Origin of the sequence: uncultured Stenotrophomonas sp., assembly GCF_945952405.1 — a bacterium.
Classification (GTDB): Bacteria; Pseudomonadota; Gammaproteobacteria; order Xanthomonadales; family Xanthomonadaceae; genus Stenotrophomonas.
Window position 1 is genome coordinate 56,830 of record NZ_CAMFIA010000003.1, and the last position, 55,577, is coordinate 112,406.

Here is a 55,577-nt window from a genome sequence, read left to right on the forward strand (position 1 = left end):
GCATGTCATTCCGCGCATCCGCGATCGCTTCCCGGATCTGGAACTGCTGCTGATCGAGGAAAAGAGCGACGTGCTGCTGGAACGCCTGCGCGAAGGCAAGCTCGATGCCGCGCTGCTGGCCCTGCCGGTGATCGACGACCAGCTGCATGCCGAGTTCCTGTTCGAGGAGCCGTTCCTGCTCGCCGTTTCCGGGCGCCACCCGCTGGCCCGTCGCGAGCACCTGGACGTGCAGGAGCTGGCCACGCAGAAGCTGCTGCTGCTGGAAGACGGCCACTGCCTGCGCGACCAGGCGCTGGAGGTCTGCCGCCTGTTCGGCGCCAACGAGAAGTCCGAGTTCCGCGCCACCAGCCTGGAGACGCTGCGGCAGATGGTCGCCGCCGACGTCGGCATCACCTTGCTGCCGAGCCTGTCGGTACAGCCACCGGTACCGCGTTCGAGCAACATCCGCCTGCTCGATTTCACCGGCGAAGGCCGTCCCAGCCGTCGCATCGCCATGATCTGGCGGCGCAGCTCGGCCATGAACGACTTCCTGATGGAGCTGGCCGACCAGTTCAAGCGCCTGCCACAGGCGCTGTTCACCCTCGATGCGCTCAATGCCGGCGGCGATGCCGGCTCCCTGCCCGGCCCCGTGCTGAACGGCTGAGCCCCCGCGGCACCGGCCCGGAATCGGCGGGAGTCGATTCCGGTCGCATTTGTCCCCACAATACAGACAGGCGGCGCCAGCTGGCGCCGCCTTTTGCATGGCTTTCAACCAAGGAGCTTCACCATGAACACCGCCAGCGGCCTGCCGCCGTCGATCACCGTTTCTTCCTTCGACATGGACCGCCTGGATGCCATGCTCGAGTCCCCTGCGCTGAGCCAGACGCCTGCCGCGCTCGCGCTTGCTGAAGAACTCAACCGGGCCACCGTACTGGCACCGGACCAGATTCCCGAAGGCATCGTCATGATGCATTCGCGCGTGGAGTGCGAAGATGAAGTGTCGGGCGAAAAGCATGTCCTGACCCTGGTCTTCCCCCGCGAAGCCAATGTCGATGAAGGCAAGGTTTCCGTGCTGGCCCCGGTCGGCAGTGCCCTGCTCGGCCTGGCGATCGGCCAGAGCATCGACTGGAACGCGCCCGGCGGCCGCAAGCTGCGCCTGCGCGTGACCGCGGTCCACAACGACCGCCCCTGATTACCGCTGCGCACCGCGCGCGATTCGATCCCCCTGCACCAGGAGCCGTAATGAGTACCCCGTCCAAACTGTCCCAGCTGCGCGAACTGTCCGTGGTCGTTGCCGACACCGGCGACTACGAGGCGATCAAGCGCCTGCAGCCGGTGGACTGCACCACCAACCCGACCCTGGTGAAGAAGGCGCTGGACCTGCCGGTCTACGCCGAACTGATCGAACGCGAACTGGCCTGGGGCCGCCAGCAGGGCGGCGACCGCGAAACCGTGGTGCACGCCGTGGCGGACCGCCTGACCATCGGCGTTGGCGCGCTGCTGAGCACGCTGGTCCCCGGCCGCGTGTCCACCGAAGTGGATGCCGACCAGGCTCACGACACCGCTGCCACCGTGGCCAAGGCCCGCCAGTTCATCCAGATGTACGCCGATGCCGGCGTACCGCGCGAGAAGATCCTGATCAAGATCGCTGCGACCTGGGAAGGCGTGGAAGCCGCGCGCATCCTGCAGGCCGAAGGCATCGACTGCAACCTGACCCTGATCTTCAACCCGACCCAGGCGCTGGCCTGCAGCGAAGCCGGCGCGTTCCTGATCTCGCCGTTCGTCGGCCGCATCCTGGACTGGTACGTGGCCAACGGCCAAACCCCGGCCAACATCGACGAAGACCCGGGCGTGAAGTTCGTGCGCGGCGTGTATGCCGAATTCAAGCGCCGTGGCTCGCCGACGGTGGTGATGGGGGCGTCGTTCCGCTCCACCGCGCAGATCGAAGCGCTGGCCGGTTGCGACCGCCTGACGATCTCGCCGGACCTGCTGGAGAAGCTGGACGCCGACCACGGCGAGCTGCCGCGCAAGCTGGTGGCCGGTGCAGCCGACGGCGCCGCGGTGACGCCGATCGATGCGGCGAAGTTCGCAGCCGACCTGGCCGCGGATCCGATGGCAACCGAGAAGCTGGCGACCGGTATCGATGCGTTTGCCAAGGATCTGCAGGCGCTGCGCGAGCGCATTCGCTCGGAACTGTGATTCCGGCCAACGGCTGAGCCCCTCGTGACGGGGGGCTGGGTCGCGAAATGCATGAAGCAACAGCCGCGCTGGGTCGGGCGGGTTGGGTTCGCGGGAGACGCCGTGAATCCGTCCCTGGAGGCTTGGCCGCCGCATCCATGCGGCGGACACTCCCGCGAACCCAACCCGCCCCGCCCTCTGACAGTTTCCTGTGGCCGCCCGCCACGGAAGGAAGAAGGAAGTGCAGAGCGGGTCGCGCGCTTCGCTTGCTCGGAGCGGAGCATGGCTCCGCTCTACAGAAAGCACTGCAGGATCAAACAAAAAGGACGCGGCGAAAGCCGCGTCCTTTTTCCTTTCCATCAGTTCGTCAGTAACCCAATGCTCTTTCCCACCGTCACCGGGAAACTGTCAGGGGTGGGGCGGTGTGGGCTGGCAGGACCGTTGGCGCCATGGGCCAGTCGCATGCGACTGGCGGGTTGGGCAGGACGCCCAACCCCGGTCTTGCCGTGTGCGCAGGACAGCGCACGCGAGCAAGGCGCCATCGAGCCCCCATGGGCGAGGGCGCTTTGCTTGCGAAGCACTGCTTCGCAAGCGCCCGAACGCACAGCCGCCAGCGGCTGGGCCGGACCCCGGAGGGGGGTTTACGGCGTGTCCTGCCAACCCACACCGCCCCACCCAACCCGCAGAAACCCAGAGCCGCTTTGGCTGTTGACGTTGATTTTGACGTTGCCCGCCGCAGGCGGACCACCGCGCGTCAGCGCGGCGCCTCCACATCCAGGCCGATCGGGCAGCTCACGCCGGTGCCGCCGATGCCGCAGTAGCCGTTCGGGTTCTTCGCCAGGTACTGCTGGTGGTAATCCTCGGCGTAGTAGTACTCCGGTGCCGGGTACACGATCTCGGTGGTGATCGGGCCGTAACCGGCCGCATCCAGCTGCGCCTGGTAGGCCTCGCGGCTGGTCAGCGCAGCTTCGTACTGGGTCGGGTCGGTGGCATGGATCGCCGAACGGTACTGGGTGCCGGTGTCGTTGCCCTGGCGCATGCCCTGGGTCGGGTCGTGGCTTTCCCAGAACAGCTGCAGCAACCGTTCCAGGCTCACCAGCGCCGGGTCGAACACCACCTGCACCACTTCGGTGTGCCCGGTCAGGCCCGAGCAGACCTCTTCATAGGTCGGGTTCGGGGTGAGGCCACCGGCATAGCCGACCGAGGTGCTGTACACCCCCGGCTCGGTCCAGAACTTGCGCTCGGCGCCCCAGAAGCAGCCCAGCGCAAAGCGGATCTGCTGCAGGCCGGCGAAGCGGTCCTTCAGTGGATGGCTGTTCACGAAGTGCTGGTTGCTGTGCAGCGGCAACGGCTGCTCGCGTCCCGGCAGCGCCTCTTCCGGGCGCGGCAGGCGCTGCTTGAAGGCCCCGATGCCGAGGATGCCCTGGCCAATTCCCAACATGATGCGCTCCTACGCCGGCTGTCCGGCCCAATCGTCTGCATCGGAAATGGGGTCGCCCGGCGCCGCGCCCAAGTCCAGCGCGGCAACGATGTCCTCGGCCTGCGGGCGTGCCGCATCCGGGATGCCGACCCGCAACACGCCGAACAGGGGCAGCTCGCCCATGCCGCCCAGCAGCTGCTCGCCGAACACGAAGGCCGGGATGCCGGCGTCTTCCAGCGCGTGCTTGACCAGGTGGGCGTCGAACAGGTTGTCGGCCTTGTAGACGATATGCATGGCGCATCTCCTCGGGGCAGGCTTCCAGCATACGCCCGGGCGCTGAATGCCGCCGGTGACGGCCCATGACCGTTGCGCCGGCCAGCGGCCGGTGCTACCGGGAGAGGGGCACCGCCGGGCAGCCCTGCCCGGTACGCGCTAGACTGTTGATCTTTCTGCCTCTCTTTCGCCGCCTCATGTCCGAGCACACCCCCGCCAGCCCCGAGACCCCCGCCGACAGCCACGAGAAGCGCGATTTCATCCGCCAGATCGTGCGCGAGGACCTGGCCAGCGGAAAGCACCAGGCGATCAAGACCCGTTTCCCGCCGGAACCGAACGGCTACCTGCACATCGGCCACGCCAAGTCGATCTGCCTGAACTTCGGCATCGCCGGCGAGTTCAGCGGCGTCTGCAACCTGCGCTTCGACGACACCAACCCGGCCAAGGAAGATCCGGAATACGTGGCCGCGATCCAGGATGACGTGCGCTGGCTGGGCTTCAGCTGGAACGAACTGCGGCATGCCTCGGACTACTTCCAGACCTATTACCTGGCGGCCGAGAAGCTGATCGAGCAGGGCAAGGCCTATGTCTGCGACCTGTCGGCCGAGGAAGTGCGCGCCTACCGCGGCACCCTGACCGAGCCGGGCCGCCCGTCGCCGTGGCGCGACCGCAGCGTCGAGGAAAACCTCGACCTGTTCCGCCGCATGCGCGCCGGCGAATTCCCGGATGGCGCACGCACCCTGCGCGCGCGCATCGACATGGCCAGCGGCAACATCAACCTGCGCGATCCGGCGCTGTACCGCATCAAGCACGTCGAGCACCAGAACACCGGCAACGCGTGGCCGATCTACCCGATGTACGACTTTGCCCACGCACTGGGCGATTCGATCGAGGGCATCACCCACTCGCTGTGCACGCTGGAATTCGAAGACCACCGCCCGCTGTATGACTGGTGCGTGGACAACGTCGATTTCGCCCATGACGACGCGCTGACCCAGCCGCTGGTCGATGCCGGCCTGCCGCGCGAAGCCGCCAAGCCGCGCCAGATCGAATTCTCGCGCCTGAACATCAACTACACGGTGATGAGCAAGCGCAAGCTGATGGCGCTGGTCACCGAGCAGCTGGTGGACGGCTGGGAAGACCCGCGCATGCCGACCCTGCAGGGCCTGCGCCGCCGCGGTTACACCCCGGCAGCGATGCGCCTATTCGCCGAGCGCGTGGGCATCAGCAAGCAGAATTCGCTGATCGACTTCAGCGTGCTGGAAGGCGCCCTGCGCGAAGACCTGAACAGCGCCGCCGCGCGCCGCATGGCCGTGGTCGACCCGCTCAAGCTGGTACTGAGCAACCTGCCGGAAGGCCATGAAGAGCAGCTGACCTTCAGCAACCACCCAAAGGACGAGAGCTTCGGCAGCCGCCAGGTCCCGTTCGCACGTGAAGTGTGGATCGACCGCGAGGACTTCGCCGAAGTGCCGCCGAAGGGCTGGAAGCGGCTGGTACCGGGCGGCGAAGTGCGCCTGCGCGGCGCCGGCATCATCCGCTGCGATGAAGTGATCAAGGATGCCGACGGCACCATCACCGAACTGCGCGGCTGGCTGGATCCGGAATCGCGTCCGGGCATGGAAGGCGCCAACCGCAAGGTCAAGGGCACCATCCACTGGGTCAGCGCCGTGCATGGCGTGCCGGCCGAGATCCGCCTGTACGACCGCCTGTTCTCGGTGCCCAACCCGGATGACGAGTCGGAAGGCAAGACCTACCGCGACTATCTCAACCCGGAATCGCGCCGCACCGTCACCGGCTATGTCGAACCGGCCGCGGCCAGCGCCGCGCCGGAGCAGTCGTTCCAGTTCGAACGTACCGGCTACTTCGTCGCCGACCGCCGCGACCACACCGAGGCCAAGCCGGTGTTCAACCGCAGCGTGACCCTGCGCGACACCTGGTCGGCCTGAGGACCTGCGCGGGCGCCGGGACGGCGCCCGCACGCCCGCCACGATGACCACCGCCCTGTCCGCCCTGCTCTGGTTCCTGTCACAGCATCCGCTGCTGACGTTCTTTTCGGCGATGGTGCTGGCCGGGCTGGTCTCGTGGTGGCGACGCTTCCCGGGCTACGCGATCGTGGTGTTCCCGCTGGCGATGCTCAACATCTTCCTCGGTCACTTCCTCAACGCCGCCTTCCTCAACGTAGTGGGAGAGCGCGGCGAAGCGGTGATCGTGAAGTCGGAGCAGACCAGCTCGACGATGAACGAGCAGTACATCTGGCGCTATGAAGCGGTGCTGCGCACGGCCGAGGGCCGCGATGTGGAGGTGGTGTTCCATACCAACACCGCCTCGCTGTGGCCGCTGGAGAACGCGATCCGCATTCCGGCGCAGGACCAGCCGTTCGTGGTGAAGTACACGCCGGGCTTCCCGCGAAACTTCGTCATCCTCACCAACGAATCACCGCACGGTATCGCCGAGGCCCGTGCCAACGCGCGCGAGCGCGTGGAGGTCGCGGCGCGCAAGCTGCATTTCAGCCCCGGCAACGCCGCTTTCCGCGCGGACTATCGCCGCGAGCTGGAAACCTGGCTGCGCGACCAGGGCGACGACCCTCAGCAGCAGTCCGACGCGCAGCGCTATCGCGCTGAACTCGACGCCCTCGATCACTAGGTCCAGGCCCTGCCTGGAGGTTCCACCCCATCCCCCACAGGCCTGACATGACCACCCCCTCCACTGCCCTCCTCCCACTGCTGCAGCAGGCGCTGCAGGACGGCGGCATCGCCTGCCGGACCGACGACGGCGCGCTGCTGCTGGACAGCGGGCTGCGCCTGACCCCGCACGCGATGGCCGCGCAGGCGCGCGACAACGGCGGCTGGCAGACCTCGACCGTCATCGAGACCCAGCACCCCGTGCTGTTCGCCGATGGCCTGTTCGAGTACCAGCACGCCAACGGTGCCGACGAGCGGGCCTCGCTGCTGTCCGGCTTCCAGGCATGGGTGCGGGTGGACCTGGCGACCCTGCAGACCGCGATCGGCGCCGAGGACGCACAGGGCCTGCCGATGATGGGCCTGGCCTATCCAGCCGGCGACGACGGCGAGGAACACCAGCGCACCGTCGTGCTGGGGCCGCTGGCCCACTACCGCGCACGCGAGGTGGATGCCTCCACCTGCAGCGAAGACGACCACGGTTCCTGCCCGTGCTGCCTGTTCACGCGCAGCATGGATGCCTTCGACGAGCTGCTGAAGGCGCGCCAGTTCCTGGCCATCCGCCTGTTCGCCTCGCGCGATGCCGATGGCCTGTGCGAGGCCGATTGCCGGGTCAACGGCCATGACTTTGCCGCCGCCCTGCCCCTGCTGCGCGCCTATGCCGCCAGCTGGCCACAGGCCGGGCTGGAATTCCGCAAGCAGTACGTGGTGATCCGCACCGGTTCGCCGGCCTGACCCGCGCCCACACCCGATACAGGCCGGTGCGGCTACACTGCGCGCCGGTTTCCCAAGCAACCGCACCTTCTTCCATTCCCTACGAGGCACCCCCGCGATGCTGTACGCGCAAGTCCACCTGACCCTTCCCGCCTGGATCCACGACCAGATCGACCTGGATCGTCGATATCCGGGCGATGAGGCCAAGGTCGCGCTGGCGATCGAACTGTCGCGGCTGAACGTCGAGCACGCCAGCGGCGGCCCGTTCGGCGCGGTGGTGTTCGGCCCGGATGACAAGGTCATCGCCGCGGGCGTGAACCGGGTGATGCCGCACGCGACCTCGCTGGCGCACGCCGAGAACATGGCCTACATGCTGGCCCAGCAGCGCCTGCAGACCCCGCGCCTGAACGCGGTGCTGTCGCCGGTTACCCTGGCCACCAGCTCGCAGCCCTGCTGCCAGTGCTACGGCGCCACCGTGTGGGCCGGCATCGACCGCCTGCTGATCGGCGCCAATTCGGCCGACGTCGAGGAACTGACCCCGTTCGATGAAGGCCCGCTGCCGGCCGACTGGGTTGGCGAACTCAACAAGCGCGGCATCGAAGTGGTGCAGGGCCTGAACCGCGACGCCGCACGCAGCGTGCTGCGTGCCTATGGGGAAGGCGATGGCGCCCGTTACTGAGGCCGGCATCGGCCTGCTGTGCCTGTGCCGGCAGGGCTTCGAGCCCGAGCTGGCCGGTGAGCTGCAGTTCCGCGCCGGTGAAGCCGGGTTCGCCGGCTATGCGCGCACCCAGCGCAATGACGGCTACGTGCTGTTCATGTGCGACGAGGCGGCCGCATTGGCACCTCGCCTGCGCTGGCGCGAGTTGATCTTCGCGCGCCAGAAGCTGGTGGTGCTGGCCGAACTGCCGCAGCTCGACCCGAGCGATCGCATCACCCCGATGCTGGAGGTGCTGGCCGATGCGCCGCGCTTCGGCGACCTGTGGGTAGAACACCCTGATTCCGACGCCGGCAAGCCGCTGTCCGGGCTGGCCCGGGCTTTCGGCAATGCGCTGCGCCCGGCGCTGCGCAAGGCCGGCAAGCTCAGCGACAAGCCGAACAACCGCCTGCCGCGCCTGCATGTGGTGTTCGTCGACGGTACCCATGCCTTCGTCTGCGTGGCAGATCCGGCCGACAGCGCACCATGGGCGCTGGGCATTCCGCGCCTGAAACTGCTGCCGGAAGCGCCCTCGCGCTCGGCGCTGAAGCTGGACGAAGCCCTGCTGACCCTGCTGACCCCGGAAGAACGCGAGGCGCTGGCCAAGCCCGGCATGCGCGCGGCCGACCTCGGCGCCGCACCGGGTGGCTGGACCTGGGTGCTGACCCGCCAGCACATGCACGTACTGAGCATCGACAACGGCCCGCTGCGCCAGCACGTGCTGGACACCGGCCTGGTCGAGCACCTGCGCGCGGACGGATTCCACTGGCACCCGGAACAGCCGCTGGACTGGATGGTCTGCGACATGGTCGAGCAGCCGCGCCGCGTGGCCGAGCGCATGGCCACCTGGTTCCGCGAAGGCTGGTGCAGGCATGCCATCTTCAATCTGAAACTGCCGATGAAGAAGCGCTGGGACGAAACGCGCCTGTGCCTGGACCTGTTCCAGGACCAGGCCGGCAAGCCACTGGTGGTCCGCGCCAAGCAGCTCTATCACGATCGTGAAGAGATCACCGTACTGGCCTCGCCGCTGCGCTGATCCGTCATCGGCGGCACAGGTTGCCGGGAGTACGCTGCCGGTATCCCCTGGCAAGGAGCCTGTGATGAGCATTGCGCGTTGCACTGTCCTGTTGGCCGCACTGCTGGCCACGGCCCCCGTCGTGGCCCAGCATGCACCGTCCACGCCGGCGCAGAGCCGGCCGCTGGGCCCGACCGGCGGCGCGATCCGCCAGCAGCCGCTGGGCGCTGGCCAGGTCACCGGCAGTGTCGAGATTGCACAGCCGGCCGGCGAGGCGCAGGTGACGGTGCGTTCGCTGGAACCGAGCAGCGTGATCGGCCAGTACCGCTTCCGCTTCAGCGACCTTGACGTCAACGGCGACGGTTTCATCAGCCGCCAGGAAGCGCAGGCCAACCCCGCGCTGGCGGATGAATTCAACTCACTGGACCGCAGGCACCGCGGCAAGCTCGACCGCGCCGACCTGGCCGGCTGGCTGACCGACTGAAAAAGGGGACGGAGGGGATTAAGTCGTTTGTGCCACAAACGACTTAATCCCCTCCGTCCCCTTTTTGTTCTAGACGCCGGCGGCGCGTTTCCAGAACGCCTGCACCAGCGGCGGCCATTTGCCGACGCAGCCCAGCGCGCGGCCGCGGGCCAGGGTCAGGTGCATTTCGTCGTTGGAGAACAGGCGGTTGATCGCATCAAAGCTGTAGGCAGCGATGTGGTTGTCGCTGCGTCGCTCACGCGCCCAGCGCTGCAGGCGCTGCGGTGACAGCCGCGGCTGGCCGCGGCGCTCCGCGGACGGTGCCAGCCACTGCTGCAGGGCCGCGACATCACGCAGCCCCAGGTTCACGCCCTGCCCGGCCAGCGGGTGCACCACGTGCGCGGCATCGCCCAGCGCCAGCACGCGGCCGGCCACGTAGTGACGGGCCAACTGCCGGCGCAGCGGGAACGCGGCTCGCGGCGATGCCAGCCGCAACTCACCCAGGCGCGCAGCAAAGGCACGGGTCAGTTCCCGGTTGAAGGTGTCTTCATCGAGTGCCAGTACGCGCGCGGCTTCATCTTCGGGCAAGGTCCAGACGATCGAGCTGCGACGCTCGGCAACCGGCAGCAGTGCCAGCGGCCCGGTCGGCAGGAAGCGCTGCCAGGCGGTGGCCTGGTTCGGCAGTTCACTGTCCACGTAGGCCACCACGCCGCGCTGGTGGTAGTCATGCCGTTCGACCTCGATCCCGGCCAGCTGGCGCAGGGTCGATTCGGCACCATCGGCCGCCACTGCCAACGCCGCTTCCAGGCGACGGCCGTCGTCCAGGCGCAGGCGCACGCCTTCTTCGTCCTGCTCCAGCGCCTCCACCCGTGCCGGGCAGTGCAGCTGCACCCCAGCCGCCGGCAGCGCGGCCCACAGGCGATCCTGCAACAGGCCGTTCTCGACGATGTAACCCAGTTCGCGGCGGCCGAACCGATCGGCGTCGAACAGCAGATCCTCACCCCCGGCCGCATCCCATACCTGCATGCGCCGGTAGGGCCAGGCGCGGGCCTGCGCGATCGCCGACCACACACCGAGGCGGTGCAACAGCTGGACGTTGTCAGCGGCGAATGCGAACACGCGCAGGTCCGGCTGCGTGGCCTGCCACGGCGACGGTTCGCGGCCTTCCACCAGCGCAACCGAGAGCCCGGCCTCGGCCAGTGCCAGCGCTGCGGCCGCCCCCACCACGCCACCGCCGACGATGGCCACATCCAGGCGCGCGCGCCGGCTCATGCGGCTTCTCCGCGGCACAGGCGTGGCACTTCGCCACGGAATCCCATGGCCCCGCCGACCAGCATCGACTGCACCGACGCACGCTGCGCGGCGACCAGGCCGAGGCTGCGCAACGGCCGCAGCAGCGGTGCCGGGTTGCTGGTCAGGCGGGCCAGGCCACCGGAGAACGCCACCGTCTGCCGGCGGTCTTCCTCGCGGCGGGCCACATAGGCCTGCAGCAGCGCATCGCTGCCGGCATCATCGTGCGCATCCTCCAGCAGTTCGGCCAGGGTCAGCGCATCGCGCAGGCCCAGGTTGAACCCCTGCGCGCCCAGCGGGTGGATGGTCTGCGCGGCATTGCCAAGCAGCACCGTGCGTTCAGCGGCCAGCGCGCGGGCCAGCACCTGGATCAGCGGGTAGGCACTGCGCGGGCCGGATTCAAGCAGGCGGCCGGCACGCCAGCCGATCGCCGCCTGCAGGCGCTGCAGCCACGCGGCATCGTCCAGCGCCATCACCGCATCGGCCTGATCGCGTGCCACGCCATGCACGCAGCCGAAGTGGCGGTCGCCGCGCGGCAGCAGCGCGGTCGGGCCGGTATCGGTGAAGCGTTCCCAGGCCGTGCCGTCGGGCGCGCGCTGGCTGCGCACGCGGGCCACGAACAGGGTCTGCTGGAAATCATGGCGATCGACCTCGATGCCCAGCGCGTCGCGCACGCCGCTGCCGGTGCCATCGGCACCGACCACCAGCCGGGCCAGCAGCACGCGTTCGCCGGCCTCGTCGGCCACCCGCACCTGGCGGTAGCCATCGACCACCGGGCCCAGCCCGAGGAATCGCATCGGCCGGTATCGGCGCAGCCGCGGCAGCTCCTGCAGGCGTGCTTCCAGCGCCTGGCCGAAATCACGCGCGACCACCACCTGGCCGAACCACGGCCGATCGTAATCGGCTGCGTGCAGCTGCACGCGGCCGAAATCGCCAGCGCGGCTGACATGGATGTGACGGATCGGACCGGGTGCCATCGCCAGCTTCTGCATCACCCCCAGCGCGGTGAGCGCGTTGACGGTGGCCGCAGCAAAACTGAGGTTGCGCTGGTCGAACACCGCCGGCAGCTCGCCGGCCGGGCTGGCCTCGAGCAGGCCCACGTCGCGACCCAGGCGGTCCAGGGCAATGGCCAGGCTGGCGCCGACCAGGCCGCCACCGACGATCAGCACGTCATGTCGTTCACTCATGCGTTCATGATACGCGCTCGCCCCGACTGTACGCCGAACGGGACAGCGCCTGCGCCAACCTGCGCGGCGGGCTAGAATGAAACCTGAATCCGCCCCGGGCCCGCCACCATGTCCGACACCGCCAACCGCGCCTTCGTCCTGTCCGTACTCGTACTGCTGCTGGCGGCGACCCGGGTCAACCACTTCGCGGCGATCCCCGATGCCTCCTGGGCCGTGTTCTTCATCGGCGGTTTCTACCTGGCGCGCTGGACACGCTGGGCGTTCCCGCTGCTGATGGTGTTCGCGGTGCTGGTCGACTGGATCGTGATCCGCAGCAGCGGCCTGGACTTCTGGCAGCACTACTGCGTGTCGCCGGGCTACTGGCTGCTGCTGCCAGCGTATTTCTCGCTGTGGGCCGGCGGCATGCTGCTGGGCCGCAACTACCAGAGCGCGCGCTGGCCGGTGCTGGCCAAGGGCGCCTTGCTGCTGGTGGCCTCGGTGGCGGTCTGCCACCTGCTGGCGCAGGGTGGCTTCTACTGGAGCAGCCGCAACGTGGCCGAACCGACCGTGGCCGGCTGGGCACAGAACTACGCGCAGTGGTTCGGGCCGTACCTGCGCACCACCGCGATCTACGTGGCGCTGGCCGCTGCCCTGCAACTGGCCGTGGAGCAGGTACTGAAGCTCCAGCAGGCCCGCCGCGACATCCGTCACTGAGCCGCACCATGGGTCATCGCCTCTCGCGCATCTACACCCGCACCGGCGACGACGGCAGTACCGGCCTCGGCGATGGCCAGCGCGTAGCCAAGGATGACGCCCGCGTGGCCTCCTACGGCACCGTTGACGAGGCCAATGCCGCACTCGGCCTGCTGCTGGCGACCGCTCTGCCCGAAGACGTGCGCGCACTGGTCGTGCACCTGCAGCACCAGCTGTTCGACCTGGGCGCCGAGTTGTGCATTCCCGGCCACGCGGCCATCCATGCCGCCGATGTTTCGGCGCTGGAGCAGCAGCTGGACCACTACAACGCCGGCCTGCCGATGCTGAAGGAGTTCATCCTGCCGGCGGGGGGAGAGGCCGCCGCGCGCTGCCATCTGGCACGCACCATCGTCCGCCGTGCCGAGCGCGAAACGGTCACCCTGGCCCGCCGCGAACCGGTACGCAGCGAGGCGCTGCAGTACCTCAACCGGCTGTCGGACCTGCTGTTCGTGCTGGCCCGGGTGCTGGCCCGTGCCGATGGCCAGGGCGAGGCGCTGTGGCAACCACAGCAGCGCCAGCGCTGAGTCGGCACGATGCTGGTCTATACCCACCCGTCCTGCCTGCTGCATGACCCCGGCCCCGGGCATCCCGAATGCCCGCAGCGCCTGCAGCGCGTGCTTGATGCCCTGCACGCGGCCTTTCCCGGCCAGCTTGAATGGCGCGAAGCCCCGCCCGCCAAGTTCGGCGAGCTGACCCGAGTGCATGACAGCGCCCTGCTCGACTTCGTGCTGCAGCCGCAGACAGCCCCCTTGCGCCAGCTGGACATGGACACCTGGACCTCGCCGGGCTCGGCCAGCGCCGCCGTGCATGCCGCCGGCGCCGGCGTGGCCGCGGTCGATGCGGTGATGCTGGGCGACGACCCGCTGGCCTTCTGCGCGGTGCGGCCACCGGGCCACCACGCCACCAGCAGCACCGCGATGGGCTTCTGCCTGCTCAACAACATCGCCATCGCCGCCGCCTACGCCCGTGACCGCCACGGCCTGGAGCGGATCGCCGTGGTCGACTTCGACGTGCACCACGGCAACGGCACCCAGGACATCTTCCAGCACGATGCCCGGGTCTCGTACTACAGCACCCACCAGGCCGGGTTGTTCCCCAACTCCGGCCTGCGCCGCGACCGCGGTGCCGGCAACCTGATGAACATCCTGCTGCCCCCGGGCAGCGGCGGCTTCCGCTTCCGCAATGTCTGGGCCGACGAGATGCTGCCGGCGATCGACGACTTCCGCCCGCAGCTGCTGCTGATCTCGGCCGGCTTCGACGCCCACCTGCGCGATCCGCAAGCCGACCTGATGCTGGAGACCGACGATTTCGCCTGGATCACCCGTGAACTGCATGCGCTGGCGCGTCGCCATGCGGCCGGCCGGGTGGTGTCGATGCTGGAGGGCGGCTACGACCTGCAGGCCCTCGCAGAGTGCAGCGTGGCGCACGTCCAGGCCCTGATGTCAGCGGCCTCCGGTGCCACCGCCGGATGAACCCGAACCGGCAGTCTCCGGCGCCCTTCATTGCCCCTATGCAAGGGATGGGGCAAGCTACCGTCCGTTTTCGCCCGAATCCGAACCGCGTGCGCCGAGCCCTCCGCCTGCTTCCCCTGCCTCTGAGCATCGCCATCAGCCTGCCGGCGATGGCCGATGAAAAGCCGCTCAACTGGGGCCTGTGCCCGGCCACCGACGTCATTCCCGCGTTCACCGACGCGCCGACCCCGATCCCCGGCCAGGACAAGGCCAGCGCCGCCGCCGCGCGCGAGAAACAGCCGACCGACATCGAGGGTGACCAGCTGCTGGGCACCACCACCGTGCCGCAGTACGAGGGCAACGTGGCGCTGCGCCGGGGCGACCAGTTCGTCGGTACCGACAAGCTCAGCTTCGATACCGAGACCGGCAACTACATCGCCGACGGCAATGTCCGCTACCAGGACGGGTCGATCCGGATGATCGCCAAGCGCGCCGAGGGCAACCAGGAAAGCGACACCCACAAGATCTCCGACATCAAGTACCAGCTGGTGTCGCGCCGCGGCAACGGCGATGCCGAGTCGGTCGACCTGCAGGGCGCGGTCGGCCAGATGCATCGCTCCACCTACACCACCTGCGACCCGTCGCAGCCGGTGTGGAAGCTGTCGGCGCCGCAGATTGAAGTGGACAACGACGAAGGCTTCGGCACCGCCCGCAACGCCGTGCTGCGCATCGGCAAGGTGCCGGTGCTGTGGGCGCCGTACTTCAAGTTCCCGATCGATGACCGCCGCAAGACCGGCCTGCTGTTCCCGCAGCTGGGCATGTCCGGCCGCAACGGCGTCGACTACGCGCAGCCGATCTACTTCAACCTGGCGCCGAACTACGACGACACGCTGACCCCGCGCTACATGAGCCGGCGCGGCCTGCTGCTCGACAACGAGTTCCGCTACCTCTACAACGGCGGCCGCGGCGAGGTATTGACCTCGTTCATGCCCAACGACCGCCTGCGCGACCGCGACCGCGGCCGGGTGATGTTCACCGGCTACCACAACGTGGACAGCCACTGGCAGGCGCGCGCCAACCTGGCCTGGGTCAGCGACGAGCGCTATGTCGAGGACTTCGCCAACCGCCTGGTCGGGGTGACCGCCTCCAACCTGCAGAGCACGGTTGGCCTGTACGGCACCGGCAAGAACTGGACGGCCGGCATCATGGCCGACCGCTTCCAGCTGACCGATTACACCCTCAACGAGAGCGCGCTGCCCTACAACCGCCAGCCGCGCCTGTACTTCAACTGGGACAAGCCGGTCCTGCCGTGGCTGGAAACCGGCGTCTACGCCGAAGCCGTGCGCTTCACCCACGACGACATCAACTTCAAGTACGACGCCAGCGCCGGCCCGGACCTGCAGTACACCCGCACCGGCCAGGTCCAGCGCATGTATGGCGGTTCGCGGCTGGACCTGAAGCCGTACGTGTCATTCCCGCTCAGCGGCGCGGCCTGGTACATCACCCCGACCCTGGCCTACCGCTACACCGGCTACCAGCTGGACCGCGGGCTGGCCGACCAGGTGCGCGCCAGCGTGCTGAGTTCGCAGGGTATCAACCCGGCCACCGCGACCCCGGAACAGCTGCGCGGCAACACCTCGCCCAGCCGCAGCCTGCCGATCGGCAGCATCGACGCCGGCCTGTTCTTCGACCGCGAGACCAGCATCCGCGGCAAGTCGTTCCTGCAGACGCTGGAACCGCGCCTGTTCTACCTGCGTACGCCGTACCGCAACCAGGACGACCTGCCGATCTTCGATACCCGTGACTTCACCTTCAGCTGGGGCCAGCTGTTCCGCGATTCGCGCTATACCGGCGCCGACCGCCAGAACGATGCCAACCAGCTGACCCTGGCACTGGGTACCCGCTTCATCGACCAGACCACCGGCAAGGAACGGTTCTCGGCCGCGATCGGCCAGATCCAGTACTTCGACGAGTCGCGGGTGACCGTGGCCCCGGGCGGTGCGCCGGTGGAGAAGGGCAAGTCGGCCTGGATCGCCGACGGCAACTACATGATCAACGACCGCTGGACCCTGGGCGCCACCTACCAGTGGGACCCGAAGTACAAGCGCGAGGATCTGGCCAGCGTCCGTGCCCGCTACCTGATGCCCAACGATGGCGTGGTCAACCTGAGCTACCGCTACCGCATCAATGCCGGTGCCGCGGCGGGCGCCAACAAGCATGACCGGACCCTGCTGGAGCAGGCCGACCTGTCGTTCCTGTACCCGCTGAATGCGCGCTGGAGCCTGGTGGGCCGGTATTACTACTCGCTGCAGGACAAGGAACCGCTGGAAATCATCGCCGGCGTGCAGTGGGACAGCTGCTGCCTGGCCGTGCGTGCGGTCGCCCGCCGCTACGTCCGCAACCGCGAAGGCGAGATGAACAATGCCATCCAGGTGGAGTTCGTTCTCAAGGGCCTGAGCTCCATCGGCCAGGACACGGACCGCACCCTGCGCCGTGCTATCCTCGGCTACAACCGCGACGACCTCTATCTCGTGCCGCCCAGCAACACCGGGGCGACCCGGGATGACTACGATCCGAATCTGATCCCATGACCAAGCGCTTCCCCGTTCTACTCGCCTCGCTGCTGGCGGTGTCCAGCGTGTCCGCCCCCCTGCAGGTGCTTGCCCAGGAGGCGCGACCGCTCGACCGCATCGCCGCCGTCGTCGATGAGGACGTGATCCTGCAGAGCGAGCTCCAGCGTGCGATCGCCAACATCAAGGCGCAGTACGCCGGCCGCGAAAACCAGTTGCCGCCGGAAGACGTGCTCAGCCGCCAGGTGCTCGAGCGCCTGGTGCTGGTCAAGCTGCAGGTGGCGCGTGCCCAGGGCAGCGGCATCCGTGTCGGCGACCAGGAGCTGAACCAGGCGATGAACACCATCGCCCAGCAGAATGGTTCGACCCTGGATGCGCTGCGCCAGCGCCTGGCCCATGACGGCATCGATTTCAACGATTTCCGCGCCTCGGTGCGGGACGAGATCACCGTGCAGCGCCTGCGCCAGAGCTTCGCGCAGAGCCGCATCAGCGTCAGCGAGGGCGAAGTCGACGCCGCGCTGAAGCAGCAGGCCACGGCCGGCAACCAGTACCACCTGGCGCACATCCTGATCGCCCTGCCCGACGGCGCCAACGCCGACCAGATCGCCACCGGCCAGAAGAAGGCCGACGGCGTGAAGGCCCTGCTGGACAAGGGCGAGCTGGACTTCAATGCGGCCGCGGTCCGCTATTCGGACAGCCCCAACGCGCTGGAAGGCGGCGACCTGGGCTGGCGCAGCCTGGATGAAATCCCGCAGGCCTTCGCGCAGATGATGGAAAAGATGAAGGCCGGTGAAGTGGTCGGCCCGATCCGCGGCCCCAGCGGCTTCCAGCTGCTGAAGCTGGTGGAAGTGCGCGATGCCAGCGCCGCCACCGGTGGCAGCACCGTCACCGAGTACCATGGCCGCCACATCCTGGTGCGCGTGGATGACCACCAGACCGACGCGGCCGCCAAGGCCAAGATCGATACCCTGCGTGCCCGCATTGCCGGTGGCGCGGACTTCGAGACCGTGGCCAAGGAGTCCTCCGAGGACAACAACAGCAAGGGCCAGGGCGGCGATCTGGGCTGGTTCCCGGCCGACGCGTTCGGTCCGGCGTTCGGCCAACAGGTGTCCGGCATCCAGGATGGCGGCGTCAGCCAGCCGTTCCGTACCGATGCCGGCTGGCACATCGTGCAGCGCGTGGCCACCCGCCAGACCGACGTGACCAACGACAACCAGCGTGCGCAGATCCGCGAGACCATCGGTCGCCGCAAGCTGGAAGACGAGTACAACCGCTTCCTGCAGGAGCTGCGTGGCGAAGCCTACGTCAGCTTCCGCAGCGGTGACCGCGCGGAAAACACCGCCACCCCGCCGCAGTCCTGACCGATGCGCCCCGAGCTCGCTCTGGTACCGGGCGAGCCCGCCGGGATCGGCCCGGAACTGTGTGTCCGCCTTGTCCAGCAGCCGCGCGAAGATTGCCGGCTGCTGGCCTTCGCCGACCCGGACACCCTGCGCGCGGCCGCCGCCGCGCTGAACCTGCCCCTGCAACTGCTGCCCGAGGACGCCGAAGCCCGCGTCCCCGGTGATCTGCGCCTGCGCGCCGTCGGCAACGCCACCGCCAGCCGGTTCGGCCAGGCCAACCCGGCCAATGCCGGCGCGGTCATCGGCGCCCTGCTCGGCGCCGGCCAGGCCTGCCTGTCGGGCGAGCTGCAGGGAGTGGTCACGGGCCCGGTGCACAAGGCCGTCATCAATGAGGGCGGCATCGCCTACAGCGGCACCACCGAACTGCTGGCCGACCAGGCCGGGGTCAAGGTGGTGATGATGCTGGCCAACCACATCGTGCGCGTGGCGCTGGCCACCACCCACCTGCCGCTGCGCGAGGTGGCCGACGCCATCACCGCCCCCGGCCTGGAACACACCCTGCGCACCGTGCATGCCGCGCTGCGGCGCGAGTTCGGCCTGCCTGCACCGCGCATCGCCGTGCTCGGCCTGAACCCGCACGCGGGTGAAGACGGCCATCTTGGCCGCGAGGAACTGGACCTGGTCATTCCGCTGCTGCAGCGCCTGCGCGCCGAGGGCATGGACCTGGCCGGGCCACTGCCGGCCGACACCGCGTTTCTGCCCGCCAAGCTGGCCGGTTTCGACACCGTGCTGGCGATGTACCACGATCAGGGCCTGCCGGTACTGAAGTATTCGGGCTTCGAGCAGGCGGTGAACCTGACCCTGGGCCTGCCCTACCCACGGGTGGCGGTGGACCATGGCACCGCGCTGGACCTGGCCGGCCGCGGCATCGCCGATCCCTCGAGTCTGCAGGCGGCAACGACGCTGTGTGCGCAGCTGGCGCGGCAACGTACACTGAGCGCATGAATTCCCCGCATTCCCCCTCCGGCCCGGTGTTCACCGCCCCGGCCAAGAAGCAGCTTGGCCAGCATTTCCTGGCCGACCGCCACTACATCGACAAGATCGTGATGGCGGTCAACCCGAAAGATGGCGATCGCCTTGTCGAGATCGGCCCGGGCCAGGGCGCGATCACCCTGCCCCTGCTGCGCGTGCATCCCAAGCTGACGGTGATCGAGTTCGACCGCGACCTGATCGCGCCGTTGACCGCTGCCGCCGAACCGCTGGGTGAGCTGACCATCGTGCACCGCGACGTGCTGCGCGTGGACTTCACCGCGCTGGCCGACGGCCAGCCGATCCGCCTGGTCGGCAACCTGCCCTACAACATTTCCTCGCCGATCCTGTTCCATGCGCTGGAACATGCCGCGGTGATCCGCGACATGCACTTCATGCTGCAGAAGGAAGTGGTCGACCGCATGGCCGCCGGCCCCGGCAGCAAGGTCTATGGCCGCCTCAGCGTGATGCTGCAGGCGTACTGCCAGGTAACCTCGCTGTTCGTGGTGCCGCCGGGTGCCTTCCGTCCGCCGCCGAAGGTCGATTCGGCCGTGGTGCGGCTGGTGCCGCGTGACCCGGCCACGATCAACATCAATGACCACAAGCGCTTCGCCGAAGTGGTCAAGGCCGCCTTCGGCCAGCGCCGCAAGACCCTGCGCAACGCCCTGAACAACGTGGTGTCCGCCGAGCAGTTCGTGGCCGCAGGCGTGCGTCCCGATGCCCGCGCCGAACAGTTGGACGTGGCCGAATTCATCGCTTTGGCCAATGCCTCCTGATTACACTGCCGGTATGGAAGACGCTGACGTTTATGCCATCTCCGTCGAAGTCGCGCCGCGCTTCCTCGACGATCAATCCACCCCGGAAGACGGCCGCTACGCGTTCGCCTATACGATCCGCATCCACAACCAGGGGCGCGTTGCCGCGCGCCTGGTGGCGCGCCATTGGCGCATCACCGATGCCAACGGCCGCGTCGAGCATGTCGACGGCGATGGCGTGATCGGCGAGCAGCCACGCCTGCGCCCCGGTGAAGACTTCCGTTACACGTCCGGTGTCATGCTGGGGACCGATCACGGGACCATGCAGGGGCACTACGACATGGTCGCCGACGATGGCACCGAATTCGCCGCGCCGGTCGCACCGTTCGTGCTGGCCGTCCCGCGTACCCTGCACTGACACGGAGGCCGAACGATGAGTGTGTGGGCGATCGGCGACCTGCAGGGCTGCTATGACGTAACCCAGCGACTGCTGGAGAAGATCCGTTTCGACCCGGCGCATGACACCCTGTGGTTCTGCGGCGACCTGGTCAACCGCGGCGGCCAGTCGCTGGAAACGCTGCGGCTGGTGCACTCGCTGCGCGAGCACAGCGTGGTGGTGCTGGGCAACCATGACCTGTCGCTGTTGGCTGTCGGTGCACGCACCGAAGAGGAACAGCGCAAGGTCAACCCGGACCTGCTGCGCATCGTGCAGGCCGAGGACCGCGACGAACTGCTGGAATGGCTGCGCCTGCAGAAGCTGGTGCACGTGGACCGCGAGCTGGGCTGGATGATGGTGCATGCCGGGCTGGCCCCGAAGTGGAGCACGCAGATGGCCGAAAAGCATGCCGCCGAAGTCGAGGCGCAGCTGCACGGCGCCGGCTACCGCAAGCTGTTCCGCAACATGTACGGCGACAAGCCGAGCTGGGCGCCGAACCTGTCCGGCTACGACCGCTCGCGCGCGATCATCAACGTGCTCACGCGCATGCGCTACTGCACCCCGCGTGGGCGCATCGGCATCGAGGACAAGGGCACTCCTGGCACCCAGGAACAGGGGCTGTACCCCTGGTTCGAAGTGCCGGGCCGGGTCGAGCGCGACCTGAAGGTGGTCTGCGGCCACTGGTCGGCGCTGGGCCTGACCATCACCCAGGGCGTGCATGCCATCGACACCGGCGCGGTGTGGGGCGGCAAGCTGACCGCGATCCAGCTCGATACCGATGAACTGCGCGTGGTGCAGGTACCCGGCCGCGATGTGCCGGCGCCGGTTCCCCACGCTCGACCGCCGGCACGGCCGGCACACGAGCGCCCGGCCGCAGCGGCGCAGGGCAGGGAACAGGGCGCCGGCAACCCGCCCGCTGCCGCCCCCGGCAACCGTGGCCCTCGCCGCCGCCGCCGCCGCGGCGGTGGTGGTGGTGGTGGCGCTGCGGGCCCGGGCAACAACGGCGCACCACCGCAGGCATGACACGACAGGGCTGGGCACCATGGACGGTGCTGCTGCTGGCGCTGGCCCTGGCCAGCGGCTGCCAGCCCGCCTCGCCGCCGGCTCCCACGGCGGCAGACAACGCTGGACACACGCCGGCGCCTGCACAGGCCCCCTCGCCGCCGCTGGTCGCGGCAGCACGCGCACAGATCGGCGTCACCACCCGCTACGACCCTGCCTACCAGGTACTGGCCTATCCCGGCGGCGACGTGCCGCTGGACCGTGGCGTCTGCACCGATGTGGTGGTGCGTGCGCTGCGCAGCCAGGGCCTGGATCTGCAGGCACGGGTGCATGAAGACATGCGGGGTGACTTCGGCGCCTATCCGGCGATCTGGGGCCTGTCACGGCCGGATCGCAACATCGACCATCGCCGGGTACCGAACCTGATGCGCTGGTTCGAGCGGCACGGCTGGCAGCAGCCGGTCACGGCTTCCGCTGCCGACTACGCGGCGGGTGACATCGTTGCCTGGAAGCTCAACGGCAACGGCCTGCTGCATGTCGGCATCGTCTCCGACCGCCGCCTTGCCGATGGCACGCCGCTGGTGCTGCACAACATCGCGCGCGGTACCCGCGAAGAGAACCTGCTGTTCCGGCATCGCATCATCGGCCATTACCGGATGCCGTAGGCCATTCGCATCCTGTAGCGCCGAGCCCTGCTCGGCTGCGGGGCCGTTTCCGCGAAAGGCGGTCAGCGGCGCACGTAGTGCACGAAGCGGAACGCGTAGGCGTGGCGCGCATCGGCCGGATGCGGCTCGCTGCCCACCTCCCGCCAGACCTGCGCATCCACCTCGGGGAAATGGGTGTCGGCAGGCACTTCGGCGTCGACCCAGGTCAGGTACAGGTCGCTGGCCTGGTCCAGCAGCTGGCGGAAGATTTCGCCGCCGCCGATGATGCACAGCTCGCTGGCACCCTCGTCTTCGGCCACCGCCTTCGCCTCGTCCAGCGACGCCACCGCGTGCATGCCCTCGAACGGTACCTGGCCGCTGCGGGTCAGCACCAGGTTGGTTCGCCCCGGCAGCACACGGCCGATCGACTCGGCGGTCTTGCGCCCCATCAGGATCGGCTTGCCCAGGGTGAGCGCCTTGAAGTGCTTGAAATCATCCGGCAGGTGCCAGGGCATGGCATTGCCCTGGCCGATGCCACGGTTGCGATCCAGCGCCACGATCATCGACAGCTTCATTGCGCTCACACCGCCACCGGCGCCTTGATGGCCGGGTGCGGGTCGTAGCCGTCGATGCGGATGTCATCGAACTGGAAGCCGAACAGATCGGTCACCGCCGGGTTCAGCCACAGCGTCGGCAGCGCGCGCGGTTCACGCGACAGCTGCTCGCGCGCCTGCTCGAAGTGGTTCGAATACAGGTGCGCGTCGCCCAGCGTATGCACGAAGTCGCCCACGCCCAGCCCGGTGGCCTGAGCCACCATGTGGGTGAGCAGCGCGTAGCTGGCGATGTTGAACGGCACGCCGAGGAAGATGTCGCCGCTGCGCTGGTACAGCTGGCAGCTGAGCTTGCCGTCCACCACGTAGAACTGGAACAGGTTGTGGCACGGCATCAGCGCCATCTGCGAAAGCTCGCCCACATTCCAGGCGCTGACCACCAGCCGGCGCGAATCCGGGTTGCGCTTGATCTCATCGACCAGCCACTGCATCTGGTCGATCTCGCCGCCGTCGGCGGTCGCCCAGCTGCGCCACTGCTTGCCGTATACCGGGCCGAGGTCGCCGTTGGCGTCGGCCCATTCGTCCCAGATGCGGACCTGGTTGTCCTTCAGGTAGCCGATGTTGGTGTCGCCCTTCAGGAACCACAGCAGCTCATGGATGATCGAGCGCAGGTGCAGCTTCTTGGTGGTGACCAGCGGGAACCCTTCGTTGAGGTCGAAGCGCATCTGCCAGCCGAACACGCTGCGGGTGCCGGTGCCGGTGCGGTCGCTCTTCTCGGCGCCGTGTTCCAGCACATGCGACAGCAGGTCCAGGTAGGCCTTCATGCCTTGCCCTCGGTGGCCACCGGCAGCTGCGGCTGCAGCACCGGCGCGCGGCGCGACATCACCAGCAGCACCAGGCCGAAGGCGATCAGCGGCAGGCTGAGGATCTGGCCACGGGTCAGCCAGTCGAAGGCGACGTAGACGCCGTTGTCGGGCATGCGCACGAACTCCACGGCGAAGCGGAACAGGCCGTACATCAGCGCGAACAGGCCGCCGACCAGGTAGCGATGGCGCGGCTTGGCCGACACCACCCACAGCACCACGAACATCACCAGGCCTTCCAGGAAGGCTTCATACAGCTGCGAAGGATGGCGGGCGAACGGATTCAGCGCACCGGTGGCGAACTGCGCCTGCAGGGTCGCGTGGTCCAGCTGGTTCAACGGAGCCGGCAGCCCGGACGGGAACACCACGCCCCAGGTGCCGTCGGTGTACTTGCCCCACAGCTCGGCACCGATGAAGTTGCCGATGCGGCCAAAGCCCAGGCCCAGCGGCACCAGCGGTGCCATGAAGTCCATGGTGTCGAAGAAGTGCAGCCTGTGCTTGCGCGACCACCACCAGCAGGCGCCGAGCACGCCGAGCAGGCCGCCGTGGAAGCTCATGCCGCCATCCCACACCTTGAACAGCAGCAGCGGGTTGTGCAGGAAATCGCCCAGCGCGTAGAACAGCATGTAGCCGATGCGCCCGCCCAGCACCACGCCGAGCATGGCGTAGAACAGCAGGTCGGAGAAGCCATTGGCATCGACCCCCGGAAGGCGCCCGTCGGCGATGCGCTTGCGGCCCAGCAGCCAGGCGGCGGTGAAACCGAGCAGGTACATGATGCCGTACCAATGCACCTTGATCGGCCCCAGCGAGAGGGCGATGGGGTCGATGTCGTGGAAATAGATCATGGAAGGTGCCTTGCGGTTGAACGCCTATTCTCGGGCCAGCGCCGCCCCGGCTCAACCGAGGATCTGCGGCGTGTTCGGCAGGCCGTCATGGTCTGACCGCGTCGAGGCCGGAAAGTGCCCTTCCACCAGGCTGGAGACCTCGTCGATCGCCCCCTGCAGCGCCCCCACCGGATCGGCGCCGCGCAACCCCTCGCGCAGATGGGTGCAGACCCGCTGCCACTGCGCCGGGGCCACCCGCCCGTGCAGGCCACGGTCGGCGACGATCTCGATCGCGTGGTCGGCCAGCAGCAGGTAGATCAGCACCCCGTTGTTATGGGCGGTATCCCAGGTGCGCAGGCGGGCGAAGGCATGCTCGGCAGCCTGGCGTGGCGTGACCCGGTGCCACAGCGCAGCCAGCGGCAGGTCGGCCTCCACCGCGAACATCACCTGCCCACCATGGCGCTGCTCACCGGCCGCAATGGCCTCGGTGATCGCCTGCAGGGTGGCCGGCGGGAACGCGCGCCGCACCGACGGGGAGAACACATGACGACACAGACGTTGGATCATCACCAGCCTCCCGAAGCGCCGCCGCCGCCGGAACGGCCGCCGCCACCGCCCCAACCGCCACCACCGAAGCCTCCCCCTCCGCCGAAACCGCCTCCGCCGCCCCAGCCGCCGCCACCGGCAAAGCGGCCCGGATGCCCGGACAGCATCGCCACGATCAGGCCGACGACGCCGGCCACCCCGGTGGCCAGCAGGGTCGAGGTGAACAGGAAGGCTGCCAGCGCCGCCCCGGCGCCGCCGAGCAGGCCGCGCAACGGGCGTGGCACGCGCGCGAACACGCCACGCAGGATGCTGCCGGCAAATACGCCGATGAACAGTGCCAGGAACCAGGTATCGCCGCCGCCCACCTGTTCGCGTCCCCGATGGGCGCTGACCGGCGCCGGCAACGCCTCACCGTCGATCAGCCTGACCAGCACGGCAGTGGCATCGGTGATGCCGCCGGCATAATCGCCACTGCGGAAACGCGGCACCAGGTATTCCTGGATGACGCGATTGGCGATGGCATCGGGAATCGCGCCTTCCAGGCCGTAGCCCGGCTCGATGCGCACGCGCCGGTCATCCTTGGCCACCACCAGCAGCACGCCGTCGTCCACGCCCTTGCGGCCGATCTGCCACTGGTCGAAGACACGCGTGGTGTACTGCGCGATGTCCTCCGGCTGGGTGCTGGGCACCACCAGCACCTGCAGCTGGCTACCCTTGCGCTGCTGCAGTTCAATCGCCTGCTGCAGCAGCGCCTGCTTCTGGCCGGCATCCAGCGTGCCGGTGGTATCGACCACCGGCGAATCCAGCGCCGGGATCGGCGCCAGTGGCTGCGCATGCGACGCCAGCGGCAGCCACAGCAGCAGGGCCAGCAGCGCGGAGGCCAGGCGCATGGGTCAGTGGCCCGGCTGCGGCGCCGGCGGCTGCGGAGCGTTGCCAAAATCGACCGCCGGCGCGCTGGAGATCTGCGCCTCGTTGTCCACCGTGAAGTTCGGCTTGGTCTTGTAGCCGAAGATCTTGGCGGTGATCACCTGCGGGAACGAGCGGATGTAGGTGTTGTAGTCCTGCACCTGCTGGATGTAGCGGCCACGGGCCACGGTGACCCGGTTCTCGGTACCTTCCAGCTGCGCCTGCAGGTCGCGGAAGTTCTGGTCGGACTTCAGCTGCGGGTAGTTCTCGGTGACCACCAGCAGCCGCGACAGCGCGCTGCCGAGCTCGCCCTGGGCCTGCTGGAACTGCTTGAGCGAGGCCTCATCGTCGGCGTTGACGTTGATCTGGCCGACCCGCGAGCGGGCATTGGTGACTTCGGTCAGCACGCGCTCTTCCTGGCTGGCGAAGCCCTTCACGGTCTGCACCAGGTTGGGCACCAGGTCGGCGCGGCGCTTGTACTGGTTGATGACCTCCGACCAGCTCGCCTTGACCGCTTCATCCTTCTGCTGGATGGCGTTGTAGCCGCAGCCGGAGAGCAGGGAAGCCAGCAGCAGCAGGGGCAGGACGCGGGTGAACAGGCGCATGGCGGAGGTTCCGGGTGGGCTTGGCGCCGAGCATGCCATGGTTCGGGTGAAAGACCGGCCATCGGGCGCCGCCCCCTCCGCGGTGGGTTGTTTGCTGGTTCTCTGGGGCTGGCCGGGAGGGTGGGCTGGCTGGGGTGTCCGCGGCATGGATGCCGCGGCCAAGCCCCCATGAACGGGTTTACGGCGTCCCCCGCCACCGGCCCCCCCCCGCCATCCCACGGAATGCACGCTGTTGCTGTTGCAGTGGCCTCGGCGGGTGCAGGGCTGCAAGCCCTGCCGGAACGCCCCCCTCAGCAAACCTCGGCCACCACAGCACGCGTCCGCCCCAGCCACGCCAGCAGCAACCCCGAGGCCGCCAGCATGCCGCCAGCCACCGGTATCGCGGCATAGCCCAGGCCCGAGCTGATCACGGCGCCGCCCAGCGCCGCGCCCACGGCATTGCCCAGGTTGAACGCGCCCACGTTGATCGACGACGCCAGCCCCGGGGCTTCGGCAGCCGCCTGCATCACCCGGATCTGCAACGGCGGCACGATCGCAAAGGTCGCCGCACCGAACAGCAGCACGCCGATGGCGGCCGTGGCATGGCTCATGAACGCCAGCGGCAGCACCAACATCAGCAGCGCCAGGACCGCCAGCAGGATGCGGGTAGCCCCTTCCAGCGACCAGTCGGCCATGCGCCCGCCGATCCCGTTGCCGAAGGTGAAACCGATGCCGATCAGGGCCAGCGACAGTGCGATGAAGGCATTGGAGGCCCCGGTCAGTTCGGTCAGCACCGGCGCCACGTAGGTATAGAGGGTGAACATCGCACCGGCGCCAAGCACGGTGGTGGCCATCGCCAACAGCACCTGCGGCTGCAGGATCGCCTTCATCTCGCGGCGCACCTCCGGGCGCGGGCCCGGCGCGGATGCTGGCAACGCCAAGCCCAGTGCCGTGATCGCAACCAGCCCCAGCGCTGCGGTACCGGCAAAGGACAGGCGCCAGCCCAGCTGCTGCCCGACCCAGGTCGCCAGCGGCACCCCGCCGATGTTGGCGATGGTCAGGCCCATGAACATGGTGGCCACCGCCGCGGCCTGCTTGTCCTTCGGCACCACGCTGGCCGCGACCAGTGCGCCAATACCGAAGAAGGCGCCGTGGTTGAGGCTGGTGACCAGCCGCGACAGCAGCAGCAGGCCATAGTTCGGGGCCAGCGCCGACAACAGGTTGCCGACCACGAAGATCGCCATCAGCAGCATCAGCGCGGTGCGCCTGCCGAAGCGCCCCATCAGCAGGGTCATCACCGGTGCGCCCAGCATCACGCCCACGGCGTAGGCCGTGATCAGCATGCCGGCAGTGGGAATGTTCACGCCGACGCCGTCGGCAATGACGGGCAGCAGCCCCATCGGGGCAAACTCGGTGGTACCGATGGCGAATGCGCCGACGGCGAGGGCCAGCAGGGCGGCTCGGGAATTCATGGGCGGTGTTCCTGCGTGGGGCAGGCCTTGGCAAAGAGAGCGCGTAGCCTGCGCGCATCGTTGCGCCGGATTAAGCCCCGCAGTGGGGAAACACTGTTGACCGGGGTTCACAAATGACGACCCACGCCCCTGCCCATCGTGCAGGGACCAGCCCCGCCCGGCTGACCGCAGCATGCGACGCCGAGCAGGGGCTCGGCTCTACAAGGCTCCACAACGCAGAACCCCCGGCCGGGCCGGGGGTTCTGGATGACGCGTTTACCAGTTGCCGGCGCCCGGCACGTTGTGCTCGCGTGCGCGGCGGCGCATCAGCAGGTTCAGCCACTCCACCAGCACCGAGAAGCCCATCGCGGCGTAGATGTAGGGCTTGGGCACGTGCAGGTCCAGGCCATCCAGGATCAGCACCGCACCGATCATCAGGATGAAGGCCAGGGCCAGCATCTTCACGGTCGGGTTGGCGTCGATGAAGCGGCCCAGCGGATTGGCGGCCAGCAGCATCACCATCACCGACAGCAGGATCGCGGCGACCATCACCGGGATGTGGTCGGCGATGCCGACGGCGGTGATCACCGAGTCCAGCGAGAACACGATGTCGATCACCGCGATCTGCGCGATCACGTAGCCGAACACGGCCGAGGCCTTGGTGGTGCTGGGGTCTTCATCCTCGCCGCCGCTGATCAGTTCCTTGATCTCCATGCAGCCCTTGATGATCAGGAACAGGCCGCCCACGATCAGCACCAGGTCGCGGATGGAGATGCCCATGCCGGCCACGCTGAACAGGTTGGCGGACATGTGCGCCAGGTACGCCAGCGACACCAGCAGCGCGATGCGGGTGATGCAGGCCACCGCGATGCCGAGCTTGCGCGCGAACGGGCGGCGCTCTTCCGGCAGCTTGCTGACCGCGATGGAAATGAACACCAGGTTGTCGATGCCGAGCACGATTTCCAAAGCGCTGAGGGTAAACAGGGTTACCCAGGCATTGGGGTCAGCGAGGAACTCAAAGGACATGGAAACTCTTCAAGGCAGTGGGGGAATGGGGTTTCAGCCGTAGCTGCCGGCCAGTGCGTGCGGAACCACGACCAGCGCCCAGCACAGCAGCACGTTCATCATCAGCACGAATACCGCCGCCGAGCCCATGTCCTTGGCGCGCCCGGCCAGCTCGTGGATCTCGCTGCCATAGCGTTCGATCACCGCCTCGATGGCCGAGTTGGCCAGCTCCATCGCCAGCACCAGCAGCATCGAGCCGATCAGCAGCGCGCGCTCGACCGGGGTCTGGCCCAGCCAGATCGCGACCGGGGTCAGCACGATCAGCAGGTACACCTCCAGCCGGAACGAGGACTCGTGCAGCCAGGCGGCACGCAGGCCCTGCCAGGACCAGCGGGCGGCCTGGAAGATGCGGCGCGGGCCGCGGGGCAGGTGGCCGAACTGATCAGCCACGGGTGGAACATCCAGCAACAGGGGCGCGGCGCAGCGACCGCTCAGACGCACGGCAGGGAATCATGGGCGCACAGGAATAGGCAGATGGCCGCCATTTTGCCACAAGGCCGCCAGCCATACCCCCGAAGGGCCGGGCGAATGGCCTGCCCATGGCAAACCACGGCGCGGCCCAGCTCCTATGATGGGTCTCCCCTTCCCTGCTGGAGCGCATGATGTCCCGTCGCCGTACCTGCCTGCTGATGCTGGGCCTGCTCACCGCCGCGCCGTTGGCCCAGGCCCTGGACGCGGCCAGGTCGCCGCAGGTACCGGAGCAGGTCTCCAATGTGGCCTGGGCCGGCGACATGGCCCACTTCGCCAGCACCGACCAGACCAATCCGCCGCCGCGCGGCGGCATCGAGTTCATCGGCAGTTCCTCGATCCGCATGTGGGCCAGCCTGGCCGCCGACTTCCCCGGCCAGCCGGTCTTCAACCGTGGCTTCGGCGGTTCGGAAGTGCGCGACAGCACCTGGTATGCCGACCGCATCGTGGTGCCGTATGCGCCCTGCAAGGTGTTCTTCTACGCCGGCGACAACGATCTCAACAGCGGCCGCAGCGCCGTGCAGGTCCGTGACGACGTGGTCGCCTTCGTGCAGCGCCTGCATCGCGACCTGCCCAGGACCCGGATCGAGTACCTGTCGATCAAGCCAAGCCCGTCGCGTGCGCACCTGCTGCCGGCGATCAACGAGGCCAACACGCTGATCAAGGCTGCCCTCGCCCGGCTGCCCAATACCGGTTTCACCGACGTCTACACGCCGATGCTCGGCGCCGACGGCCAGCCGGATGCGAAGCTGTTCCGCGAGGACATGCTGCACATGACCCCGGCGGGGTATGCGATCTGGACCAAGGCGCTGGCACCGAAGGTGAAGTGCGATTGAGGCAGGCGTGCGTCGGGCATGGCGTGGATCTACCGTGCTGATCGGGGTCAGATCCGTTTTCCATGGGAAAACGGATCTGACCCCAGGCCACAGGCGCCGGCTCAGCGGAACACCACCGTCGCTTCGGTGCCCTGCCCCGGCTCGCTGGCCAGGCTGACCTTCCAGCCGAAGCGGTCGCACAGCCGGCGCACGATCGACAGCCCCAGGCCGGTGCCCTGCGGGCGACTCGGCTCGGCGCGGTAGAACGGCTCGAAGGCCCGCGCCAACGCCTCGGCGGACATGCCGATGCCGGTATCGCGCACCACCACGCGGTCGCTGTGCACATGCACGTCGATGCGCCCTTCGTCGGTGTAGCTGCAGGCATTGCGCACCAGGTTGCTGACCACGACCTGCAACACCCGCGGCGGTGCGTGCAGCTGCACCGGGCCGTCGCTGTGCAGGTGCACCGACACCGGACGCGTGCCCAGCAGTTCGTTGGCGTTGTCCACTTCGTAGCGGACGATGTCATTGACGTCGAACAGCTCGATCTGCGGCTCGACATCGGCCTCGCGGGCCAGGATCAGGAACGCATCGATCACCGCTTCCATGTCACGGCCGGCACGCTGGATGCGCTGCAGGCTGCGCCGCAGGCGCGGCTGCAGGGTTTCATCACCCAGTGCCATGTCGCTGGCCACGCGGATGACGGTCAGCGGCGTGCGCAGTTCGTGACTGGCATCGCGGGTGAAGTTGCGCTCGCGCGCAACGTGCGCGCTCACCCGGTTGGCCAGCGAATGCAAGGCCGCCGCCAGCTGCCGGGTCTCGCCCTGCATGTCCGCCGGCAGCTTGTTCGGTTCCAGGTCGGCCGCCTCGGGGTGGCCCGGATCCCAGCGCGAGACGCGCCGTGCCAGCCAGTTCACCGGCGACACCAGGCGCTTGGAGGCACGGTAGGTCACCCAGCTGGCGCCGTAGACCGCCAGCAGGGTCAGCAGCACCGGGACGATGCCAAACCAGAACGCCAGCATTTCCGCACGCGAGCGCAGGAACACCAGGTACAGGCGACCGGCCGGGCGGACATCGACCAGCACCAGCTGATCGTCCTTGGGCAGTTCGTGGAAACCGGGCTCCAGATTGCGCAGGTTGGCCGGCAACGACAGCGCCGACTGCCCGCTTTCCAGCAGGTAACCGCGGATGTTCTGGGTATTGGGCGGCGGCTGCACCGGCGATGCCTCGTGCAGCGTCCAGTAATACGCCGCTTCCTCGCGCAGGGCGGCACCGACCAGGCTGTGCTTGATCACCAGCGATACCAGCCAGGCACCGAGCAGGATGCCCAGGCTGGCCAGCACTGCCTGCAGGATGAAGGCGATACGGATCTTGCGCGGCAGGCCGTGCGGCATTGCGGGGTCCCGGTCAGAGCGCTGCGATTATAGGCAGCGCGCCGCGCCGTGCGGGTGCATGGGCGATGACCGGCGGCAACCCCGGCCGGTCATGCCCTGCCCTCGAACGTGGCCGCACTCCGGCCGGGCCTGCAGCTGCACCGGCGCGGGCCCTGCTCAGGCCATCGGCTGGGCGATGTCGGCAATGCGGTAGCCGGCACTCTGCACGGTGTGCAGCAACGGACGGTCGAACGGCTTGTCGATGATCTTGCGCAGGTTGTACAGGTGGCTGCGCAGGGTGTCCGAATCCGGCAGGCCGTTGCCCCAGATCTCGCGTTCGATTTCCTGGCGGGTGACCACGCGCGGCGATTCGCGCATCAGGATGGTCAGCAGGCGCAGGCCGATCGGCGACAGCTGCAGCTCGGTACCGGCACGGGTGGCGCGCATGCTGACCGGATCGAGCACCAGGTCGGCGACCTTCAGCACTTCCGAACCGACCTGGCGACGTTCGCGACGGATCAGCGCGCGCAGGCGGGCTTCCAGTTCCTGGATCGCAAACGGCTTGGTCAGGTAGTCATCGGCGCCGAAACCGAGGCCGGTGAGCTTGTCGTCCAGCGTGTCGCGTGCCGTGAGCATCAGCACCGGGGTGGACTTGCGCGCATCGTTGCGCAGGCGACGGCACACTTCGATGCCATCCAGGCGCGGCAACATCAGGTCGAGCACCACGACGTCATAGCTGTTTTCCGCCGCAAGGCGGTAGCCATCCAGGCCGTCCTGTGCATAGTCGACTTCGAAGCCGCGACCTTCCAGGTATTCCCCGATCATCTCGGAGATGTTGCGGTTGTCTTCGACCACCAGCACCAAGCCGGAGGTCTCCTTCGTCTGACGCATGTGATTCCCTCTAACTTCAGCTTTGTGAAACATGCCGGATCGACGGTGGACGCGATGTGAAGTTCCGTCAAGAGGTCATCAATCGGTTCAGAGCAGCGGCTTGAGCAGCGGCCAGACGTTGTCCAGCACCCGCGGCTGCGCCTGCGCGGTCGGGTGCAGGCCGTCGGCCTGCATCATGCCCGGCTGCAGCGCGACGCCTTCCAGCAGGAACGGCAGCAGCGGCACCTTGTACTGCGTGGCCAGCGCGCGATAGGCCGCAGCCAGGCGCTGGCGGTAGGCGGGCCCGTAGTTGGGCGGCACGTCGATGCCCAGCAGCAGCACCTTGGCACCGGCCTTCTGGCTGGCCTGCACCATCTTTTCCAGGTTGCCCTGCACCTGCGCCGGGCTCAATCCGCGCAGCGCATCATTGCCGCCGAGGGCGATCACCACCACCGTCGGCTTCTCCCGCGCCAGCAGGCCCGGCAGGCGGGTCAGCGCGCCGGCCGTGGTCTCCCCGCTCATGCTGGCGTTGACGATGCGCGCGGGTGTTTTCGACTGCTGCCTGACCCGCTGCTGCAGCAGGCTGACCCAGCCGGCGTCGGCGGGGATATTGTGGGCGGCACTGAGGCTGTCACCGAGTACCAGCACGGTGCCGGCCGCCGCTTTGGCCCCGGCCAGCCCGGGCAGCAGCAGCAATCCCAGCAGCAGCACCATCATCGCGCCGGCTCGCCGGCTCCATCCCGTCTTGCGCATTGGAGTCTCCTCATCGACAGCCTGTCCCCCCGCAGCGCGCCCGTCGCCATCGACGTCGACCAGGTCGGCAAGTCCGTGCAGGGCCCGGAGGGTGAAGTCCACATACTGGACAACATCACCCTGACCGTCCATGAAGGTACCAGCGCGGCCATTGTCGGCGCCTCCGGCTCCGGCAAGACCACCCTGCTTGGCCTGCTGGCCGGGCTGGACCTGCCCAGCCGCGGCCGCATCCGCCTGGGCGGCCAGGATCTGTCCGGCCTTGATGAGGAAGCACGTGCCCGGTTGCGCGCACGCGAGGTCGGCTTCGTGTTCCAGAGCTTCCACCTGCTGCCGGCGCTGACCGCCGCCGAGAACATCGCGCTGCCGCTGGAACTGGCCGGGCGCGAGGACCCGGCGCGGGTCGAACAGGTGCTGGCCCAGGTCGGCCTGGCCCATCGCGGCCGCCACTATCCACGCCAGTTGTCCGGTGGCGAGCAGCAGCGCGTGGCGCTGGCACGCGCCTTCGTCACCCGCCCACGCATCCTGTTCGCCGATGAACCGACCGGCTCGCTGGACCACGCGACCGGCCAGCACATCAGCGACCTGCTGTTCGAACTCAATGCCGGCAGCGGCACCACCCTGGTGCTGGTCACCCACGACCTGCGCCTGGCGCAGCGCTGCCAGTACATCCACCGCATCGACGACGGCCGCTTGTTGCCGGTCGAACGCGGAGCCCCGGCATGAACCTGCTGCGCCATGCCTGGCGCGCCTTGCGCCGCGAGGCGCTGGCCGGCGACCTGTTGACCGTATTCGCCGCGCTGGTGCTCGGCGTCGCGGTGATGACCGCAGTCGGCACGCTGGTCAACCGGGTCAACCTGGCGCTGACCGGCAGCGCGGCGGAAATGCTCGGTGGCGACCTCGGGGTCGGCGGCCGCGATGACCCGCCACAGGCGTTCGCCGAGGAAGCGCAACGGCGTGGGCTGGCGCACACGCGCATCGCCAGCTTCGGCAGCGTGCTGTTCCATGGCGACGCCAGCCAGATGGCCAGCATCAAGGCGGTACAGGCCGGCTACCCCCTGCGCGGCACGCTGCGGGTCCGCGCCACGCCCGGCGGCGCCCTGATCGCCGGCGCCGGCATGCCGCCCCAGGGCCAGGCCTATGCCGACCCGCGCCTGCTGCAGGGGCTGGGACTGAAAGCCGGTGACGACCTGGAGTTTGGTGCCGGCAGCGTGCGCATCGCCGGCATCATCGAGGCCGAGCCGGATACCGGCGGCGACCTGCTGACGCTGTCGCCGACCCTGCTGGTCAACCGCGCCGATGTGGAGGGCACCGGGCTGCTCGGTCCGGGCAGCCGCATCAACTACCGGCTGATGTTCGCCGGACCGGCCGATCAGGTTGCCGCGCTGCGCCAGTGGTTGCTGCCGCAGGTGAAGGGCCTGCGCCTGCTGAGCGTGGATGACACCCAGCGCGGCGTGCGCCAGGCCTTCGACCTGGCCGGGCGCTTCCTTGGCCTGAGCGCGCTGCTGGCGGTCCTGCTGGCCGGCGTGGCGACCGCATTGGCGGCCAACCGCTTCGCCCTGCGCCGCATCGACCAGGTGGCGATCCTGCGCTGTCTGGGCGCACGCCAGCGCGACATCCTGGCCGGCCTGGCGCTGCAGCTGCTGATGCTGGCGGTGCCGGCCTGCGCGCTCGGCATCGGCCTGGGCATGGCGGCACAGGAAGGCCTGGTGCAGGTGTTGGGCAGCCTGGTGCCGCAGCGCCTGCCGCTGCCGGAGGCAACGCCCGCGCTGACCGGCGCCGGCATCGGCCTGTTGCTGCTGTTCGGCTTCGGCCTGCCACCGCTGCTGCGGCTGCGCGGGGTACCGCCGATGCGCGTGCTCAACCGTTCCTTCGCCGCCCTGCCACCGGCCTCGCTGCTGGCCTATGTGGCGGCGCTGGCGGCCAGCCTGCTGCTGGCGGTGCAGGTCACCGGCGATCTCTCGCTGGCGCTGTGGGTACTGGGCGGCCTGGCCGCCCTGGCGGTGGCCGCCGGCGCGCTCGGCTTCGGCCTGCTGCAGCTGCTGCGCGGCCTGCAGCATCGCCTGCACGGCAACTGGCGGCTGGGCCTGGCCGCGCTGACCCGGCGCCGGATGCTGGCGGTGATGCAGCTGGTCGGGTTGTCGCTGTCGCTGTGCGCGCTGTTGCTGCTGGCGGTGACCGGCCCCGGCCTGCTGCAGCAGTGGCGCGAGCGGCTGCCGGCGGATACGCCGAACTATTTCCTGATCAACATCCAGCCCGAGCAGCGCGACGGCGTGCTCGCGGCCCTGCGTGGGCTGGGTGCCGGCGATGCCAGCATCGAACCGATGGCCACCGGCCGCCTGATCGCGATCAACGGCAAGCCGCCGCTGCGCGTGGACCGCACGCCGGCACAGGACGGGCAGGCGGCACCGCGCGATGCCGAGCGCGATGACGATGACGAGAACCGGCCGTTGAATTTCAGCTGGCGCAGCCACTTCCCGCCCGCCAATACGCTGGTCGCGGGCGCGTTCTGGACGCCGCACAGCACGGCGCCGGAGGCCTCGGTGGAGATCGGCTGGGCCAAGCGCTACGGCGTCCAGCCCGGCGACCGCATCACCCTTGCGGTGGGCGAGCAGGAACGCGGCTTCACCGTGACCAGCCTGCGCAAGGCGGACTGGAACACGTTCCGTCCGAACTTCTTCGTGCTGCTGAATCCGAATGCAGTGGGCGACACCCCGCACAACCTGCTGTCGGCGTTCCACCTGCCCGCCGGCAAGGCCGCCGGGCTGGGCGAACTGGTGCGTGCGCAACCGAACCTGTCGTTGCTGGACGTGGATGCGGTGATCTCGCAGGTGCGCGACGTGATGGAGCGGGTCGCGCAGGCCGTGCAGCTGGTGATGGTGTTCAGCCTGCTGGCCGGCGTGCTGGTGCTGCTGGCCGCGTTGCAGGCCACGGCCGGCGAGCGCCGCTACGACAGCGCGGTGCTGCGCACCCTGGGCGCGACCCGGCGCCAGCTGCGCGGCGCGGTGCTGGTCGAGTTCGGCGCCCTGGGCACGCTGGCAGCACTGCTTGCGGTGGGCGCGGCGGCCGCGATCGGCGTGGCGGTCTCGCACAAGGTGTTCGAGCTGCCACTGCTGCCGCCGTGGCCGGGCCTGCTGCTGGGCGGCGCTGCCGGCGTCGGCCTGAGCGTGCTGGCCGGCTGGTGGGGCACCCGGCGCATCCTGCACACCTCGCCGGCTCTGGCCCTGCGCGAAGCCTGAGTCCGTCGAGGGAGTTGCCGGGTTCATCCACGCGTGGCGTGGATCTACTCATCCACGCGTGGCGTGGATCTACTCATCCACGCGTGGCGTGGATCTACTGGTCTTGGCGGTGCCGGGCATGCCCGGCACCGCCCGCAACCGCGGCGGCGATCAGCCTTCCTTCGGTGCCTTTTCGACAAACTCGGCGAACACGGCGTCGATCTGCGCGTCCTTCACCTTCTTGCCGGCCTGGATCTCTTCGGCCTGGGTGAACATCGGGATGATCATCGCCATGCCGTCGATCTTGGTCTTCAGGTGCACACCCGGGGCCTGGCCGAGGAAGCCGTCCCAGCGCTGGCGCACCTTGGCCCAGTAGCCGGCGGTCGCCTTCCAGTAGCTGCGGGCCGGGGTGAAGTCGACCTCGGTGGTCTTCACGTAGTCGTTGAAGCCGAACTCGCGGGCAATCTCCACCTGGCTGCCATCGGCATTGCGCTGCACCTTGGTGTTGAACTGCTCGTGGGTCCAGCCGTTCGGGGTCAGCGTGTGGCGGTTGATCACGGCCAGCGCGTTGTAGTCGCTGCGCTTGGTGTACTCGCGACGCGGCAGCGGACGCCAGCTCAGGTCGCTGGTCCAGCTCGGCACGTTGTTGGTGTAGGTCCACTTGCCGGTGCCGCAGTAGCGCGGTGCGTCGCTCACTTCATACACGCACTGGGTCCACGCCCCCTGGTTGGTCGCCGCCGCGATGGTGCGCACCTGCCAGGTCTGGTCGGCACTGAACTCGAAGCGGTTCGGCGCTTCGTACACCCAGTCCTGGCGCCAATGCTTGGTGATGTGGCCGCTCTTTTCGTCCAGCAGCAGGTGCTGCAGCACGATGCGCTTCGGCGTGTCTTCCACCACGATGACCACTTCGTTGCCGCCGCTGCGCATCGCCGGCGCACGTTCGTAACCGGGCTTCAGCAGCACGGTCTCGTCGAAGGCGAAATCCACGGTGTACTCGCCCTGCATGGCGAGGATGCTGTCATGGTCGCGGGCGATGTCGGAGGGCTGCGCGCTGGCCACGCCGCTGGCGGCGAGCAACAGCAGGGCGCTGGCTGTCTGGAACTTCATCGGGGTCTTCCTTCAGGGTTGCAGGTTTGTTGAGAGGCCATCCGTGGCCGACAGGCGTTCCATCAGGTTCACAGACGGATCAGCGGCAGGTCGCCGGGAATCCTCGGTGCCGGTCGCCGGGCGGCGTCGGCGCAGCAGCAGTCGTCGATCGCCAGCTCGCCTTCGGCACCTTCCAGGCGAGCGATGCGGCGCGCCGTGGCGGCGCCCAGCGAGGACAGGGTCGACAGGCTGGCGGCCAGGGTGCGGCCATCGTCGGCGGCATGCAGGCGCAGCGCGCACAACCGCCAGCGCTGGCCACCGAGGTGGCCGGCCAGGCGTCGCCACAGCCGCTCGCCGACGCTGCCATCGCTGTCGTGTTCCGGGCCGGGCGGCAGCGCGGCCACCAGCCGGTCCCAGGCCAGGAAATCGCTGTCCGGCAGCAGGTACAGCCGCCATACGCAGCGGCCGCGGCCATCGAGGAAGCACAGGCTTTCGCGCAGGCCCTCGCTGTCCACGCCCTGGCAGGCATGCACGCGCACCGCCTGGCGCCAGCCGCCCAGTTCGTTGCCGTCGGCGTGGTACAGGCACAACACGGTGCCGAGCGTGGCCAGCTGTGCCGGGGTCGGCCAGGCCGCACCGTTCGGTGCGGCGATGGAGTCGTTCCTGCGTGCGGACAATGCTCGGCTCATGAGGTCACCAGGAAACGGCAAGGCTGGCGGAGAAGGTGCGGCCCGGGCTGGTATAGCGGTCCAGCACACGGCTGGTCGGCAGCAGCGTCGAGCCGACGTTGGACCAATCGATGTAGCGCTTGTCGGCCAGGTTGAACACGCCGACATTGAAGGTCGCGCCCGGCGCGAAGTTCCAGTGCGCCATCAGGTCGGTCACGCCGTAGCCCGCCGGACGATAGGCCGTGGTGCTGGCCAGCCGGTCCTTGCGCTTGACGAACGTGCCAGCCAGCTCGACACCCCAGGTCTCGGTGTCGTACATCAGGCCGACGGTGCCGCGCAGCGGATCGACCGAATCCAGCGGCGCATCTTCGGTCTTGTTGTCGCCGCGCGACCAGGCCACCGCACTGCGCAGTGCCCAGCCCTGCAGGGTCGGGCTGATCTGCCCGAAGTCGACACCGGCCTTCAGTTCGGCGCCGTAGATGCGCGCGTCGGCGATGTTGCGCGACTGGAACACCATCAGGCCCTGCGCGTTGGTGCCCACCAGCGACTGCGACTCGATGAAGTCCTTGTATTCGTTGTAGTAGCCACTGACGCTGACGTAGGCGGCCGGCGACAGGAAGCGCAGCCCCAGCTCCATGCCATCACTGGTTTCCGGCTTCAGGTCCGGATTGGGAATGGCGGTGTAGCCGAAGGCGAAGTTGGTGAAGCCGAGGTTGACGTCGTTGTACGGCGGCGAGCGGAAGCCATGCGAGTAGCCGGCGAACAGCGACCATTCGTCGGTGAAGCGATAGACCATGCCCAGCTTCGGCGAGACGCTGGTCTTGGTCAGCTTGGCCACCGGCACGCCGGGATTGTCTTCGGCGAAGATGCTGTCCACCTCCGGCTTCAGCTCGTAGCGGTCAACGCGCACGCCCGGCACCAGCGACAGCTTGCCGCCGGCCATGCGCATCTCATCCTGTGCGTAGAGGCCCAGCTCGGTGGTCTTGCTGATCGGGAAATCGCGCACCGGGAACGCATCGGGCAGGATGGTGGTGCTGGTCTGGCCGTTGGCCAGCACCTGGAAACCATCGCGCTTCTGGCGGATTTCGGTGCGTGCGCCCTCGAAGCCGTAGGTCAGCGCGTGTTCGACGCTGCCGGTGCTGAAGGCCTTGTTGAACTGCGCCTGCAGGCCGTACACGCGCTGATCGAAATTGAACTCGCGGTGGCGACGGCTGCGGTTGGCGCGGTCCTCGTCGGTCACCTGGGTGGTCTCGCTGTGCTGGGTGTAGACCTGCCAGTGCAGGCTGTCGGCGAAGCCCTTGTCCAGCGCATCCATTTCATGCGCGAACGACACGCGGGTGCGGTTCTGCTTGTCGCGCGCCTTCATGCCGGTGGTGGTAGTGCGGTCGATCGACGACAGCACGTTGGTCTCGGTCTTGTCTTCGTTGCCTTCCACGGTCAGGCGGAAACGCTGGTCCTCGCTCGGCGCGTAGACCAGCTTGGCCAGGCCGCTGCGACCATCGCGGTCCTGCGGGTTGGGCGCGGTGCGGGTGTTGTCGAGGCTGCGCACGTCGCCCTTGTTGTCGGTTTCCTGGCCCTGGCGATGGTTGATGTTGACCATGCCGCTCCAGTGCTCGCCACCGAAGGCGGTGGTGACGCCGCCGAGCAGCCCCTTCCACTCGCCGTCATAGCCGAACTTCAGGCCGACGTAGCTGTCCTTGCCGTCCTTCAGATAATCGGCCGGATCCTTGGTGACGAAGGCGACCACGCCGCCGAGCGCGTCCGAGCCATACAACGAGCTGGCCGGACCGCGCACGATCTCCACGCGCTTGAGCGTGTCCAGATCGGTGAAGTTGCGGTTGGCATTGGAGAACGAACCAATATTGAAGCTGGTCGGCATCGCGATGCCATCGGTCTGCACGCGCACGCGGTTGCCATCCAGGCCACGGATGCGGATGCTGCCGAGGCCGAAGCGAGCCGCGCTGCGGTTGACCGACAGGCCCGGCTCGTAGCGCAGCAGATCCTTGATGTCCTGCACCAGGTGTCGGTCCATCTGCTCGCGGTCGATCACATCGACCGTGGCCGCCACATCACTCACCGCACGCTCGGTGCGGGTGGCGGTGACCTGCACCCGGTCGAATTCGCGCGCATCGGGTGCGGCGGCAGCGGCAGCGTGGGCGGACAGCGGCAGGGCCATCCAGACAGCAAGGCAAAGGGCGGTATGGCGGGTCATCGGGCTCGTTCGGTCAGGCAGGGGAACCCCCGGTTACCGGCACACCCGGAGGGTGCACGCGGTAGGCCGAGGGGGAGAGAGCGGGAGCGGACGGGTCGCCCACCCTGCCGGCGCCGCCGGCAGGAGGGAGGGAGGGAGGGAGGCGGGCGACCAGGCCGCGATTACTTGGTCAGGATCAGCTTGTCGTTGCTGGTGTGGCGCAGGCGATAGAAACGGTCGCCGTGCTGGATCAGGATTTCACGACGGCCCTTGAGCAGGGCTTCGCTGTCGATAACCTCTTCCGGCGGAACGACGCGGACCGGACGATCGCGGAGGGTCAGCGTTTCGGGGCGCAGCAGTACAGGTTGAGCATTCATGAGCATCTGGACTCGTGCGAGGGACGAGTTAAATGATAATGATTCTCAGTTGACAATCAACAACCATTCTCAATTTGATTGATGGGATTAATTATCAAACTCAACGAATTGATAGACTTCGTCAATTGAATGGCATTTGTGGAGGCGAGCCGTGCCCGGCTGCGCTTCGATCGCGTCCCGGTACAGCCCGCGCTTCGCGCGGAGCCGAGCATGGCTCGGCGCTACAGGGGAAGCCGGGCGCTGGAAGCCCGCGCTTCGCGCGGAGCCGAGCATGGCTCGGCGCCACAGGGGGAGCCACCGGGCGCTGGAAGCCCGCGCTTCGCGCGGAGCCGGGCATGGCTCGGCGCTACAGGGGGAGCCACCGGGCGCTGGAAGCCCGCGCTTCGCGCGGAGCCGGGCATGGCTCGGCGCTACAGGAGGCGACGCCTTCAGGCGAACACGGCTTCGACCTGGGCCCAGCCGGCCGCGTCGACCTGCTCGAGCACGTCCAGCGCCTGCAGGTTCTGCAGCAACTGGCTGACCCGGCTGGCGCCGAGGATCACGCTGGAGACGTTCGGATTGCGCAGGCACCAGGCGATCGCCAGCGTCGCCGGCGCCTGGCCCAGCGCGCGCGCCAGCTCGCTGAAGCGGCGCACCTGGCCCAGGCGGGCTTCGGCGTCGGCGCCCAGCACCAGCTCCTGCAGCCATTGCATGCCCTCGCGGCCCAGCCGTGCGTCGGCCGGGATGCCCTGGTCGTACTTGCCGGTCAACAGGCCCGACGCCAATGGCGAGAAGATGGTGGTGCCCAGGCCGGCGCCGGCGTACAGCGGCGCGTACTCCACCTCCACCCGCTCGCGGTGCAGCAGGTTGTACTGCGGCTGTTCCATCGATGGGCCCTGCAGGTTGCGCGCGGCGGCGATGTCCAGCGCCTGCTGGATCTGCGTGGCCGACCACTCCGAGGTGCCCCAGTAGAGGATCTTGCCCTGCCGCACCAGGGTGTCCATGGCGTGCACGGTCTCGGCGATCGGCGCGTCCGGATCCGGACGGTGGCAGTAATAAAGGTCCAGGTAGTCCACCCGCAGGCGCTTGAGCGCGGCATGGCAGGCATCGGTCACATGCTTGCGCGACAGCCCGCGCTGGGTCGGCCGCGGGTCCTTGGCGCTGCCGAAGAACACCTTGCTGGAAACGCAGAAGCCATCGCGCGGCAGGCGCAGGTCGCTGATCACATCGCCCATCACCTGTTCGGCGCGGCCGTTGGCATAGCCCTCGGCGTTGTCGAAGAAGTTGATTCCATGATCCCAGGCGGCCGCCACCAGGTTGCGGGCCTCGTCGCGCGGGATCTGGTTGCCGAAGGTCACCCAGGCACCGAAGGACAGAGCGGAAATCGGCAGGCCGGTGGAGCCCAGGCGACGGTATTGCATGCGAATCTCCTGCTGCAGGCCCGCATCCGGGCCGGGATCGAACCCCCATTCTACCTGCCCCCGCCGGCCGCAAGCCCTTGTCGTTGCTGGCCTGATCGGGACCGATGGGTGCGCGCACGCTGCTTTTTCTTGCCCCGGCCCCTGCCCTGCACTAGGCTTCCCGTTTTTCGCGACGCCCCAGGGGAGTCACTCACATGGTCGAAGGTTTGGGCAGGATCGGCTTCGGCCTGTTCGGGTTGGCGGTGCTGATCGGCATCACCTGGTTGTTTTCCAATAACAAGCGCGCGGTTGACTGGAAGCTGGTTGCCACCGGTATCACCCTGCAGATCGCCTTCGCGGCGCTGGTGATCCTGGTGCCGGGCGGCCGCGACGTGTTCGATGCGCTGGGCCACGGCTTCGTCAAGGTGCTGAGCTACGTCAACGAAGGCTCGGGGTTCATCTTCGGCTCGTTGATGGACACCAAGAACTACGGCTTCATCTTCGCCTTCCAGGTGCTGCCGACCATCATCTTCTTCTCGGCGCTGATGGGCGTGATGTACCACCTGAACATCATGCAGGCGATCGTGCGCGTGATGGCATGGGCGATCACCAAGGTGATGCGCGTGTCCGGTGCGGAAACCACCAGTGTCTGCGCCAGCGTCTTCATCGGCCAGACCGAGGCGCCGCTGACGGTGCGCCCGTACATCGCCAAGATGACCCAGTCCGAGCTGCTGACCATGATGATCGGCGGCATGGCGCACATCGCCGGCGGCGTGCTGGCGGCCTACGTGGGCATGCTGGGCGGCGGTGATCCGGCGCAGCAGGCCTTCTACGCCAAGCACCTGCTGGCGGCGAGCATCATGGCCGCTCCGGCCACCCTGGTCGTGGCCAAGCTGCTGATTCCGGAAACCGGCACCCCGCTGACCCGCGGCACGGTGAAGATGGAAGTGGAGAAGACCTCCAGCAACATCATCGACGCCGCCGCTGCCGGTGCCGGTGACGGCCTGAAGCTGGCGCTGAATATCGGCGCGATGCTGCTGGCCTTCATCGCCCTGATCGCGCTGCTGAACGCACCGCTGACCTGGATCGGCGAAGTGACCGGCCTGGCTGCGCAGATCGGCAAGCCGACCAACCTGTCGACCATCTTCGGCTACCTGCTGGCCCCGATCGCCTGGGTGATCGGTACCCCGTGGGCCGATGCCACCACGGTCGGCTCGCTGATCGGCCAGAAGGTCGTGATCAACGAGTTCGTCGCCTACACCGAACTGTCGCAGATCGTGAACGGCCAGGTGGCGGGCGTGAGCCTGTCCGACGAAGGTCGCCTGATCGCCACCTACGCGCTGTGCGGCTTCGCCAACTTCAGCTCGATCGCGATCCAGATTGGCGGCATCGGCGGCCTGGCACCGGAACGCCGCCACGACCTGGCCAAGTTCGGCCTGCGCGCGGTGCTGGGCGGTACCATTGCCACCTTCATGACGGCGACCATCGCCGGCGTGCTGACGCACTTCAGTTGAACCCTTGGTTGAGAAAAGATTCCCTATGAGCAGCAGTGTCGTTGTCGTCGGTTCCTTCAATGTCGATCACGTGTGGCGGTGCGAGTCGCTGCCGGCACCGGGTGCGACCATTGCCGGCCGCTACAGCACCGGCCCGGGTGGCAAGGGCTTCAACCAGGCGGTCGCGGCCTGCCGCGCCGGCGCCGAGACCCGCTTCGTCTGCGCGCTGGGCGATGATGCCGGCGGCACCACCGCGCGCGAACTGGCCGCGCAGGATGGCTTCGAGCTGATCGCCGAAGCCAGCAGCGAACCGACCGGCACCGCCGGCATCTATGTCGATGCCCGTGGCCGCAACACCATCGTGATCGGCCCCGGCGCCAACGCCGCGCTGAGCACCGATTTCCTGCAACAGCAGCAGTCGCTGCTGACCAGCGCCAAGGTCGTGCTGGTGCAGCTGGAATCGCCGGTGCAGACCATCGAAGCGGCACTGGCCACCGCCCGCGAGGCCGGCGTCACCACGGTGCTCAACACCGCGCCGGCCGATGCACCCTCGACCATCGGCCTGCTCAAGCTGGCCGATGTGATCACGCCGAACGAGACCGAGTTCGCCGCCCTGCTCGGTCGCCACGTCGGCGAGCGCGTAGACGCCAACGACGTCGCCGCGCTGGATGGCGCCAGCCTGCACGCGCTGTGCCGCAAGCTGGTCGGCAACGGCACGGTGGTGGTGACCCTGGGTTCGGTGGGCGTGTTCGTTTCGCACGCCGACGAGAACCTGCGCGGCGATACCCAGCCGTACTACCGCGTGGGCGCCGAACAGGTGCAGGCGATCGACACCACCGGTGCCGGTGATGCCTTCAACGGCGCGCTGGCGGCATCGCTGGCGCAGGTTGCCGATGCCCCGTTCGCCCGCCACGTGCGCTTCGCCAACCAGTTCGCCGGCCGCTCCACCGAGAAGGAAGGTGCGGCGGCGGCAATGCCGCGCTTCACTCCGGCCGACGCGGAAGTGAAGTAGATCCACGCCACGCGTGGATGAAATGGATGAAAAAGCCCGGGCATGCAGATGCCCGGGCTTCTTTTTTGCCGACCAGGAAACGGGCCGCCCGGGCGCTAACCGCCCTCAGGCCTGCATGACCGGCGCGGCGCGCGCCGGCTGCAGCTGTTCCTCCTGGCTGCGCTGCAACGCCTGCGCCTGTTCCTGCGCCTGGCGCTGATCGTTCACCGCCAGCTGCTGGAACGACTGCTCGGGTGGCGTGGCCAGCGCCTGTGCGGTGGGCATCTGCGTACGCAGATGGGCCGGGTCGGACGGCTCGCCCTGCACCACGAAGACGTTCTGCCCCGGCTGCAGGCCGGGCGCCGGGCCATTCAGCAGCACATGGTCCACCCGCTGCAGCCCCTGCCCTGCGGCCAGCGTGGTCAGGCTGGCCGCCATGCATTCGCTGTGCCGGTCCCAGGTTTTGCCGACCTGCGCATCCAGCCCCTGCACACCGGCCACGCACTGCGCGTACAGCGCATGCCGCGGATGCTGTGGTGAGGTTGGATCCACTGCCGCTGCCAGCGGACGCTCCGGCTGCGGGTCCAGTGGCGCAGCGTCGCTCAGCACCTCCGGGCTCCGCATGATCGGCCGATCCCGGTTGGGATCCTCCGGATGGAACTGCTGTCGCAGCTCTTCACGCAGTTGCCGGGTGGCGCGCGCATCGTCCAGATAGCGCAGGGTCTCCGGTTTGGTGACCGGCACCGTTCCCATCGAAATCGAACCGAGCGGCAGCGGAATCGGCGTCGCGCCAAGCGGCACGCTGATCGGAGCATTCACTTCGTGCTGCCAGCCGTTGGCATCATGCACATACCACTTCCCACGATGCAGCACCCGATCCGGATCCAGATTGGTCACCGGCTTGATCAGGCCATGCGGCGCGCGCGCGTTCGCCATATCGTGCATATAGCTCTCCGGATCCTGCAAGTGGTCACGGTACTTGAGGAGCACCAGCATCGACGTCTGCGTGCCGCGATCCAGCCCCAGATTGCGATTGTCCAGCAGCATCTTCCAGGCGGCTTCGGCTTCTTCCCTGCCACCGTACGCGCGGGCGGCGACGATGAGTTTGTAGGGTGTCCAGGCGGAAGGATGGATGCCTCGACCCTGGAAGGTGGAATCGTGCGAGGCTTGGACATCCTCAACGGGAAGATTCAGCGCGAGATCCGTTTCTCCACGGTCAAAGCGCCATGATCGCAACGGAGGTCTGCCTTCATCAACTCGACGCCAAACGCCTGCCAATCGCCCTCACTCATATGGACACCGTCAGCCAACGCCTGGCGATTGGCAAAGGTGTTGGCAGTGGCACCGGGAACATTATCGTTTCGAACCACGCCCAGGGCGAGCAGCGCATATCCATCGCTGCCTTGCTTCTGCGCCAGATAGTTGAAGTAGAGCTCCCGGTTATCCGCTGCAGCATAGGCGCTGAGGATCTCGAGATCCTTCCGATTCAGTCCTGCTCCAACGGTGCTCATTTGCCCTCCTTCCTGCGGATGTTGTCAATCAGCAGCGCGCGCGCACGTGCTTCCATTTTTCTCCAGTTCGGCAAGCCCTCGCGGGGATAGTTCACATTGACGACGGTGTTGAGCTCCTCAATGACGAACTTCTGCTTGCACTCGGCAAATCCGTAGACCTTCTTTTTCACCATTTTTCCGTCACGGTACTCGACACCCGATTCGATGATCTCGCGTGGCGTGCATTCGATCAGCTGGTCGATTTCGCCTGACGCGTCATGGGAAACGTACCAGTCGTAGTGGGAGTCAGACTTCATCACTGACGCGGTTTCTCTAATGCCCCGTGCACGCTGGTAGTTACGGATCTTCTGAATATCGATGAAGTACGGAACAAGCCCATGTACAGGCTCCCCCTGGATGCGTCCCTCCAGTGATGCCGCCGGATCATCCGGTGCATACGAGCGTGGCGTATAGGCATTTCGAAGCACCTGCCGTACATCGATCCTGTCGATGTACGCGTAATCGACAGTGACTGTGCGCACTGCCACGTCCACACTGGGGTTGATCCGTTCACCCGGCTTGAAGGGCAGTAGGCGGGGATACTCCAGCGCCAGGCCAAAGCTGCCGTCATGCTCCGGGCCCATCTGGTTGTAGTAGTAGTTCTGCGGCAGCTCCAGCAGGTACGGGCCAACACAGGCCTGCTTCAGCGGTACTGGCACGGCATAGGCGTCCTGCGGGCCAATGCTGCGTTTGCGTGTGCACCCCTGCTCGTTGGTCTGCGTGGGAGACATGTTGCGCGGCACATCACGCTGCGCACACGCCGCCAGCGGAAGCGCCAACGCGAACACCAGCAGGGAACGGATCAGGGGCATGACAGTCCTTGTGATCGAGTTCTGGCCGCGATGTCGGCTCATCGGTTTATCAGCCTGCAGCGGAGACACCTGTCGAATCAAGAGCTGATACCGACAGCGTCCTCTTGATCCAAAGTGGCAGGCTCGTCGCCGCCATCCTGTTGATCGATGTTGTCCACGAAGAGCCGATGCGCAGGCTGCTGCATGCGTCGCCGACACGCATGTTGCAACGCCGCGATCTGCGCTCTTTACCAGCTTGCCAATTCGGATCTCAACGCCTGGAACGACAGCTTCGCGTGAGGTGCATCAGATGAATGTCTGCACCTGAGCACTGCTGATGCCCGTGCAGCATGAATGCGTGGCGCTGGACCGGCTCGGTGCCGGGCTGCGGATCGACCCGTCGCGCTGACCCCACCTGCTGCGACCGCCTGTCGCATTGCCGGCGTCGCCGCCCTCGCCCACCATCCGCGCAGCTTTCCTGCACGGGCTGGACATGGACGGATTCCCCTGGCTGCTGGTCGCGGCCGCAGGCAGCGCCATCGCGGCCCTGCTGCACATCGGCTGCATCGCCTTCGGCGCCCCCTGGTACCAGCGTTTCGGCGCCGGCCCGCGCATGGTCCGGCTGGCCCAGGCCGGCCATTGGTGGCCGCCCGTGATGACTGCTGGCATCACCACGCTGCTGGTCGCCTGGGCCTTGTACGCGCTGGCGGCCGCCGGCTGGCATCCGCCGCTGCCGGCCAGCCGCCTGGTGCTGCCCGCGATTGCCGCGTTGCTGCTGCTGCGCGCTGCCATGGGCTTCGGCCTGGCGCTGTTCCGCCCCGGCTACAACGGCGTGCGCTTCTGGGCGGTCAGTTCACTGGTCTGCCTCGGCCTGGGCGTGGCCTTCGCACTGGGGACCGGCCAGGCCTGGGAAACGCTGGGCTAGCGGCCGGCGCCGGGGGCGCGCGGCGCGCGTCCACCGGCAGTCGACGTTACCGCTGGCCCGGCCCGGCGACCGTCCCGACCTGGCTGCATCGGCCCGCACCCAGCCGCCCACCATCGCCCGCGCATGGGGGTGCGGGAAGCAACCGTCAAGCATCTGCTGATGCCGGTACGGCATGAGGTCGGTGCCGATCGGCCTGAACCCGGGCCCCGCTGACACGATCGCGTTGCCGCCCGCAGCCTACAATGGGCGCATGCAGATCGGCCCCTACACCATTGCCCCCAACGTCGTGCTGGCGCCCATGGCCGGCGTCACCGACAAGCCCTTCCGCCTGCTGTGCAAACGGCTGGGTGCGGGCCTGGCCGCCTCGGAAATGACCATCAGCGACCCGCGGTTCTGGAACACGCGCAAGTCGATCCACCGCATGGACCATGAGGGCGAACCGGCTCCGATCAGCGTGCAGATTGCCGGCACCGAGCCGCAGCAGCTGGCCGAGGCGGCACGCTACAACGTCGACCACGGCGCGCAGATCATCGACATCAACATGGGCTGCCCGGCCAAGAAGGTGTGCAACGCCTGGGCCGGCTCGGCGCTGATGCGCGACGAACAGCTGGTGGCGCGCATCCTGGAGGCGGTGGTCAACGCCGTGGACGTGCCGGTCACCCTGAAGATCCGCACCGGCTGGGACTGTGACCACCGCAATGGCCCGCTGATCGCGCGCATCGCCGAGGACAGTGGTATTGCCGCGCTGGCCGTGCACGGGCGTACCCGCGACCAGCACTACACCGGCCAGGCCGAGTACGCCACCATTGCTGAGATCAAGGCCGCACTTCGCATTCCGGTGATCGCCAACGGCGATATCGATTCGCCGCAGAAGGCCGCCTTCGTGCTGCGGCAGACCGGCGTGGATGCGGTGATGATCGGCCGCTCGGCGCAGGGCCGGCCGTGGATTTTCCGCGAGGTGGCGCACTACCTGGCCACCGGTGAGGAACTGCCACCGCCGTCGCTGGCCGAGGTGCGCGACATCCTGCTCGGCCACCTGCATGCGCTGCATGCGTTCTATGGCGAGCCGCAGGGCGTGCGCATCGCGCGCAAGCACCTGGGCTGGTACGCCAAGGACCGGCCGGAGAACGCCGCGTTCCGTGCGGTGGTCAACCGTGCCGAGGACCCCCAGAGCCAGATCGCACTGACCACCGAGTACTTCGACCGCCTGATCGCCGGGGAACCGGTGCTGTCTTCGGCCGCCTGATTCTCCCCATCGGCGTGGAGTCGAGCCCGCTCGACCGCGTTGAATGCCCCACCGAACACGCTCGACTCTACAAGAGCCCGCCATGACCCCGCCGATCTCCTCCCCAACCTATCTGCACGGCTTTTCCGGCACCGAGCAGCAACGCCTGATGACCCAGGCGCGACTGCTGGAATCGAGCATCTTCGGCCAGATCGACTACAGCGGCGCGCGGCGCCTGCTGGAAGTCGGCAGCGGCGTTGGAGCACAGACCGAGATCCTGCTGCGCCGCTTCCCCGAGCTGCACGTGACCGGCGTGGACCTGAGCGAAACCCAGCTGGCGACCGCGCGCGAGAACCTGTCGCGCACGCCGTGGTGCAGCGACCGCTACACCCTGCAGCAGGCTGACGCTGGCGAACTGCCATTCGAGGCGCGCAGCTTCGACGCGGCATTCCTGTGCTGGGTGCTGGAACACGTGCCCTCACCGGCGCGCGTGCTGAGCGAAGTGCGCCGCGTGCTCGCCCCGGGTTCGCCGGTGTACATCACCGAAGTGATGAACGCCTCGTTCCTGCTTGATCCGTATTCGCCGCATATCTGGCGCTACTGGATGGCCTTCAACGACTTCCAGTACGACCACGGTGGCGACCCGTTCGTCGGTGCCAAGCTGGGCAACCTGCTGTTGGCCGGTGGCTTCCGCGACGTGCATACCGAGATCAAGACCATCCACCTGGACAACCGCGAGCCGGCGCGCCGCAAGACGATGATCGCGTTCTGGGAACAGCTGCTGCTGTCGGCGGCCGACCAGCTGCTGCAGGCCGGCACGGTGGACGAGGACACTGTGGAAGGCATGCGCCGCGAGTTCCGCCTGGTGCAGAACGATCCGAACGCGGTGTTCTTCTATTCGTTCGTGCAGGGCCGCGCCACGGTGTACTGAGTCGCCTGCTGCGCCATCCACGCATGGCGTGGATCTACTGCGCAGCCGCGGTATCGGTCTGCGACGCGGTCGGTTCGTGCCAGATGCGCTGCCACATCGCGGCAAGACGGCGCCCGGCGTCGGCACGCGCTGCCGGGCTGCTGTAGTCCACCCGCAACTGCTCGGGCACGATGCCACGCCACTGCCCACCCTGCTGTTCGGCCACGGCGAAATTAAAGGTGTAGTCCGGCTCCAGGCCCATGCGCAGATCGCTCAGCACCAGCCTGCCGTCCACCACCTGAGCGCGCATGAAGCCCCGGTTGAACCACTGCAGCCGCTGCACCGCCGGTACCGACTGCGCCTCGCGCAGCGCCTGCACGTTGGAAGCATGGCCCTCGAACCGCATCGGTCCGTGATCGGCCACCAGCGAGCGGTCGCCAACCACATAGCCATTCGGGGTCATCGCTACCACCCGCCACAGCAGCGTGTTGAACGGCATCGGCACCGAGAACCGCGGCGCGTCGCCCAGGCCCATCGCGGCCAGGCTCTGCTGTGCGGCGCGCTCGACCTGGGCCTTGGCGATCAGGCCCCACCCCAGGTAGCCCGTGCTCAGCAGCAGTGCCAGCCCCAGCACCTTGCCCGCCCAGGGTCGCGCGCGGCCGAACCAGGCCAGGATGCAACCGAGCAGCAACCACACCGTGTAACCGGGATCGATGATGAAGACGCTGGACCCCATCGCCGGGTGTGGCCGCAGCGGCCACCACAGCTGCGTGCCGTAGACGGTGAACGCATCCAGCACGGGATGGGTGACCAGCGCCAGCTGGATCGCCCAGAACCAGCGTGTCGGCGACTGTGCGACACGCCCCTTGCCGAAGCGCCTGAACAACCACCAGATCAGCGCAGCCACCCAGGGCAGCACCAGCAGCGAGTGGCTGAAGCTGCGGTGCTCGACCATGTTCGCCACCGGGTCGGCGGCGGTGAAGCCCAGCCACAGCGCGTCGAGGTCCGGCAGGGTGCCGAGCGCGGCACCGGCCAACAGGGCCGCGCGGCGATGTCCGGGCGGGGCGATGGCAGCGGCGACGGCGCCGCCAAGCACGATCTGGGTCAAGGAATCCATGCGCCGATGCTAGCGGCTTGCACGCGTGCCGTCTCGCGCACCACGCTGTAGAGCCGAGCCCATGCCCGGCGGTGGCGCATGGCCCCTGTAGAGCCGAGCCCATGCTCGGCTGCTCTCCGTTCGGCACCACAACAGCCGAGCATCGGCTCGGCTCTACACGGTGGACGCGCTGCAGCCGAGCATCGGCTCGGCTCTACACGGTGGACGCGCTGCAGCCGAGCATCGGCTCGGCTCTACAGAAACGTCATTCCGCGCGGTTCAGGCGGCTTGCCGAATGCGCGCGCCCGGCAGCTCGACCAGGGTCAGGCCGTTGTGGTCGAGCAGGCGCAACGCGCCATCATGGTCTTCGGCCAGTGCGGTCAGGCTTTCCACCCAGTCACCATCGTTGGCATAGACCAGGCCATCGCGTTCGACCAGCGCAGCGCGATGGATGTGGCCGCAGACGATCCCATCCAGGCCGCGCCGGCGCACATCGTCCAGGCCCGCCTGCACGAAGCGTTCGATGTAACGCTCCGCCGCACCGCTGCGCTTCTTCAGGAACTCCGACAGGGACCAGTAGCGCATGCCCAGCCGCCGCCGCACCGCATTCAACGCCTGGTTGCCGGTCAGGATGCGGTAGTACAGCCAGTCGCCGAACTTCTCCTGCAGGCCACCGAAGTGGGTCACGCCGTCGTACTCATCACCGTGCGCGACCAACAGCCGGCGGCCATCGGCGGTCACGTGGATGGCACGGCGGCGCACCTGCATCGCCGGCAGCATCACCCCGCACACATGGCGCAACGAGGCGTCGTGGTTGCCGGGGATGTAGATGATCTCGGTCCCGGCGCGGCGCAATGCATGCAGCGCCTGGATGACTTCACTGTGCGACTGCCGCCAGTTGGCGCGGCGGTGGGCCATCCACCACAGGTCAATGATGTCGCCGACCAGGTACAGGCGTTCGCAGCGCAGCTGCGAGAGAAACCGCGCCAGTTCGGTGGCATGGCAGTGACGTGAGCCCAGGTGCACATCGGAGACGAACACTGCGCGCCGGTGCGGCGACAGGTTCGCCGGCGCGCTCATGCCGGTGCCCCCGCGTCGCGCAGGTAGCGCTTGCGCTTGTTCGGCCGGATCGCGCACAGATCCACTTCGATCAGGCCGTCGATCGAATCGCTGAAGTCCGGATCGACGCCGAAGGCGAGGAAGCGCGCCCCGCCGGGTTCGCATAGATCGGTGTACTGGCGGTACAGCGTCGGCACGCCGGTACCGAGTGCGGCCAGGTTGGCCTTGAGCACGTCGAATGCAGCACCCGCATCCAGCTCGCCGAAGCTCGGCGGCGCGGCGAAATACTGGAACGGGCGGTTCGATTCGGCCAGCCCAGCGGTACCGCTGTAGTAGCGCTGGTAATACGCCACCAGCTGCTCGCGCGCATCGCGGGGCAGTGCCGCGCTGATCGACACCGCGCCGAACAGGTAGCGGATACCTGGCCGGCACTGCAGGTAGGCGCCGATGCCCTGCCACAGGTAATCCAGGCTGCGGCTGCCCCAGTAATCGGGCACCACGAAGCTGCGGCCCAGTTCCAGGCCTTCGGCGATGTGGGTGATGGCATCGTCGGAATAGCGGAACAGCGATGCGCTGTAGAGCCCGGACAGTCCGTGCCGGGCCAGCGCCTGCGCCCCCCGCATGATCCGGTAGGCACCGGCGATGCGCTGCGCGGCGGCGTCCCAGATCACGATGTGCTCGTACTGCGGGTCGTAGTCGTCGAGGTCGCGGCTGCGGCCGGTGCCCTCGCCGACCTGGCGGAAGGTCAGTTCGCGCAGCCGGCCCAGCTCCAGCAGCAGCGGCGAATCGGCGGTACAGGTCGCCAGCAGGATCTGCTTGCCGTCGGCGGTCTGGCCGAGCTGGGTGGCGGCGGCGATGCCGGCGGCCACCTGCGAGGGCGGCACCGGCGCGGCCAGCGGTTCGGGCCCCGTGCAGGAGGCGGCATCATCAGCCCCCGTACTGCGACCCAGCGCGTACAGCGCCCGCCGCACTGCCAGCAGCTGCGCCCCCGGGTCGCCGCCCTTGCCCAGCTGCATCGGCTCACCGATGCGCAGGCGCAGCGGACGCCCGCGGCGGGTGAACATCTCACGTGCCAGCAAGGCGGTGCCGGCCGGCTTGAACAGGGTCGAGGCGCCGTAGAACAACGCCGAGTTGCGTGCCTCCACCCGCACCGGCAGCACCGGCGCGCCCGCGGCGCGGGCGAAGCGGACGAAACCGCGCTGCCAACGGCCATCGCGGATACCGCGCAGCGACAGCCGCGAGACCTCGCCGGCCGGGAACACGATCACGCACTGCTCGGCGGCCAGCGCCTGCTCGACCGCGTGCAGGCTGCCACGCTGCGCCTTGCCACCGAGGATGCGCACCGGCAGCAGCAGGTCCTGCAGCGGCGCGATCGCCCCCAGCAGGTCGTTGGCCACGATCCGCACGTCGCGGCGGATACGGCCGACCGCGTCCAGCAGGGCCAGCGCGTCGAGGGCGCCGGAGGGATGGTTGGCAACGATCAGCAGGCGGCCGGTGGCCGGAATCTTCGCCAGCGCGGCCGGATCCACCTGGTACTGGCCATCGATGAACTCCAGCCCGGCGGCGACGAAGCCGAACCCGCGCAGCCCTGCGCTGCGCTGCAGGAAGGCTTCGATCTGGTCCAACCGCGACCAGCGCCCGACGCTGCGCAGCAGCGGCCGCGCCAGCTGGCCACGGCGGCCATGGAACCAGTCGGGGAAGCGTTGCTGGAGACGCTGTTCAAGTTCCTGCATGGCAGATCCACTCGTACCCGGCGGCCGGATTGGCCGACAGCCTGCGCCCGGCAGGCGGCAGCCAGATGGCGGTTTTGGGGCAGAACGATGACGGTCGTCCCGCCCGGCGGGCGGCCGCAACCGCCCCCCTCACCACCCGGCTCGTTGTCACGCTGGTGGAACACTGGGCCTCGAGGCTGGACCCCAATCCCGGCGTGATGGGCCCTGCCGGGCCTACGCGGGCTTAACCACCGGCAACCGGTACAGGTTCACAATGCACAGGCGGCGCACCCCGTGTATCATGCGCGCCCATCTTTCCATCCGAATCAAGGGATATTACGCCTGATGTCCAGCTATCTCTTCACCTCCGAGTCGGTCTCCGAAGGCCATCCGGACAAGGTTGCCGACCAGATCTCCGATGCGGTGCTGGACGCGATCCTGACCCAGGACCAGCGCGCCCGCGTGGCCTGCGAGACCATGGTCAAGACCGGTGTTGCCATTGTCGCCGGTGAAATCACCACCAGCGCCTGGATCGACCTGGAAGCCCTGACCCGCAAGGTCATCACGGACATCGGCTACGACAGCTCCGACGTCGGCTTCGACGGCGCCACCTGCGGCGTGCTGAACCTGATCGGCAAGCAGTCGCCGCACATCGCGCAGGGCGTGGATCGCAAGAAGCCGGAAGAAATGGGCGCTGGCGACCAGGGCCTGATGTTCGGCTACGCCACCAACGAGACCGACAGCTACATGCCGGCCGCGATCCACCTGTCGCACCGCCTGGTCGAGCAGCAGGCCAAGATCCGCAAGAAGAAGAACTCGCCGCTGTCGTGGCTGCGCCCGGACGCCAAGAGCCAGGTCACCCTGCGTTATGAAAACGGCGTGGTCTCGGCCATCGACGCGGTGGTGCTGTCGACCCAGCACGCCCCGGGCATCAAGCAGAAGGACCTCATCGAGGCCGTCCGCGAAGAGATCATCAAGCCGGTGCTGCCGGCCAAGTGGCTGCACAAGGGCACCAAGTTCCACATCAACCCGACCGGCAAGTTCGAGATCGGCGGCCCGGTGGGCGACTGTGGCCTGACCGGCCGCAAGATCATCGTCGACACCTACGGCGGCTGGGCCCGTCACGGTGGTGGCGCCTTCTCCGGCAAGGACCCGTCCAAGGTCGACCGTTCGGCAGCCTACGCGGCCCGCTACGTCGCCAAGAACGTGGTTGCCGCCGGCCTGGCCGACCGTTGCGAAGTGCAGGTCTCCTACGCCATCGGCGTGGCTGAGCCGACCTCGATCTCGGTCACCACCTTCGGCACCGGCAAGATCAGCGACGACAAGATCGAGAAGCTGATCCGCAAGCACTTCGACCTGCGCCCGTACGGCATCATCAAGATGCTGGACCTGGTGCACCCGATGTACCAGCAGACTGCGGCCTACGGCCACTTCGGCCGCAAGCCGAAGGAGTTCAGCTACCTCAACGGCGAAGGCGAGACCGTCAACGCCACGGCCTTCTCCTGGGAGAAGACCGACCGCGCCGCCGCCCTGCGCGCCGATGCGAAGCTGAAGTAAGAAACACGAAGGGCCGCGCAAGCGGCCCTTCTGCTTCCGGTAGAGCCGGCCGCTGGCCGGCTTTTTCATGGCCTCCGGAAACAATCGCGTGGTTGCCGGCCAGCGGCCGGCACTACCGGTTGTCGATACAATCGTCCCATGTCGACCGAACTCAAGACCCACCAGCTGTCCATGACCGTGCTGATGTCGCCGGACATGGCCAATTTTTCCGGCAAGGTCCATGGCGGTGCGGTACTGCGCCTGCTCGACCAGGTCGCCTACGCCTGCGCCAGCCGCTACGCCGGCAGCTACGTGGTCACCCTGTCGGTGGACCAGGTGATGTTCCGCCAGCCGATCGCGGTGGGCGAGCTGGTCACCTTCCTGGCCTCGGTGAACTACACCGGCACCTCGTCGATGGAGATCGGCATCAAGGTGGTGGCCGAGGACATCCTCA

General features: G+C 68.1%; 55 protein-coding genes and 1 pseudogene (2 of these 56 only partly in view). 29 read left to right on the plus strand and 27 right to left on the minus strand.

The window, feature by feature from the left end; translation table 11 throughout:
* From Q0P60_RS04135 to Q0P60_RS04145, 3 genes are all read left to right on the plus strand, one after another.
* A protein-coding gene (locus Q0P60_RS04135) for a LysR substrate-binding domain-containing protein (RefSeq protein ID WP_294988635.1) crosses the window boundary here: on the plus strand, positions 1-643 show its 3' portion. 320 nt of this gene lie to the left of the window's left edge; 643 of the gene's 963 nt are visible here — the last part of the coding sequence; the start codon falls outside the window, past its left edge; the stop codon is at positions 641-643.
* A gap of 123 nt (positions 644-766) precedes the next feature.
* Positions 767-1,171, plus strand: a complete 405-nt coding sequence (gene rnk / locus Q0P60_RS04140; RefSeq protein WP_294988638.1) for a nucleoside diphosphate kinase regulator — start codon at positions 767-769, stop codon at positions 1,169-1,171.
* A gap of 50 nt (positions 1,172-1,221) precedes the next feature.
* A complete protein-coding gene (locus tag Q0P60_RS04145) occupies positions 1,222-2,178 on the plus strand; it encodes a transaldolase (protein WP_294988641.1) in 957 nt (318 codons plus the stop codon).
* Positions 2,179-2,911: 733 nt separating this feature from the next.
* Here the strand turns inward: Q0P60_RS04145 and msrA are convergent.
* Together msrA and Q0P60_RS04155 are read right to left on the minus strand one after the other, a co-directional pair.
* Entirely contained in the window at positions 2,912-3,577 is a 666-nt protein-coding gene (gene msrA / locus Q0P60_RS04150; RefSeq protein ID WP_294989244.1) for a peptide-methionine (S)-S-oxide reductase MsrA, read from the minus strand.
* Positions 3,578-3,607: 30 nt separating this feature from the next.
* Positions 3,608-3,871 (minus strand): DUF2007 domain-containing protein, encoded by a 264-nt coding sequence (locus Q0P60_RS04155; protein ID WP_294988644.1) that lies wholly within the window; start codon positions 3,869-3,871, stop codon positions 3,608-3,610.
* A gap of 176 nt (positions 3,872-4,047) precedes the next feature.
* Here Q0P60_RS04155 and Q0P60_RS04160 point away from each other — a divergent pair, with 176 nt between their 5' ends.
* From Q0P60_RS04160 to Q0P60_RS04185, 6 genes are all read left to right on the plus strand, one after another.
* A complete protein-coding gene (locus Q0P60_RS04160) occupies positions 4,048-5,796 on the plus strand; it encodes a glutamine--tRNA ligase/YqeY domain fusion protein (RefSeq protein ID WP_294988647.1) in 1,749 nt (582 codons plus the stop codon).
* A 43-nt stretch (positions 5,797-5,839) separates the two neighbouring features.
* Positions 5,840-6,493, plus strand: a complete 654-nt coding sequence (locus tag Q0P60_RS04165; RefSeq protein ID WP_294988650.1) for a hypothetical protein — start codon at positions 5,840-5,842, stop codon at positions 6,491-6,493.
* Positions 6,494-6,540: 47 nt separating this feature from the next.
* Positions 6,541-7,263 carry a DUF6348 family protein gene (locus tag Q0P60_RS04170; protein ID WP_294988653.1) on the plus strand — a complete coding sequence of 241 codons (723 nt, stop codon included), beginning with the start codon at positions 6,541-6,543 and terminating at the stop codon, positions 7,261-7,263.
* Positions 7,264-7,360: 97 nt separating this feature from the next.
* Entirely contained in the window at positions 7,361-7,921 is a 561-nt protein-coding gene (locus Q0P60_RS04175) for a nucleoside deaminase (protein WP_294988656.1), read from the plus strand.
* A complete protein-coding gene (gene rlmM, locus Q0P60_RS04180; protein WP_294988659.1) occupies positions 7,905-8,972 on the plus strand; it encodes a 23S rRNA (cytidine(2498)-2'-O)-methyltransferase RlmM in 1,068 nt (355 codons plus the stop codon). The genes Q0P60_RS04175 and rlmM overlap by 17 nt, the downstream gene beginning before the upstream one ends.
* Positions 8,973-9,036: 64 nt before the next feature.
* Complete coding sequence (locus Q0P60_RS04185; protein WP_294988662.1) at positions 9,037-9,435, plus strand: EF-hand domain-containing protein; 399 nt, start codon at positions 9,037-9,039, stop codon at positions 9,433-9,435.
* A gap of 69 nt (positions 9,436-9,504) precedes the next feature.
* Here Q0P60_RS04185 and Q0P60_RS04190 read toward each other — a convergent pair whose 3' ends face one another.
* Both Q0P60_RS04190 and ubiH read right to left on the minus strand, forming a co-directional pair.
* On the minus strand, positions 9,505-10,686 hold the full coding sequence (locus Q0P60_RS04190) for a UbiH/UbiF family hydroxylase (RefSeq protein WP_294988665.1): 1,182 nt from the start codon (positions 10,684-10,686) through the stop codon (positions 9,505-9,507).
* Positions 10,683-11,891: a 2-octaprenyl-6-methoxyphenyl hydroxylase gene (gene ubiH / locus Q0P60_RS04195; RefSeq protein ID WP_294988668.1), complete on the minus strand. Its 1,209-nt coding sequence runs from the start codon at positions 11,889-11,891 to the stop codon at positions 10,683-10,685. The genes Q0P60_RS04190 and ubiH overlap by 4 nt, the downstream gene beginning before the upstream one ends.
* A gap of 108 nt (positions 11,892-11,999) precedes the next feature.
* On the opposite strand from ubiH, the gene Q0P60_RS04200 reads away from it, so the two are divergent.
* From Q0P60_RS04200 to Q0P60_RS04245, 10 genes and pseudogenes are all read left to right on the plus strand, one after another.
* Positions 12,000-12,584 carry a hypothetical protein gene (locus Q0P60_RS04200; RefSeq protein WP_294988671.1) on the plus strand — a complete coding sequence of 195 codons (585 nt, stop codon included), beginning with the start codon at positions 12,000-12,002 and terminating at the stop codon, positions 12,582-12,584.
* Between the two features lie 8 nt (positions 12,585-12,592).
* The gene (locus tag Q0P60_RS04205; RefSeq protein ID WP_294988674.1) at positions 12,593-13,147 is read left to right on the plus strand and encodes a cob(I)yrinic acid a,c-diamide adenosyltransferase; all 555 of its coding nucleotides are present in this window, start codon (positions 12,593-12,595) and stop codon (positions 13,145-13,147) included.
* A gap of 9 nt (positions 13,148-13,156) precedes the next feature.
* Positions 13,157-14,095 (plus strand): histone deacetylase family protein, encoded by a 939-nt coding sequence (locus tag Q0P60_RS04210; protein WP_294988677.1) that lies wholly within the window; start codon positions 13,157-13,159, stop codon positions 14,093-14,095.
* Between the two features lie 89 nt (positions 14,096-14,184).
* A complete protein-coding gene (gene lptD / locus Q0P60_RS04215) occupies positions 14,185-16,665 on the plus strand; it encodes an LPS-assembly protein LptD (protein ID WP_294988680.1) in 2,481 nt (826 codons plus the stop codon).
* Positions 16,662-17,990, plus strand: a pseudogene (locus tag Q0P60_RS04220) (peptidylprolyl isomerase); the annotation flags it as partial. The gene lptD and the pseudogene Q0P60_RS04220, both read left to right, overlap by 4 nt.
* Positions 17,991-18,008: 18 nt before the next feature.
* Positions 18,009-18,989 carry a 4-hydroxythreonine-4-phosphate dehydrogenase PdxA gene (gene pdxA / locus Q0P60_RS04225; RefSeq protein ID WP_294988685.1) on the plus strand — a complete coding sequence of 327 codons (981 nt, stop codon included), beginning with the start codon at positions 18,009-18,011 and terminating at the stop codon, positions 18,987-18,989.
* On the plus strand, positions 18,986-19,789 hold the full coding sequence (rsmA, locus tag Q0P60_RS04230; protein ID WP_294988688.1) for a 16S rRNA (adenine(1518)-N(6)/adenine(1519)-N(6))-dimethyltransferase RsmA: 804 nt from the start codon (positions 18,986-18,988) through the stop codon (positions 19,787-19,789). The genes pdxA and rsmA overlap by 4 nt, the downstream gene beginning before the upstream one ends.
* A 13-nt stretch (positions 19,790-19,802) precedes the next feature.
* Positions 19,803-20,186 carry a Co2+/Mg2+ efflux protein ApaG gene (gene apaG / locus Q0P60_RS04235; protein ID WP_197595269.1) on the plus strand — a complete coding sequence of 128 codons (384 nt, stop codon included), beginning with the start codon at positions 19,803-19,805 and terminating at the stop codon, positions 20,184-20,186.
* Positions 20,187-20,201: 15 nt separating this feature from the next.
* A complete protein-coding gene (locus Q0P60_RS04240) occupies positions 20,202-21,227 on the plus strand; it encodes a symmetrical bis(5'-nucleosyl)-tetraphosphatase (protein ID WP_294988694.1) in 1,026 nt (341 codons plus the stop codon).
* The gene (locus Q0P60_RS04245; RefSeq protein WP_294988697.1) at positions 21,224-21,871 is read left to right on the plus strand and encodes a DUF1287 domain-containing protein; all 648 of its coding nucleotides are present in this window, start codon (positions 21,224-21,226) and stop codon (positions 21,869-21,871) included. The genes Q0P60_RS04240 and Q0P60_RS04245 overlap by 4 nt, the downstream gene beginning before the upstream one ends.
* A 62-nt stretch (positions 21,872-21,933) precedes the next feature.
* Here Q0P60_RS04245 and Q0P60_RS04250 read toward each other — a convergent pair whose 3' ends face one another.
* The 9 genes from Q0P60_RS04250 to Q0P60_RS04290 all read right to left on the minus strand — a co-directional run bounded on the left by Q0P60_RS04250 (position 21,934) and on the right by Q0P60_RS04290 (position 29,030).
* On the minus strand, positions 21,934-22,425 hold the full coding sequence (locus Q0P60_RS04250; protein ID WP_294988700.1) for a dihydrofolate reductase: 492 nt from the start codon (positions 22,423-22,425) through the stop codon (positions 21,934-21,936).
* 5 nt (positions 22,426-22,430) lie between these two features.
* Positions 22,431-23,225 (minus strand): thymidylate synthase, encoded by a 795-nt coding sequence (locus Q0P60_RS04255; protein WP_294988704.1) that lies wholly within the window; start codon positions 23,223-23,225, stop codon positions 22,431-22,433.
* Positions 23,222-24,109, minus strand: a complete 888-nt coding sequence (lgt, locus tag Q0P60_RS04260; RefSeq protein ID WP_294988707.1) for a prolipoprotein diacylglyceryl transferase — start codon at positions 24,107-24,109, stop codon at positions 23,222-23,224. Before lgt ends, Q0P60_RS04255 begins: the two co-directional genes overlap by 4 nt.
* A gap of 51 nt (positions 24,110-24,160) precedes the next feature.
* Positions 24,161-24,655 carry a TPM domain-containing protein gene (locus tag Q0P60_RS04265; protein ID WP_294988710.1) on the minus strand — a complete coding sequence of 165 codons (495 nt, stop codon included), beginning with the start codon at positions 24,653-24,655 and terminating at the stop codon, positions 24,161-24,163.
* Positions 24,655-25,524, minus strand: a complete 870-nt coding sequence (locus tag Q0P60_RS04270; RefSeq protein WP_294988713.1) for a TPM domain-containing protein — start codon at positions 25,522-25,524, stop codon at positions 24,655-24,657. Before Q0P60_RS04270 ends, Q0P60_RS04265 begins: the two co-directional genes overlap by 1 nt.
* A gap of 3 nt (positions 25,525-25,527) precedes the next feature.
* Positions 25,528-26,145 carry a LemA family protein gene (locus tag Q0P60_RS04275; RefSeq protein ID WP_294988716.1) on the minus strand — a complete coding sequence of 206 codons (618 nt, stop codon included), beginning with the start codon at positions 26,143-26,145 and terminating at the stop codon, positions 25,528-25,530.
* Between the two features lie 290 nt (positions 26,146-26,435).
* The gene (locus tag Q0P60_RS04280) at positions 26,436-27,596 is read right to left on the minus strand and encodes an MFS transporter (RefSeq protein ID WP_294988719.1); all 1,161 of its coding nucleotides are present in this window, start codon (positions 27,594-27,596) and stop codon (positions 26,436-26,438) included.
* Between the two features lie 255 nt (positions 27,597-27,851).
* Positions 27,852-28,601, minus strand: a complete 750-nt coding sequence (locus tag Q0P60_RS04285) for a TerC family protein (RefSeq protein ID WP_294988722.1) — start codon at positions 28,599-28,601, stop codon at positions 27,852-27,854.
* A 33-nt stretch (positions 28,602-28,634) separates the two neighbouring features.
* Entirely contained in the window at positions 28,635-29,030 is a 396-nt protein-coding gene (locus Q0P60_RS04290; RefSeq protein ID WP_294988725.1) for a diacylglycerol kinase, read from the minus strand.
* Between the two features lie 212 nt (positions 29,031-29,242).
* On the opposite strand from Q0P60_RS04290, the gene Q0P60_RS04295 reads away from it, so the two are divergent.
* The gene (locus Q0P60_RS04295) at positions 29,243-29,944 is read left to right on the plus strand and encodes an SGNH/GDSL hydrolase family protein (protein WP_294988728.1); all 702 of its coding nucleotides are present in this window, start codon (positions 29,243-29,245) and stop codon (positions 29,942-29,944) included.
* A 101-nt stretch (positions 29,945-30,045) separates the two neighbouring features.
* Here the strand turns inward: Q0P60_RS04295 and Q0P60_RS04300 are convergent, their stop codons facing one another.
* The 3 genes from Q0P60_RS04300 to Q0P60_RS04310 form a co-directional block, all read right to left on the minus strand.
* Positions 30,046-31,317, minus strand: coding sequence for a HAMP domain-containing sensor histidine kinase (locus Q0P60_RS04300; protein WP_294988731.1), 1,272 nt, complete (start codon positions 31,315-31,317; stop codon positions 30,046-30,048).
* Between the two features lie 156 nt (positions 31,318-31,473).
* On the minus strand, positions 31,474-32,187 hold the full coding sequence (locus Q0P60_RS04305; RefSeq protein ID WP_002811889.1) for a response regulator transcription factor: 714 nt from the start codon (positions 32,185-32,187) through the stop codon (positions 31,474-31,476).
* Positions 32,188-32,274: 87 nt separating this feature from the next.
* On the minus strand, positions 32,275-32,919 hold the full coding sequence (locus Q0P60_RS04310) for an arylesterase (RefSeq protein ID WP_294988738.1): 645 nt from the start codon (positions 32,917-32,919) through the stop codon (positions 32,275-32,277).
* A 75-nt stretch (positions 32,920-32,994) separates the two neighbouring features.
* On the opposite strand from Q0P60_RS04310, the gene Q0P60_RS04315 reads away from it, so the two are divergent.
* The gene (locus tag Q0P60_RS04315) at positions 32,995-33,642 is read left to right on the plus strand and encodes an ATP-binding cassette domain-containing protein (protein ID WP_294988741.1); all 648 of its coding nucleotides are present in this window, start codon (positions 32,995-32,997) and stop codon (positions 33,640-33,642) included.
* Positions 33,639-36,155: an FtsX-like permease family protein gene (locus tag Q0P60_RS04320; RefSeq protein ID WP_294988744.1), complete on the plus strand. Its 2,517-nt coding sequence runs from the start codon at positions 33,639-33,641 to the stop codon at positions 36,153-36,155. The genes Q0P60_RS04315 and Q0P60_RS04320 overlap by 4 nt, the downstream gene beginning before the upstream one ends.
* Before the next feature lie 150 nt (positions 36,156-36,305).
* On the opposite strand, the gene Q0P60_RS04325 is transcribed toward Q0P60_RS04320, so the two are convergent.
* The 5 genes from Q0P60_RS04325 to Q0P60_RS04345 form a co-directional block, all read right to left on the minus strand.
* Positions 36,306-37,241: a DUF6607 family protein gene (locus tag Q0P60_RS04325; protein WP_294988747.1), complete on the minus strand. Its 936-nt coding sequence runs from the start codon at positions 37,239-37,241 to the stop codon at positions 36,306-36,308.
* A 68-nt stretch (positions 37,242-37,309) separates the two neighbouring features.
* Complete coding sequence (locus Q0P60_RS04330; protein ID WP_004154268.1) at positions 37,310-37,909, minus strand: hypothetical protein; 600 nt, start codon at positions 37,907-37,909, stop codon at positions 37,310-37,312.
* A 4-nt stretch (positions 37,910-37,913) separates the two neighbouring features.
* On the minus strand, positions 37,914-40,064 hold the full coding sequence (locus Q0P60_RS04335) for a TonB-dependent hemoglobin/transferrin/lactoferrin family receptor (RefSeq protein ID WP_294989247.1): 2,151 nt from the start codon (positions 40,062-40,064) through the stop codon (positions 37,914-37,916).
* Between the two features lie 197 nt (positions 40,065-40,261).
* Positions 40,262-40,456 (minus strand): hemin uptake protein HemP, encoded by a 195-nt coding sequence (locus Q0P60_RS04340; protein ID WP_005412278.1) that lies wholly within the window; start codon positions 40,454-40,456, stop codon positions 40,262-40,264.
* 428 nt (positions 40,457-40,884) lie between these two features.
* Positions 40,885-41,856, minus strand: coding sequence for an aldo/keto reductase (locus tag Q0P60_RS04345; RefSeq protein ID WP_294988753.1), 972 nt, complete (start codon positions 41,854-41,856; stop codon positions 40,885-40,887).
* Positions 41,857-42,050: 194 nt separating this feature from the next.
* Between Q0P60_RS04345 and Q0P60_RS04350 the strand changes: the two genes are divergently transcribed.
* Positions 42,051-43,349 (plus strand): nucleoside transporter C-terminal domain-containing protein, encoded by a 1,299-nt coding sequence (locus Q0P60_RS04350; RefSeq protein ID WP_294988756.1) that lies wholly within the window; start codon positions 42,051-42,053, stop codon positions 43,347-43,349.
* Between the two features lie 25 nt (positions 43,350-43,374).
* The gene (locus Q0P60_RS04355) at positions 43,375-44,340 is read left to right on the plus strand and encodes a ribokinase (RefSeq protein WP_294988759.1); all 966 of its coding nucleotides are present in this window, start codon (positions 43,375-43,377) and stop codon (positions 44,338-44,340) included.
* 105 nt (positions 44,341-44,445) lie between these two features.
* Here the strand turns inward: Q0P60_RS04355 and Q0P60_RS04360 are convergent, their stop codons facing one another.
* From Q0P60_RS04360 to Q0P60_RS04370, 3 genes are all read right to left on the minus strand, one after another.
* Positions 44,446-45,366, minus strand: a complete 921-nt coding sequence (locus Q0P60_RS04360; protein ID WP_294988762.1) for an XVIPCD domain-containing protein — start codon at positions 45,364-45,366, stop codon at positions 44,446-44,448.
* Between the two features lie 143 nt (positions 45,367-45,509).
* On the minus strand, positions 45,510-45,830 hold the full coding sequence (locus Q0P60_RS04365) for a hypothetical protein (protein WP_294988765.1): 321 nt from the start codon (positions 45,828-45,830) through the stop codon (positions 45,510-45,512).
* Entirely contained in the window at positions 45,827-46,681 is an 855-nt protein-coding gene (locus Q0P60_RS04370; protein ID WP_294988768.1) for a hypothetical protein, read from the minus strand. Before Q0P60_RS04370 ends, Q0P60_RS04365 begins: the two co-directional genes overlap by 4 nt.
* Positions 46,682-47,153: 472 nt before the next feature.
* Here Q0P60_RS04370 and Q0P60_RS04375 point away from each other — a divergent pair, with 472 nt between their 5' ends.
* From Q0P60_RS04375 to Q0P60_RS04385, 3 genes are all read left to right on the plus strand, one after another.
* Positions 47,154-47,585: a hypothetical protein gene (locus Q0P60_RS04375; protein ID WP_294988771.1), complete on the plus strand. Its 432-nt coding sequence runs from the start codon at positions 47,154-47,156 to the stop codon at positions 47,583-47,585.
* Positions 47,586-47,835: 250 nt separating this feature from the next.
* Positions 47,836-48,831 carry a tRNA dihydrouridine synthase DusB gene (gene dusB / locus Q0P60_RS04380; RefSeq protein ID WP_294988774.1) on the plus strand — a complete coding sequence of 332 codons (996 nt, stop codon included), beginning with the start codon at positions 47,836-47,838 and terminating at the stop codon, positions 48,829-48,831.
* Between the two features lie 82 nt (positions 48,832-48,913).
* Positions 48,914-49,741 carry a class I SAM-dependent methyltransferase gene (locus Q0P60_RS04385; protein ID WP_294988777.1) on the plus strand — a complete coding sequence of 276 codons (828 nt, stop codon included), beginning with the start codon at positions 48,914-48,916 and terminating at the stop codon, positions 49,739-49,741.
* A 34-nt stretch (positions 49,742-49,775) separates the two neighbouring features.
* On the opposite strand, the gene Q0P60_RS04390 is transcribed toward Q0P60_RS04385, so the two are convergent.
* The 3 genes from Q0P60_RS04390 to Q0P60_RS04400 all read right to left on the minus strand — a co-directional run bounded on the left by Q0P60_RS04390 (position 49,776) and on the right by Q0P60_RS04400 (position 53,608).
* A complete protein-coding gene (locus Q0P60_RS04390; protein ID WP_294988780.1) occupies positions 49,776-50,837 on the minus strand; it encodes a metal-dependent hydrolase in 1,062 nt (353 codons plus the stop codon).
* 258 nt (positions 50,838-51,095) lie between these two features.
* Entirely contained in the window at positions 51,096-51,896 is an 801-nt protein-coding gene (locus Q0P60_RS04395; RefSeq protein ID WP_294988783.1) for a UDP-2,3-diacylglucosamine diphosphatase, read from the minus strand.
* Complete coding sequence (locus tag Q0P60_RS04400) at positions 51,893-53,608, minus strand: lysophospholipid acyltransferase family protein (protein WP_294988786.1); 1,716 nt, start codon at positions 53,606-53,608, stop codon at positions 51,893-51,895. Before Q0P60_RS04400 ends, Q0P60_RS04395 begins: the two co-directional genes overlap by 4 nt.
* Positions 53,609-53,932: 324 nt before the next feature.
* Between Q0P60_RS04400 and metK the strand changes: the two genes are divergently transcribed.
* Together metK and Q0P60_RS04410 are read left to right on the plus strand one after the other, a co-directional pair.
* Complete coding sequence (metK, locus tag Q0P60_RS04405; RefSeq protein ID WP_010481882.1) at positions 53,933-55,144, plus strand: methionine adenosyltransferase; 1,212 nt, start codon at positions 53,933-53,935, stop codon at positions 55,142-55,144.
* A 138-nt stretch (positions 55,145-55,282) separates the two neighbouring features.
* Positions 55,283-55,577 carry the 5' portion of an acyl-CoA thioesterase gene (locus Q0P60_RS04410; RefSeq protein WP_294988791.1) on the plus strand. Its footprint extends 212 nt past the window's final position, so the window shows 295 of its 507 coding nt (coding positions 1-295); the start codon lies at positions 55,283-55,285; the stop codon falls past the right edge of the window.

Coding starts and splice junctions, on each gene's coding strand:
- Q0P60_RS04160 (WP_294988647.1), top strand. CDS start 4,048: ATGTCCGAGCACACCCCCGCCAGCCCCGAGACCCCCGCCGACAGCCAC.
- Q0P60_RS04285 (WP_294988722.1), bottom strand. CDS start 28,601: ATGTCCTTTGAGTTCCTCGCTGACCCCAATGCCTGGGTAACCCTGTTT.
- Q0P60_RS04325 (WP_294988747.1), bottom strand. CDS start 37,241: ATGAAGTTCCAGACAGCCAGCGCCCTGCTGTTGCTCGCCGCCAGCGGC.
- Q0P60_RS04255 (WP_294988704.1), bottom strand. CDS start 23,225: ATGAAGGCCTACCTGGACCTGCTGTCGCATGTGCTGGAACACGGCGCC.
- dusB (WP_294988774.1), top strand. CDS start 47,836: ATGCAGATCGGCCCCTACACCATTGCCCCCAACGTCGTGCTGGCGCCC.
- Q0P60_RS04305 (WP_002811889.1), bottom strand. CDS start 32,187: ATGCGTCAGACGAAGGAGACCTCCGGCTTGGTGCTGGTGGTCGAAGAC.
- Q0P60_RS04245 (WP_294988697.1), top strand. CDS start 21,224: ATGACACGACAGGGCTGGGCACCATGGACGGTGCTGCTGCTGGCGCTG.
- Q0P60_RS04360 (WP_294988762.1), bottom strand. CDS start 45,366: ATGCTGCTGGACAATCGCAATCTGGGGCTGGATCGCGGCACGCAGACG.
- Q0P60_RS04295 (WP_294988728.1), top strand. CDS start 29,243: ATGTCCCGTCGCCGTACCTGCCTGCTGATGCTGGGCCTGCTCACCGCC.
- rlmM (WP_294988659.1), top strand. CDS start 7,905: ATGGCGCCCGTTACTGAGGCCGGCATCGGCCTGCTGTGCCTGTGCCGG.
- Q0P60_RS04300 (WP_294988731.1), bottom strand. CDS start 31,317: ATGCCGCACGGCCTGCCGCGCAAGATCCGTATCGCCTTCATCCTGCAG.
- Q0P60_RS04145 (WP_294988641.1), top strand. CDS start 1,222: ATGAGTACCCCGTCCAAACTGTCCCAGCTGCGCGAACTGTCCGTGGTC.
- Q0P60_RS04265 (WP_294988710.1), bottom strand. CDS start 24,655: ATGATCCAACGTCTGTGTCGTCATGTGTTCTCCCCGTCGGTGCGGCGC.
- ubiH (WP_294988668.1), bottom strand. CDS start 11,891: ATGAGTGAACGACATGACGTGCTGATCGTCGGTGGCGGCCTGGTCGGC.
- Q0P60_RS04175 (WP_294988656.1), top strand. CDS start 7,361: ATGCTGTACGCGCAAGTCCACCTGACCCTTCCCGCCTGGATCCACGAC.
- Q0P60_RS04345 (WP_294988753.1), bottom strand. CDS start 41,856: ATGCAATACCGTCGCCTGGGCTCCACCGGCCTGCCGATTTCCGCTCTG.
- Q0P60_RS04310 (WP_294988738.1), bottom strand. CDS start 32,919: ATGCGCAAGACGGGATGGAGCCGGCGAGCCGGCGCGATGATGGTGCTG.
- Q0P60_RS04370 (WP_294988768.1), bottom strand. CDS start 46,681: ATGCCCCTGATCCGTTCCCTGCTGGTGTTCGCGTTGGCGCTTCCGCTG.
- Q0P60_RS04280 (WP_294988719.1), bottom strand. CDS start 27,596: ATGAATTCCCGAGCCGCCCTGCTGGCCCTCGCCGTCGGCGCATTCGCC.
- Q0P60_RS04200 (WP_294988671.1), top strand. CDS start 12,000: ATGTCCGACACCGCCAACCGCGCCTTCGTCCTGTCCGTACTCGTACTG.
- Q0P60_RS04355 (WP_294988759.1), top strand. CDS start 43,375: ATGAGCAGCAGTGTCGTTGTCGTCGGTTCCTTCAATGTCGATCACGTG.
- Q0P60_RS04395 (WP_294988783.1), bottom strand. CDS start 51,896: ATGAGCGCGCCGGCGAACCTGTCGCCGCACCGGCGCGCAGTGTTCGTC.
- Q0P60_RS04240 (WP_294988694.1), top strand. CDS start 20,202: ATGAGTGTGTGGGCGATCGGCGACCTGCAGGGCTGCTATGACGTAACC.
- Q0P60_RS04350 (WP_294988756.1), top strand. CDS start 42,051: ATGGTCGAAGGTTTGGGCAGGATCGGCTTCGGCCTGTTCGGGTTGGCG.
- Q0P60_RS04170 (WP_294988653.1), top strand. CDS start 6,541: ATGACCACCCCCTCCACTGCCCTCCTCCCACTGCTGCAGCAGGCGCTG.
- Q0P60_RS04190 (WP_294988665.1), bottom strand. CDS start 10,686: ATGAGCCGGCGCGCGCGCCTGGATGTGGCCATCGTCGGCGGTGGCGTG.
- Q0P60_RS04250 (WP_294988700.1), bottom strand. CDS start 22,425: ATGAAGCTGTCGATGATCGTGGCGCTGGATCGCAACCGTGGCATCGGC.
- Q0P60_RS04400 (WP_294988786.1), bottom strand. CDS start 53,608: ATGCAGGAACTTGAACAGCGTCTCCAGCAACGCTTCCCCGACTGGTTC.
- Q0P60_RS04270 (WP_294988713.1), bottom strand. CDS start 25,524: ATGCGCCTGGCCTCCGCGCTGCTGGCCCTGCTGCTGTGGCTGCCGCTG.
- Q0P60_RS04210 (WP_294988677.1), top strand. CDS start 13,157: ATGCTGGTCTATACCCACCCGTCCTGCCTGCTGCATGACCCCGGCCCC.
- rsmA (WP_294988688.1), top strand. CDS start 18,986: ATGAATTCCCCGCATTCCCCCTCCGGCCCGGTGTTCACCGCCCCGGCC.
- apaG (WP_197595269.1), top strand. CDS start 19,803: ATGGAAGACGCTGACGTTTATGCCATCTCCGTCGAAGTCGCGCCGCGC.
- Q0P60_RS04390 (WP_294988780.1), bottom strand. CDS start 50,837: ATGGATTCCTTGACCCAGATCGTGCTTGGCGGCGCCGTCGCCGCTGCC.
- Q0P60_RS04375 (WP_294988771.1), top strand. CDS start 47,154: ATGGACGGATTCCCCTGGCTGCTGGTCGCGGCCGCAGGCAGCGCCATC.
- Q0P60_RS04330 (WP_004154268.1), bottom strand. CDS start 37,909: ATGAGCCGAGCATTGTCCGCACGCAGGAACGACTCCATCGCCGCACCG.
- pdxA (WP_294988685.1), top strand. CDS start 18,009: ATGCGCCCCGAGCTCGCTCTGGTACCGGGCGAGCCCGCCGGGATCGGC.
- metK (WP_010481882.1), top strand. CDS start 53,933: ATGTCCAGCTATCTCTTCACCTCCGAGTCGGTCTCCGAAGGCCATCCG.
- rnk (WP_294988638.1), top strand. CDS start 767: ATGAACACCGCCAGCGGCCTGCCGCCGTCGATCACCGTTTCTTCCTTC.
- Q0P60_RS04335 (WP_294989247.1), bottom strand. CDS start 40,064: ATGGCCCTGCCGCTGTCCGCCCACGCTGCCGCTGCCGCCGCACCCGAT.
- Q0P60_RS04165 (WP_294988650.1), top strand. CDS start 5,840: ATGACCACCGCCCTGTCCGCCCTGCTCTGGTTCCTGTCACAGCATCCG.
- Q0P60_RS04385 (WP_294988777.1), top strand. CDS start 48,914: ATGACCCCGCCGATCTCCTCCCCAACCTATCTGCACGGCTTTTCCGGC.
- Q0P60_RS04320 (WP_294988744.1), top strand. CDS start 33,639: ATGAACCTGCTGCGCCATGCCTGGCGCGCCTTGCGCCGCGAGGCGCTG.
- Q0P60_RS04155 (WP_294988644.1), bottom strand. CDS start 3,871: ATGCATATCGTCTACAAGGCCGACAACCTGTTCGACGCCCACCTGGTC.
- Q0P60_RS04365 (WP_294988765.1), bottom strand. CDS start 45,830: ATGAGCACCGTTGGAGCAGGACTGAATCGGAAGGATCTCGAGATCCTC.
- Q0P60_RS04275 (WP_294988716.1), bottom strand. CDS start 26,145: ATGCGCCTGTTCACCCGCGTCCTGCCCCTGCTGCTGCTGGCTTCCCTG.
- Q0P60_RS04205 (WP_294988674.1), top strand. CDS start 12,593: ATGGGTCATCGCCTCTCGCGCATCTACACCCGCACCGGCGACGACGGC.
- Q0P60_RS04340 (WP_005412278.1), bottom strand. CDS start 40,456: ATGAATGCTCAACCTGTACTGCTGCGCCCCGAAACGCTGACCCTCCGC.
- lgt (WP_294988707.1), bottom strand. CDS start 24,109: ATGATCTATTTCCACGACATCGACCCCATCGCCCTCTCGCTGGGGCCG.
- Q0P60_RS04185 (WP_294988662.1), top strand. CDS start 9,037: ATGAGCATTGCGCGTTGCACTGTCCTGTTGGCCGCACTGCTGGCCACG.